We start from the raw sequence: 55,506 nt of genomic DNA, 5'->3' as shown, positions 1-55,506 counted from the left end.
TCGAACGCCGGTTCGATCTGGCATCTTCGGGCACAGTGAGCCTTGGCGATGCGTCTGCCCCCGGACCGGCCCGTCTGGCCGAGCTGAAAGCCCGGATTGAAGAAGAGGGCATTGATTGCGCTTTTTCCGAGCCGCAATACGATACCCGTCTGATCTCCGCCGCGACGGAGGGGATGGATGTGCAAATCCTCGTGCTTGACCCGATCGGGGTTGCGCTCGAGCCGGGTCCAACCCTGTATCCGGACCTGTTGCGAGCAATGGCCGCAAGTTTTCAGGCCTGCAGCGGCAACTAGTGAACAAAGAAGGGCGCAACGATCTGTTGCGCCCTTCGCCATTCTATGGGTTTTCTGACTTATTCCTCGTCGCAGAACAACTCGTACACCGTTTCCAGCATTTTGCGAGGCCTGTCGTCTGCAAGGCGATAGTAGATCGCCTTGCCTTCGCGCCGGGGCGTGACCAGCCCCTCAAGGCGCAGCCGCGACAGTTGCTGTGAAACGGCGGCCTGTCGGGCGGACAGCAGTGACTCGAGTTCGGTCACCGATTTTTCGCCGGATACCAGATGACAGAGGATCATCAACCGGCCCTCGTGGCTGATCGCTTTCAGAAAATTCGAAGCGCGGGTTGCGTTAGCGGCCATCCGGTCCATGTCGTCGCGCGAGATGTCTTCGGAAAGTTGGGGAAGTGCCATCTTCTTGTCCTTGTTGGCCCCTTGGTGAGTGTGGGGCAGGTGTTCCCTTTGTTAGTTTCGCCTGAGCGAATTGGGTCTCTATACAGAATGATCAGATATTTCCATATGCATGGATCAAAATGGCGTGATGAAAGCGCTGTGAATGGCGGCGAGGCCCAAAAACGGCCGGGTAATTGCGTTCTGCGCGGTCGTTCGCTCTGTTTTGCGGCATCCCGACGATGCGGACTGATCCGTATTTCCCAATAGGCGTCGCGTGTCCGCTGCCCCTTGCAGGCCCCCGAAGGCAACACTAAGACTCATGTAACTTCTCATCGGGTATGGTCCCGGTTCACACCAAAGCAGGCAGGTTCCGAATGTTCGATCCAGTTGACACCTACATGAATACGCTCGTCCCGATGGTCGTTGAGCAGACCAGCCGCGGCGAAAGGGCCTATGACATCTTCTCGCGCCTGCTGAAGGAGCGGATCATCTTCATCAATGGCCCGATCCATGACGGGATGAGCCACCTGATCGTAGCCCAGCTTCTGCATCTGGAAGCCGAGAATCCGAACAAGGAAATCTCGATCTACATCAACTCGCCCGGCGGTGTCGTGACCAGCGGTCTGTCGATCTACGACACAATGCAGTACATCAAGCCAAAATGTTCGACATTGGTGATCGGTCAGGCGGCCTCGATGGGGTCGGTCCTTCTGGCGGGTGGAGAGAAGGGGATGCGCTTCTCGTTGCCGAACAGCCGTATCATGGTGCACCAGCCCAGCGGCGGTTACCAAGGTCAAGCCAGCGACATCATGATTCACGCGGCCGAAACGCAGAAGCTGAAGGATCGTTTGTACGATATCTATGCCAAGCATACCGGACAGTCGAAAAAGGCCATTGAAAAGGCTTTGGACCGTGACAATTTCATGAGCCCGGAGGAAGCAAAAGAGTGGGGCCATATCGACGAGATCGTCGAAAGCCGCTCCAAATCCGAACCGACCGAAGCGTGATGCGGAAACCCCGCACCCACGGGTGCGGGGTGCGATTTTGACATTGTAGCTGCCCCGGTGCTGGCCTAAGCTGCACGGACAGGCGGCAAGCGCGGTCCGGATCCGGGCCGCAGGGATGGAGCCCGAAAGGTAGAACATGGCGACGAATTCAGGCGGCGACAGCAAGAACACGCTCTACTGCAGCTTCTGTGGAAAAAGCCAGCATGAGGTGCGCAAGCTTATTGCTGGACCGACCGTGTTCATCTGTGATGAATGCGTCGAACTGTGCATGGACATCATCCGCGAGGAAACCAAAGCCAGCGGGCTGAAGTCCTCCGACGGTGTGCCCACCCCCAAAGATATCTGCGAGGTGCTGGACGACTATGTCATCGGCCAGGCTCGGGCCAAGCGTGTCCTGTCGGTTGCCGTGCACAACCACTACAAACGCCTGAACCACGCGCAGAAGGCCGGTGGTGACATCGAGTTGGCCAAGTCGAACATTCTGTTGATTGGTCCCACCGGGTGCGGCAAGACCTTGCTGGCGCAGACGCTGGCGCGGATTCTGGACGTGCCGTTCACGATGGCTGACGCGACCACGCTGACCGAGGCCGGTTACGTGGGCGAGGATGTCGAGAACATCATCCTCAAGCTTCTGCAGGCCAGCGAATACAATGTCGAGCGCGCGCAGCGCGGCATCGTCTATATCGACGAGGTCGACAAGATCACTCGTAAGTCTGAAAACCCCTCGATCACCCGCGACGTGTCGGGCGAGGGTGTGCAGCAGGCCCTGCTGAAGCTGATGGAAGGCACCGTGGCCAGCGTTCCGCCGCAGGGCGGGCGCAAGCACCCACAGCAGGAATTCCTGCAGGTGGACACCACCAACATCCTGTTCATCTGCGGCGGCGCTTTTGCAGGTCTGGACAAGATCATCGCGCAGCGCGGCAAGGGCTCGGCTATGGGATTTGGCGCCGATGTGCGCGACAATGACGAACGCGGTGTGGGCGAAATCTTTCAGGATCTCGAGCCCGAGGATCTGCTGAAATTTGGGTTGATCCCGGAATTCGTTGGACGTCTGCCGGTGCTGGCAACGCTTGAGGACCTGGATGAGGACGCGCTTGTCACCATCCTGACCAAGCCCAAGAACGCGCTGGTCAAGCAATACCAGCGTTTGTTCGAGTTGGAGAACGTCGAACTGGACTTTACCGACGACGCGCTTGTCGCGATTGCCAAAAAGGCGATCGAACGCAAGACCGGTGCCCGCGGCCTGCGTTCCATCTTGGAAGACATTCTTTTGGACACGATGTTCGAACTGCCGGGCATGAAGAACGTGACCAAGGTGGTCGTGAACGAAGAGGCCGTGACGTCGGAGGCGCAGCCGCTGATCATCTATGCGGATGCTGCGCCGGAATCGGCATCTGCCGGCTGAACTGTTTGAAATTTAATGCAGATACGGCGCGGCATAGTCCGCGCCGTTTTCATATGAGGGTGCCATGACGATCCAACGTATTTCCTCGGGCGGTGAGTTCGAAGCCAAGGTCGGCTACTGCCGAGCCGTTGTTGCGGGTGGCTGGGTCCATGTTGCCGGAACGGTCGGGCAGGGCGAAGGCGTCGTCGACCAATGCCGCTCGGCGCTGACGATCATAGGCAACGCTTTGGCAGAGGCGGGCGCCTCTTTTGCCGACGTGGTGCGCGTGACTTACATGCTGCCCGATCGCCGCGAATTTGAAGCGTGCTGGCCGGTCCTGGCTGAGACGTTCGGTGCCAACCCGCCTGTTGCGACGATGATCGAATGCGGGTTGATTGATCCAAAATACCGAATCGAAATCGAGGTCACCGCATTCTTGCCCAAGTAATGGGTGCGCTCTTTGTGGCTCTGGACCTCTGCTCGGCTTTGGTCCATATCTGCATGGACAGAAATGCCGGAGGCAGCCGATGGGAATCCTGAACACTCTTTTGCGGGCCGTGACCTGGTGGAACGGGGCCACTCTGAACACGCAGCTCTACACTGCGCGCAAAGGTATCAAGGTGGGCGAGGACGATCAGGGCAACGTGTTTTATCGCAACGCCGATGACAGCAAACGGTGGGTGATTTTCAATGGAGAGGCCGAGGCGAGCCGGATCGACCCGGAATGGCACGGCTGGTTGCACCGCACCTGGGATGAGCCTCCGACCGACAAGCCATTGCCACACAAGGCGTGGGAAAAGCCGCATCAGGAAAATCTGACGGGCACCGCGATGGCCTATGTGCCGGCGGGGTCCCTGCGCCGTCCCGATCCGATCGAGCGCAAGGACTACGAAGCCTGGAGCCCGGAATAAGCGAGATCCACATGTCGACCCACAACATGACCGAAGTTCTTGTCGGCGGTGTCGTGCTGGCCAGTGCATTGGCGTTTGGCGTGTATGCCAGCCAGTCCACGGGCTGGTCGCGCGAAAACGGGGGCTATCACCTTGAGGCGTCCTTTCGGTCGCTTGAGGGTGTGGCGGTGGGCACGGATGTGCGCCTCGCGGGTGTAAAGATCGGCACCGTGACCGATGTCGAGTTGAACCCTGAAACCTACCGTGCCGATACGACGATTTCGGTTGCCGAAAACATCCAGATTCCGGATGACAGCGCGATCGTGATCTCGTCCGAAGGCCTTCTGGGGGGTAACTTCGTCGAGGTCATGCCCGGCGGTTCTCCGTTCTATTTTGAGCCGGGCGATCAGATTGAAGACACGCAAGGAGCCGTCAGCCTGATCTCGTTGCTGGTCAAGTTTGTGGCCGGGGATGGCAGCGAATGATGCGTGCCGCCCTGATGGCGCTGCTGTTGGCCGCGACGACGGCCGGCGCGCAGCAGAAGGTTTCCTCGGGACCGGGGGCCATGCTGCGCGGGCTGGACAAGGTCAGCGGTCAGACGGTGGACGTGCAGGTGCCGACCGGTGATACGGTCGAAGTTTTCGGCTTGGATGTCGCCTTGGGTGATTGCCGGTATCCGTCTGAAAACCCGACCGGTGACGCGTTTGCCTATCTTACGATTTGGGAAAAGGGAAAGGCCGACCAGCTGTTCGACGGCTGGATGATCGCCACGTCCCCGGCGCTCAACGCCCTGGATCACTCGCGCTACGATGTCTGGGTAATCCGTTGTATCACCCCCTGAGGGGTCTGACACACCTCGGCGGTGAAATCTGCGCTGGCAGCAGTGGCCTGATCCAGAAGTTGGCGGTATTGCTGTCTGGGGATTTCGATCGCCCCCAACGAAGCCAAATGTGCCGTCAGAAATTGTGTGTCGAACAGTTGAAAACCTGTCTGGCGCAATCGGTCGACCAGATAGGCGAGCGCAATTTTTGACGCATCGGTACGGCGCGAAAACATGCTTTCCCCGAAAAATGCCGCACCCAAGGCAACTCCATAGACGCCACCGACAAGCTCCTCGCCCTCCCAAACCTCAAGTGAATGGGCGCGGCCCGAGTGGTGCAGTTGGGCATAGAGTCTGCGCAGTTCGTCATTGATCCAGGTGTCCGCCCGGTCCGCGCATCCGTCCACGACGGCTGCAAAATCCCGGTTTATGGTCACGGAGAACCCGCAGTTCCGGATGCGTCGCGCAAGGCTGCGGGAGATGTGAAACCCGTCCAACGGGAATACACCCCGCAGCTTTGGATCGACCCAGAAAAGATCCGGGTCGTTCCTGTGTTCGGCCATCGGGAAGATTCCGATGGAATAGCCGTGCAACAGCAGATCAGGCGTCAGGCCCATGGCTCACACCGCGGCGACAAGCCCGAGAGCGCGTGCTCTCGCGGCTTGGTCGATACTAGGCCATGTTCTCCGCAAGCCAGTGCTCCAGCCAGTGGATGTTGTAATCGCCGCTGTGGATGTCGGGTTCCTGCAGAAGTGCATGAAACAGGGGAACCGTCGTGTCCACACCGTCCACGATCAATTCACCCAAGGCCCGATTCAACCGCGCCAGCGCTTCGGGGCGGTCGCGCCCGTGCACGATCAGCTTGCCGATCAACGAGTCGTAGTAGGGTGGGATCGAATACCCGTTGTACAGCGCCGAATCCATCCGGACACCCAGGCCGCCCGGTGCGTGATACGCCGTGATCTTGCCCGGGCAGGGCGCGAAATTCGGCAGCTTTTCGGCATTGATCCGAACTTCGATCGCGTGGCCGTTGATCTCCAGATCATCCTGGCCGAACGACATCGGTTCTCCGGCCGCAACAAGGATCTGCTCGCGAACAAGGTCGACGCCGAAAATGCCTTCGGTTACAGGATGTTCGACCTGCAGGCGGGTGTTCATCTCAATGAAATAGAACTCGCCATTTTCATACAGGAACTCGATCGTACCCGCGCCAATATAGTTGATCTTGGCGACCGCATCCGCGCAGACCTTGCCGATTTGGGCGCGCTCCTCAGGAGTGATGCAGGGGCCCGGGGCCTCTTCGAATACTTTCTGATGACGGCGCTGCAGCGAACAGTCGCGCTCGCCCAGATGGACCGCATTGCCCTTGCCGTCGCCGAAGACCTGAATCTCGATGTGGCGGGGCGTGGTCAGGTATTTCTCGATATAGACTTCGTCATTGCCGAACGCGGCTTTGCCCTCGGCCCGCGCGGTCATGAAGGCGCTTTCCATTTCGGCGGCGGTCTGCGCGACTTTCATGCCGCGTCCACCGCCACCGGCGGTGGCCTTGATGATAACCGGGTAGCCGATCTCTTCACCGATGCGCTTGGCCGACTCAAGATCCGGAACGCCGCCGTCCGAGCCTGGTACGCAGGGAACGCCCAGCTCTTTCATGGTGTCTTTGGCGGTGATCTTGTCGCCCATGATGCGGATGTGTTCGGCGGTGGGGCCGATGAACGTGATGCCGTGGTCTTCGACGATCTGAACGAACTCGGCATTTTCGGACAGAAAGCCATAGCCAGGGTGGATCGCCTGGGCGCCGGTGATTTCACAGGCCGAGATGATCGCGGGCATCGAGAGATAGCTCTGGGGGCCGGGTGCCGGTCCGATACACACGGACTCGTCAGCCATGCGCACGTGCATGGCGTCACTGTCAGCGGTCGAGTGCACGGCAACCGTCGCAATCCCCATCTCGCGCGCGGCGCGGATCACACGCAGGGCGATCTCGCCTCGGTTGGCAATCAGGATCTTGTCGAACATGGGCCCGCCTTACTCGATGATGACCAGAGGAGTGCCGAATTCGACAGCGTCGCCATCCCCGACCAGGATCCGCTTGACGGTCCCGGATTTGGGGGCGTGAATGTGGTTCATGGTCTTCATCGCTTCGACGATCAGCAGCGTATCGCCTTCGGAAACAGATGCGCCGACGGCAATAAACGGGGACGCGCCGGGTTCTGGCTGCATATAGACGGTACCAACCATGGGCGAGGTCACCGCGCCAGGGTGGCTCGCCGGGTCCTCGACGGCGGCGGGTGCTTCGGCGGGGGCAGCAGCGGGGGCTGCGACAGGTGCCGGCGCGGCAGCGGGTGCCGGGACGGCAACTTGCACAGGCGCGGCGGTCGGGCTTACTCGGCTGACCCGGACGTTCAGGCTGTCTTCTTCGCCATATTCCCGTTTCACCTGCAACTCAGTCAGGTCGTTTTCGCGCAAGAGTTCGGCCAGTGCCTTGATGAACGTCACATCCGCTTCGTGTCTGTTGTCTGTCATGAGTGTCCTCGAAGGTTCCCCTTTGGCCCGTCTGTCTGCGCGGGCTCTGGTCAATTACGCTGCGTTATAAGGCAACCGCGCGGCCATGAAAAGCGCCGACTGGGGCCGTCCTGCCCCGGTTTCTGCGTTATCGGCAGGGTCTAAGACGGTCAGAGCGGCGTGCCGGACAGTTTGGCGACCAGTTCCGGCAGCTTGCGCGCGCCGAATTTCTCGAGCAGCCGGGCGCGGTAGGCTTCGATGGTCCGGTAGCTGAGCCCCAGTTCGACGCCTATTTCCTTGGCCGACAGGCCGCGACAGGACAGGATCGCGACTTCACGTTCGCGTTTGGTCAATTCGACCAGTGGGCGTTCCTCGGAAATGTCGGAGAAGCTCCATATTCCATGGCGGAATGGGTCATCGGGTGTGAGCGACCGGCCGCGGGCGCGACACCAGAACAAGTCGCCGTTGCGGCGGCGCATGACCCGCTCGTCCGTATAGTAGCCGGTGTCCCGCATGACCTGAAGACTTCGTGCGCCAATTCTCTCCCAATCGGCAACGGATGGGTACAGGTGCAGCAAAGGCAGGTTGCGGTAGTCGGATTCGTTGCCTCCGAATGTCCGGGCAAACTGCAAATTGCACCGCCGGATGATGCGGTTTTCAAGCTCGACAAGCCCGATAGGTGCGTATTCGAAGGCCGGATCACTCATTTGCCTATCGTGCCGCCAATTCGGCCGGAATTGAAGAGGGCATTGCAGCACAGGATTGCTTTGGCGTCCGAAAGCGATCAGAGCCCGGTGAAAGCCACGACATTGTCAATGTTGTAAAACTGCTTTGAAAAGGGCGGCGTAAATCATATAAATACATGAAGTATTCAGAAAATACGGGGTTGTTTCGAGGGCAACTCGAACACGTTTCGGCGGGGGCATCATGCGTGATTCATTGACGGGCAGCCGTATCCGCGAAAGGCGGCAAATCTCGGGCTTGCGTCAGGCCCAGCTGGCGCGTCAGGTCGGCATTTCGGCGTCATATCTGAACTTGATCGAGCACAATCGGCGGCGCATCGGGGGCAAACTGCTGGTCGATATCGCTTCGGCTTTGTCCGTTGAGCCTTCGGTTTTGACACAGGGGGTCGAGGCGACGCTGATCGCGGCTCTTCGTGAGGCGGCGGCGGATGCGGTCGGCCAAAAGGCCGAAGTTGAGGCGCTGGATGAATTCGCCGGCCGGTTTCCCGGCTGGGCCGCTGTACTGGCACAGATGCATCGTCGGGTGGTTTCGCTGGAACGTACCGTGGAAACCCTGTCAGACCGGCTGACCCATGACCCGCACCTTGCGGCATCCATGCACGAAGTCCTGTCCGCCGCAGCAGCGATTCGGTCGACAGCCGCCATCCTGGCCGAACCAGGCGAGATCGAGGCCGAGTGGCGCGACAGATTCCACCGAAACTTGCACCAGGATGCCGAACGTCTGGCTGAAAGCTCAAAAGCTCTGGTCGCCTTTTTGGACGAAAGCGAGGACACCGGCGAACGGCGCGGGTTGCCGATGGAGGAGGTCGAGGCATTTCTGGAGAAGCGCGGGTTTCATTTGCCGGAACTTGAGACAGGACAGGACCCGGTAGCCCTCGCGCAGGCCGAGATGGCCTCTTTCGCCTCAAGATCTGTCGCGCGTCAGGTGCTCGACGCCTATGCGGCGGATGCCCGGGCCATGCCGCTGGAAGCGATTTCGGAGGCACTGGAGGTCGAAGGTGTTGATCCTCTGCGTCTTGCCGCGCGGTTTTCGGTTGACCTGCCGACAGTCCTGCGACGGCTTGCGTTTCTGCCCGAGGATGTCATGCCGCGTCCGGCCGGGTTGGTCATATGCGATTCATCAGGAAGCATTTTGCTGTTCAAGCCGGTCCCCGGTTTCGCAATGCCGCGCCACGGCGAAGCCTGTCCTTTGTGGCCGGTCTTCAGTGCGCTGAACCGGCCCCTTGTGCCGATCCGAAAACGCGTGACCCTGTTGGGCCGGACGCCGGCGGATTTCGACTGCTTTGCAATCGCCTGGCCTCAACCCGTCAGCGCCTTCGGTCAGGAACCTGTGTACAGATCGGCGATGCTGGTGCTGCCGGTCGAAGAGCCCGGCGTGGCCACCGACTTGCCGCTACAGGTCGGCACGAGCTGCAGGATCTGTCCCCGAAAGCCGTGCGACTCGCGGCGGGAGCCGTCGATTTTGAGTGAAGGTTTTTGACAGTTTCCTGACACAGCGATTAATCTGCACTTGGCAGGTGGCTGGAGGTGCGACCGGTCTTGGGGAGGAAGTGAACATATGAGCCGCAAGGTTCTGTTGATCGAGGATGAACCGAACATCACGGAGGCAATCAGGTTTCTGCTGACCCGCGAAGGTTGGCAGGTCGAAACCCATGCCGAAGGTGAAAACGCGGTTCAAACGATACTGTCTGCGCAGCCTGATCTGGTCATTCTGGATGTGATGCTGCCAGGCAAAAGCGGTATGGATGTTCTGCGCGAATTGCGCGAGCACGAGGAGATGCGCGCCTTGCCTGTTTTGATGCTGACCGCTCGCGGTCAGTCGCGGGACCGCGAGATGGCTGAAAAAGCAGGCGTCAGCCGGTTTATGACGAAACCGTTCTCGAATACCGAAGTGCTGACGGCTGTGCGTGATTTGCACGCGCAGGCGTCACAGTCATGACCACACCGGAAAACGAGCCAGCCCGCCCGACAGGCCCGCGTCCGTCGGTGTTTTTGGAACGGCAGAGTTACCGCCGCCGCAGGCTGGCCGATGCGGCCCGAATGCTGCCCTTTGTTGGCGCGGGCCTGATCTGCATCCCGCTGCTTTGGCCGGATCCGGGTCCGGAAAACTCTGGCGTCCCGTTGTCGTCGGCCATTCTTTATATCTTTACATGCTGGGCCGCCCTGATCGTGTTTAGCCTTCTGTTCGGCTTTGCCGCCCGGCGGATGTCGTCCTCGGAAGGGTCCACGGCAGAGAGTGAGCAATGGCCACGCTGAACGTCCTGATCCTTGTTTGCCTGGGCTACGTCGTGCTTTTGTTCGGCGTTGCGTTTGCAGCCGATCGAATGGCCGCCGCGGGGCGAGGCAAATGGCTGCGGTCACCGTTGATCTACACGCTGTCTTTGTCGATCTACTGCACCGCCTGGACCTTCTATGGCGCAGTTGGCAATGCGGCCCGGTCCGGTCTGGAATTCGTGACGATCTACCTCGGGCCGACCTTGGTGATGATCAGCTGGTGGTGGGGGCTGCGCAAGCTGGTGCGGGTGGGTCGCAGCCAGAGGGTAACATCGGTCGCCGACTTGATCTCATCGCGTTATGGCAAGTCGAACACCTTGGCCATCTGTGTGACCATCCTCGCCGTGCTGGGGGGCACACCCTATATCGCACTGCAACTTCAATCGATTACGCTGTCTTTCTCGATTTTCGCCGAGGCCGATCCTTCGGGCCTTTATCGCGAGGGCGCCAGCGTATTCTGGGTGGCCGCTGGTCTGGCCGTGTTTGCCATTCTGTTCGGCACCCGGAACCTGGATGCCAATGAACGGCACCATGGCGTAGTGACCGCCATCGCGTTGGAATCCGTCGTCAAACTGTTCGCTCTGTTGGCGGTGGGCATCTTTGTCGTCTGGGGGGTGGCCGGAGGCGTCACGCCCATGATGGAGCGAATCGACGCGTCGGAAATCGGGCGTTGGAACGTCGATACCGGACGTTGGATGGCCATTACCTTCCTGTCGGCGGCTGCTTTTGTCTGCTTGCCGCGAATGTTTCAGGTCATGGTCGTCGAGAATGACGACGAGAGCCACCTGAGAACGGCGGCCTGGGCTTTCCCGCTCTACCTTCTTTTGATGAGCCTTTTCGTGGTTCCCATTGCGGTCGTCGGGCTGGATCTGCTGCCGGCCGGGTCAAATCCGGACCTTTTCGTGCTGACGGTTCCTCTGTCACAGGGAAATGACTGGCTGGCGATGCTGTCCTTCATCGGCGGTTTTTCGTCGGCCACTTCGATGGTCATCGTGACGGCGATGGCCCTGTCGACCATGGTCTCGAACCACGTCGTGATGCCGATCTGGCTGAATACGCGCGAGAACGCCAGTTCCATGTCAGGCGATGTGCGAAACGTGGTGCTGATGGCGCGCCGGGTTTCGATTGCCGCCATCATGGCCTTGGGGTTCTTCTACTATCGTATGTCCGGTGGCGGCGCCGCGCTGGCCTCGATCGGCCTGGTGGCATTTGCAGGCGTGTCGCAGATCCTGCCGGCGCTGGTTGGCGGCCTGTTCTGGCGCGGGGCGACACGGACAGGTGCCCTTGTTGGGCTGAGCGTGGGGTTCTTCCTTTGGATCTACACGCTGTTGCTGCCTGGAATGGGCGGCAGTGTCATGTCCGCCTCGGTCATCGAAAACGGTCCTTTCGGACTGGGGTGGCTGCGTCCTCAGGCGTTGTTCGGCCTTGACGGTTTGGACCCGATGACCCACACGGTGCTGTGGTCGCTGTCACTGAACACATTGGCCTTTTGCCTCGCGTCACTTCTGAGCTTTCCCAGCCCGCTTGAACGGTTGCAGGGGGCGCAGTTCGTCAATGTATTTGATCATTCTGTCGCGCCCGGGGGGTGGACGGGATCCGTTGCCCAGAGCGAAGACCTGATGATCATGACCCAACGGATCCTCGGGGCCGGTCCCGCTCAGGATTTCTTTCAGGCCGAGGCGGAAAAGCAGGGCGTGCGCGGGCGCTGGCCAGAACCTACGCCAGGTTTTCTGGAACGGCTGGAACGCGAATTGAGCGGCTCGGTCGGCGCGGCCACGGCTCATGCCATGATCGGGCAGATCGTCGGAGGTTCGTCCGTTTCGGTCGAGGATCTGTTGGCGGTGGCCGACGAATCCGCGCAATTGCTGGAATACTCCAGCCAGCTTGAGGCGAAGTCGGCCGAACTGAGCCGTACGGCCCGCAAACTGCGCGAGGCCAACGAAAAACTGACCCAGATATCGCGTCAGAAAGATGCCTTCCTGGGGCAGGTCAGCCACGAGTTGCGCACTCCGATGACGTCCATTCGTGCCTTTTCGGAGATCATGCGGGACACTGACGGGCTGAGCGCTGAGGATTCTCGGCGTTATGCGACAATCATCCATGACGAAGCGCTGCGCCTGACGCGGCTGCTGGATGACCTGTTGGACCTGAGCGTTCTGGAAAACGGTCAGGTCAGCTTGAATATGGGTGATGCCAGCTTGCGGACGGTTCTGGATCGGGCCGTGTCAACGACTATGGCCGGGGCAGACAGCCCTTTGACCATTCTCCGCAATCTGTCTGCCGAGCGCATCGCGTTGCATTCCGATCTGGATCGCCTGGGGCAGGTCTTCATCAATCTGATTTCGAACGCACAGAAGTACTGTGACGCGCCCGAGCCGGTCCTGACGATTTCAGCCCATGATGTCGGCGGCCAGGCGGTGATCGACTTTGTCGACAACGGCAGCGGTATCCCGCCGGACGCCCAGTCGATGGTCTTTGAGAAATTCGCGCGGGTCGGATTTGACAAGGCGGGCGGTGCAGGTCTTGGACTGGCTATTTGCCGTGAGATCATGCACCGGCTTGGGGGAGAAATCACCTATCTGCCCGGGCAGGGCGGCGCAGCGTTCCGCGTGAGCCTGCCATTGCCTCACCGGCAGGCCGCTCAGTAGCGGGCAAGTAAAGGTATTCGTAACGAACAATGGGCTAGACCAGTAGCGAGCAGAATCGAAACTGGCGGACCGTTGCGATGTCAAAGACTGTCAGCGCGGCCTTGGCGCGCAAATTGTCGGCAGGACAAGAGGGGGCGGGTAGCAAATCCCGGGCGCTGCTGCGGGCATTGCGCCTTGCGATTGCCCGCGCCGCGGTCGAACGTTTCAAGCTATCAGCATCCGTCATTGGCGCGAAACAGGCCAGAAGATGCCAGGAAGTCGTCACGAGCGGGCTGGAAGATGGTCAGTTGTTTCTGCTGTTCGCGACCAAAGAGGGCAGGGTAGCCAGTGTTGTCTTGGACGTCGGTTTGGTCTCGGCGGTCATCCAGAAGCAGACAATGGGCGAAGTATTCCCGGACCTGCCCCAGCCTCGCGCCCTCACCGACACCGATGCGGCAATGGTGGTCCCGTTGGTCGAGGACATGCTGGAACGGGCCCGGAAACTGGTCGATGATCAAAGCGATGCAGCCCGCCTGAACGGATATGAGTTCGCTTCACGGGCGGTCGATCGGCGGACGCTTTCTTTGGCACTGGTCGAGGACGGGTATGATGCGTTCGAATTCAAGGTTGAACTCGAGGGCGGTGTACGGCAGGGAACGGTCCTCATCCTGCTGCCGGAAATTTCGGTGGCCGAGGGGCAGGACGGGCACGCAGATTTGGAACCGCTGAAGACGCTGTCGCAAGCCGCAGGCGTGGTTCGGGCCGAACTCAACGCGGTGATTTGTCGGATGCATCTCCCGCTGACAACGCTGTCGGAGCTGGGCATCGGGGATCTGCTGCCACTTGCGGGAGCGCGACTTGATCGGATCGACATTGCCGCGATTGATCGGACCCAGGCCACTACGGGACGTCTGGGCCAATGTGGCGGTCAACGGGCAGTGCGGATCAACGAGTTTCTGCAACCGCCCGCCCCGACACGACCCGAAGCGCAGAGCTTTGTCGAGCACAAGCGATGGGACGCGCCGGCTGAAACAGCAGATTTTGATTCGTCGCGTCAGGACGCCGTTGCCCAAGACCGATCGCATGCGCAATCCGCAGTGGATGAAGACTTCGCGCAAGCAAGCACCGACCGCCTCGCGTCCGAAATATCCGAATTGGCGGGTCTACCTGCTCCTGCGGAACGACCCGACGACTGACGTATGAAATCAGGTGTTCGCAGCCCGCATCTGCACCAATGCCGGCCGTAAACCGTCCAGCGCGTAGCCCGCCTTTGCCGTGGCTTCGAGTATTTTATCGGGGCTCATTGTGTCGCACTGCCCAAGGGCCCAAACGACGGAACAGCGGGTGCCCGAGGCACAGTAGGCAAGAACCGGGCCTTCGCAAGACTCGGCAAGGTCGCGCTGCCGTGCCACGTTCTCGGGCGTCATGGTTTGGTGCGTCAGTTCAAGCACCTCAAACTCGAGACCCGCATCCCGCACGGCCTGGCCGATTACCTCGGATTGCATGGCGGCAGGCACTTCGACATTCGGCCGGTTGCAGATGACCTTGACGAAGCCGGCGGCAACGATGGCGGGTACATCCTCGACCGTGATCTGCGGCGAGACGAAATAGCGGGGCGTGATCTGTCGAATCTCCATGCCGATTTCTTAGGTCGCACAGTCAGCCCTGTCCAGTTCCACGGCGTGACCGTACTTGCGCAATGCGGTTTCTTCCACGGCGGCTTTTGCGGATTGATGTCTGTCAAGGCAGTTTGGTCGAAATCAGGTTAATATTCGATCGACTCGCGGCTCAGCGCCGGCCGCCGGATAGTGCGCGGGCGATTTTTTGCTGGGTTTGGGCGGGTCCTGTGTTGGTCTCAATCCTGTTACCTATATCAGGCAGGATGGCAGCATTTGGGAGGATGGCCATGACCACGAACGAGCTTTATTTCGAAGCCGAGCGGCTGGAGCGGAAACTGCACGGGGCAAATCTCGAGACCCGGCTGGCACTGCAGCCCAGCGTCACGAAAGTAATTGAACGCATGCGCGCTCAAGGCATGAGTGTACCATCGCGCTTCCGACGGCTGGACGCTGCGTTGATCGAAGATGCGGTTGAAGCTCAGTTCGACAATATGCCGATCTGACACCGGCGGTCAGCCGAACGATATGCCAAGGATAACCAGCATCAGTCCTATGACGGACAGGAACAGCGCGCCCATGTTCCAAGGCAGCACCCGCTGAACGGCAGCCCGCAATTCGTCGTCAGTCAAACCTGATCGGCGAGCCTTCATCACGCGCAGAATGCACCAGACCAATCCTGCCAGCCCGGCCAGTGACAGGCTGGCGCCTCCCCAGATGAACACCTCGAACATTGCGCCCCGCATCGTTCTGTTTCGCTGCCGATGCGCTTAGCGGATCGTTGCCGGCGGTACAAGGCAAGCAGCCCCATTGTTCGCTTGCGGCTGACCCGCCGGCACGGTATCCGACATGTTGCCCGTGACCCCGGCTAAAGAGAATTCCACTTGGGAGAGACGCATATGGAAGACATGACCGAAGACCAGGTCGCTGCGAACTACCGCGTGACAGCAGGCGAGCTGCGCCAGTTCATCGAACGGTTCGAACGTCTGGAGGCCGAAAAGAAAGACATCGCTGACCAGCAGAAGGAAGTGATGGCTGAAGCCAAGGCACGTGGCTACGACACCAAAGTGATGCGCAAGGTTATCGCGCTGCGCAAGCGTGACAAAGACGATATCGCCGAAGAAGAAGCGGTGTTGGAAATGTACAAGGAAGCCCTGGGCATGTAAGCCTCGGGCCTTCTGAGGCTTCGGTCAGCGACCCAGAAACCGCACGCCCGGCATTTTCTTGAGCCGTTCCAGATCCTGTGTGTAAAGCTCGGAAAACGCCGCGTGGATTTGGGCGCTCCACCCGGGGAAGTCCAGTTCCTCCTCGATTCTGTCCGGCAAGGCGTGCTGCGAAAAGACGGCGGCGAGACGGTCTTGCAGGAGGGCCGGGTCCGCGTGCCCGACTTGCTGTTGGATCTCTACAATCTCCCGCTTGCCGTCTGCGTCAACCAGCGAGGATAGCAGCGAGAACTCCTCGGTCAGCGGTATGTCGGCGCTCAGACCGCACAGGCTGCGGATGATGTCCCCCCAGATCAGCGGGCACTCCTCATTGGCCCAGACCGTAATGGAAACGGCGGGGGCAAGATCGTGAATATCCTCGATAAGGGTCAGCCAACTCAGGCAACTCAGGTCAGTTGACGCCAGAATGCTCTCGCGGGTTTCGTCCGGCAATGCCATCAATACCTTGGGTATGAAGCTGCCCGGATTTTGCAGCCCGATAAACAATTCGACCTCGTGTCCTTCGAAAGCCTGATCCAGCAAGGCCAGCCGACGACCTGCATGGGGATAGAATTGGCCGTCCTTAATGGCGCTGTTCAGTTCGCCGATGAAGTCCACAGTGCTCATGACCACTCGGCCGGTTTCCGGATCATCAGGAATTTGGGCTCTCAAACGCTCGAAGGCATCTGGGGTCAGCTTGCCTTCGTCCAGCGCATTCAGCGGCGTCTTGAATGCCTTCCGGAACCGACGCGGACCAAACAGCACAATGCCGTTTTCTTGCAATACACTGGCATTCGCCTGAAGCGATTTGAGCAGGAGCCCCCCGTCTGAAAAAACCACACCGGAGTGAATGGCCACATGCATGTCGACCGCTGTCCTTGCCCTTCGATTGAATACGTTTTGGGGTTACAGGTTGAACGATCGACAGTCAAACCTGCCACTCTTTCGCAATGATGAAGATTGCCTGAGAATGTCGAAACTTGATTGTGGTCAACAGGACAGCGCCAGAAACGACTGGGTCGAATTGCTTCGCAACCGTCGTTGCCGCGTAACCATCTGTGGCGTCTGTGTTGCAGATAATCGAGGCGATTTTATGTGGCGCCGATTTTCCGCATGTTGTTGCACAATTCCGTCGCAAACCCGCTTGCCTTTATTGAGGCTTTCACCTAATCACAGCGCCATCGGCTCAATGAAATTACATGTGTTTCGATAGGCATGTAATCACAGAGGGTTGAAAAGGTGGGAGTGGTTGCCCGTTCTTGCCTTTGCCTGCAAAGGTATGTGAAAGCGTAATGCTTGCCCCTATAGCTCAGCTGGTAGAGCAACTGATTTGTAATCAGTAGGTCCGCGGTTCGAGTCCGTGTGGGGGCACCATCTTCTCCGAAAACGCAAAAAAGCTTGTCTTTGTCTGAACGGCTTTCCGCCTGCGGTATGTTGTTTTCTATCCACCGTCCTTAGGAAACTTATTCCGCAGGCCTGCTACATTGCCCCCGGTTGGGTGCGCTTGGCAGGGTTGTTCTCTAGGGTTTCAATTGCGAGGCCAATTCAGGATATGGCTGCGACATTCTTCTGCCACTTCTGGGAACTGTGTTCGCTCGCGGGTGTACAGATAGACATCACGGACGTCCGACAAATCCTCAATCGGACGGAAGGCAGTGTTTTCCGGCAGAAACCGTGCGACCGTTTCGGGCAGTATGGTCACCCACCGCCCGGTTGCGACCATGGCGATCAACGAGTGAGTGTTGTGCACCGTGATCGCAGATCCTGCGATTACGTCTTCGAAACCCGGATTTTCAATGAGTTGGCACAGCGAGTTGTGCACGAATCCCTTGGCCGCGACCTGGTTCAGCGTTGGTGGCTCGTGCGCAGTGATCAGGGCGTGATCAGCGGCGGCCACAAGCCCGAACCTGTCCTTAAACAGCGGCCCGGCCCGTATTCCGTTCAACGGGTGATGGCCCGAGGCAATCCCCACATCCGCCCGCCCCTCGGTGAGGCTGTCCAAAACCTGTCGGGTGTCGGTGTCCCTCAGCTCGATTTTCAGGCCGGGAAAGGTGCTGGAGAGGTGGTCAAGCAGCGATGGAAACAGCAGTGCTGCCACCGAAGGGACGGAAACGATCCGGATCAGCCCTTGGGACGCTTTGGCCAGGGCTTCAATGCTTTGGACCGTGTCGTCAAATTGGCGCACCTGATTTTGGGCGAGGGCAAAGACTTCCGCCCCCAGAGGCGACAGCTGGTTCTTTCGCTCACCCAGGAACAAGCGTTTGCCGAGATGTTCTTCAAACTGTTTCAGGGTCATCGAGACCGCAGACTGAGTGCGACCCAGACGGCTTGCGGCTTCGGCAAGATTTCCGGATTGGGCGACTGTGCAAAAGCAGCGGAGCATTTCCAGTTTCAAAGACAAATTTCAGTTTTCCTGAAGTTCATTAAATTTGTTTGAGTTTGCCTGATGTCCGGGCAGAGGTCTATTCTGTTCGTGAAACGTACCGGACCCGAGGCCCCCTGTGACACAATTGAACCTGATTGCCGGCGAGTGGATGGCCGGCGACACCGCGATCGAGAACCGCAACCCCTCTGATCTGACGGATGTGATTGGCCTGTTCGCCCAGGCAAGCGCCGATCAGCTGTCCGCGACCCTCGACCGGGCACGTATCGCGCAGTTGGAATGGGCGGCTTATGGGTTGGAACGCAAGCAGGCGGTTCTGATGAGTATCGGGACCGAGTTGATGTCCCGCGCCGAAGAGTTGGGGCGGTTGTTGTCGCGAGAAGAGGGGAAGCCGTTTGCCGAGGGCAAGGGCGAGGTTTACCGCGCGGGGCAGTTCTTTACGTACTACGCGGCGGAATGCCTGCGCCAGATTGGTGAAAACGCGGACAGCGTACGTGAGGGCGTCGAAATCGACGTGCGCCGCGAACCGGTCGGGGTTGTCGCGGTAATCTCTCCTTGGAATTTCCCGACAGCTACGGCCGCGTGGAAGATCGCACCGGCCTTGTGTTATGGGAACGCTGTTGTGTGGAAGCCGGCCAACCTGACCCCCGCCTCAGCCGTGGCGTTGACCGAGATCATCGAGCGTCAGGACATTCCCAATGGTCTTTTCAGTTTGGTCATGGGGTCAGGCGGCGCAATCGGACAAAGACTGGTTGAAAGCCCTCAGGTGGATGCGATTTCGTTCACCGGGTCGGTGCCCGTCGGCAAAGGCATTGCCGCAGCAGCCATCCAGAACCTGACCAAGGTGCAGATGGAGATGGGCTCAAAAAACGCGTTGGCCGTGATGGATGACGCGGATCTGGATCTGGCGGTGTCACTTGCGTTGGGCGGAGCTTTTGGCGGCACCGGGCAGAAATGCACCGCCTCTTCGCGGTTGGTGGTCCACGCCGCGATCCACGACGCCTTTGTCGAGAAGCTTGTCGCCGGCGCCAAGGCACTGAAGGTTGGGCATGCCCTGGAGGAAGGCACGCAGATGGGCCCCGTTGTCAGCGAACAGCAACTGCAAGAGAACCTGGCCTATGTCGAACTTGGCCAATCCGAAGGCGCCGAGCTGGCGTGCGGCGGGCAACGGCTGGAGCTGCAGCATGACGGGTATTACATGTCGCCCGGCGTGTTCGTGAACACGAACAACACTATGCGGATCAATAGGGAAGAGATGTTTGCCCCGCTGACCAGCGTGCTCAAGGTCGACAGCTATGATGAGGCTTTGGCGATCGTGAATGACACGAATTTCGGCCTGACATCGGGCATCGTAACCCAGAATCTTGCGCGCGCGACGCATTTCCGGCGTCATGCAAGAACCGGTGTCGTGACCGTCAATTTGCCCACCGCAGGTACTGATTATCACGTTCCTTTCGGTGGCCGGGGCGACAGCTCGTATGGACCGCGCGAACAAGGCAAAGCGGCCGCCGAGTTCTACACCACTGTCAAAACCGCCTATATCAGCGCCGGGACCCCGATCTGATGCGGATTGACGGCCTGCAATACGCCAACTGGTCGGAAAAGATCTTCCGGCAATTGCGGGAAGGGGGCGTGGATGCCATCCACGTCACCGTCGCCTACCACGAGAATTTTCGTGAAACGGTTCAGAACCTCGAGAAATGGAACCGATGGTTCGAGTTGTTCCCGGACCTGATCATGAAGGGACGATCGGCCAGCGACATCGACTCCGCGCGTGACACTGGGCGTACGGCCGTTTTCTTTGGTTTCCAGAACCCATCACCCATGGAAGATGACATTGGGCTGATTGAAATACTGTACGATCTCGGTGCCCGGTTCATGCAGTTGACCTACAACAACCAATCCCTGCTAGCGACCGGCTGCTACGAGGCTGAAGACACCGGTATCACCCGGATGGGGCGGCAGGTGATCAAGGAGATGAACCGCGTGGGATTGGTCATCGACATGAGCCATTCGGCCGACCGCTCCACGATTGAGGCAGCCGACCTTTCCGCGCGTCCGATCGCCATCACCCACGCCAATCCGCATGACTGGGCGCCCGCCCTGCGCAACAAGCGTGACCCCGTCATCCGCGCCGTGACGGAAAGAGGTGGGATGCTCGGGTTTTCGGTCTACCCTCATCACCTGAAGGACAAGTCCGACTGTACGCTGGAAAGCTTTTGCACCATGATTGCCCGAACGGCCGAAAAATACGGAACACAACATCTCGGGATCGGAACCGACCTGTGCCAGGACCAACCCGACAGCGTTGTCGAGTGGATGCGTGTGGGTCGCTGGACCAAGGAAATCGATTACGGCGAAGGATCGTCTGCGAACCCGGGTTTTCCGCCGATGCCAAAATGGTTCCGGGACAATCGTGACTTTAACAAGATCGAGGCCGGCCTTCTCGCGGTTGGGATGACCTCGACCGAAGTCGCCGGGATCATGGGGCAGAACTGGTACCGCTTCTTTGCGGATAACTTCGGACCGGTCCAGAATTGACCGGACCGGGGCCGCATATCGCGCGCCGGGATCCGGCAACCGTTATGCGGCTCAGCAGGCTCGGGTCTTTGCACCAGTGCAGGCTCAGCTTCATGCGCGTTCTGACCCGCCGCCTGGCACGCGACAACTGGCGGTTTTCCACGCCGGTGTTCGAGATTGACGAGGCAGGTGTCGGACGGGCCGTCTATGTCGCACAGGGACCCGAACGCGCGTATTCTCTGGTGGCCTTCGCCCATGATCTTCCACCAGAAAAACGGTCGGACCGGGTGATCGCGGATGCTTGGGACGCGACCTTCACCCTATTTGACGGAATCCCTTCCGAAGCCGACCTTGACCGGCTTTCCTGCAATGTTCCGCTGCAGGAGGCCGGCCGGATCAGCGAAACCGAACTGTCGCTATCCCGGGCCAATCGTTCGGTCCGATTGTGGACGCATGTAGTCGAAGCCCTGGCCGATGGTCGACAGCCGGATCTGGAGCAGATCCAAAAGGTTGGCTACCTGATGCGAACCACGGCCGTGTACGGATCGGGAAAATTCGGGGCCGCGGACCGGGAAAACATTGCAAACCGTCCGGAAACCGAGGGGCCGTTTCAGGCCGAGATGCTGTCGGTATTCCTTACCCGCGCCTTCGTGCGGGACCTGGTCGAACACATGGCGCGCGCCAATGGGGGAAGCAAGGCCGTCAGGATGGTCCCTGATATCGCGCGCCGCCTTGGCATCGGGAATTCCACGGGACTGGGCATGGCGCCCTTCCTGATCAATCATCCGGTCCTGCTGAACAACTGGATCATGGCGCGCGAAGAGGCAATCGCCCGGGTTCGATCCATGGAAACCGCGACCCAAGAAGAAATCAGTGTATTCCGGTCGGTGTTTGATCGCAGCCAAGTGTCGATTGGCCAATGGCATTCGGAACATCCGATACAAGAGCGGAAACTGTCTGCTCTGAAAGCGGACCTCGGGGTGATCGCGGACTTTCTCCGCCATGACGATCTTACGGGCCGAAGACCGTGGAACCGTCTGGTGGAGTGGTCGGAAACTGTGCTGAGCGAGGAGGGGCAGGAGTTGCTTCTTTCCCTGATCCTCGAACCCTATTCAGACTTGGTGGACGGTTTGTCAGGATGCATGGCGGATTCAAGCCCGCATATGTACGAGATTGACGGCGCCATGCCGCTGGCCGATGTGCGGCAAGCGATCCGCGACGGTTTCGGTTGGGCGCTGGATCTGGACTGGGGCGCCCGCGAAGCCTGCGCAAGGGTCTGGTATGTATCGGAAGAAAAGCTGGAACCCAGACTGGGTGAGCGCTTTGATGAGCCGGTAGCCGAGTACGAACAACCGCTTGCCCCGGCGCGGGATGCGGCAGCGGCATATTCGGCAATGGCCGATTGGGACACAGCCGCGACCACCGCGGAATTTCTTCTGCGCCATCCCGAACATCGCCACACGATCCGCCGGGCGCAGATCAGCCGCAAGGCCCCCTACAGCGAGATCCGAGACAACACGATTGGTGCATCAGTTCTGCCGATCGACATGCTCCGCGCCAAACTGTCCTTTTTCGGCGCGACGCATTTCGATCCCCGCTCGGACCGTTGGGTCCGTATCTGCATGTATTCAGGCGCGCCGTACCCCGAGGATCTTTCGCCCGAAAATGCCGATTTCTGGGTTTATCCGGAGGTGCCGGAATGAACCTGTCGCTGAACGAGGTCGAAGGACTGGCAAAACGCGCGGCACGTGGGGCGGGTCATCACTGGGGGCCGGCCGAGGACGCCGCCAAGGCGACCCGCTGGCTGTGTCTGCAAGGTTTTGACGGTGCAGCCGCCTTGTCAGCGGTCCTGCGTCAGGACTTTGCGCTTCGGTTTGATGCGCACACGCCGCGGGACCTCGGGGCGCCTTGGCGGGCGCATGGGCAGATGTGCCCGTTGGGGGCGGGGATGCTGCTGTCAGATTGTTCGGAACATCTGGGCCGCGGGCCGATCGTTCTGCATGACGTGGCGGTTCCACTGTTGCTCTTGCCGTTCGCGGGCAACGCTGCACGCCGATGGCAGACCAATGTGACCGTCGTCTGTGATGAACTCAGCGCCACGACGGATGGGGAGGTCGTGGACGCTCCGGATCTTTGGCCGGAAAGCGCCACAAAGGTCATCGTAAGGATCGGCGGTACACCTGAAAAACTGCGCGCCACGCAGACGCGCGCCCTGCCGGCGCCTGCGGCTCTGGCTTTTTTGAACACTCTGGCTCAACGCACCTATGCCCCCGCAACCGAGGAGTCTCGCCGTTTGGGTGCCGGTGCTGGTTTGTCCGATAATGACTGAGGAGGCCGAGATGCCAGAAACCCGAACGTTGTCCCTTGCCGAAATCGAGGATCTGTCGCTGCGCGCTCTGATGGCGGCCGGCACGTCCGAGGACAATGCCCGGCCATTGGCGGTGGCGACCGCCGCGACCGAGGCGGATGGGGTGGCCAGTCACGGGCTGGCCTACATCCCGATCTATTGCGAGCATGTACAATGCGGCAAGGTGGACGGGCGAGCACAGCCGGTGATGTCCGCCCCAAAACCGGGCGTGGTGGTGGTTGATGCGGCCACCGGTTTCGCTCACCCGGCGATCGACTTGGGGTTCGATGCGTTGATCCCGGCCGCACGCGAGCAGGGAATAGCTGCGCTGGCCATCCGCAACAGTTACAATTGTGGTGTGCTGGGGTATCACACCTATCGCTTGGCTCAGGCGGGCCTTGTTGGTCTGGGGTTCACCAATGCACCTGCATCCATTGCGCCGTCGGGTGGTTCACGGCCCGTCGTGGGCACAAACCCGTTTTCGCTGGCCGTTCCGGGTGCTGATGGGCACCCTGCCGTCTTGATCGACCAAAGCGCCAGCACGATCGCAAAAAGCGAGGTCATGAAGCACGCCCGCGAGGGAAAGCCGATTCCGGTCGGTTGGGCGCTGGACCCTGATGGCAACCCGACAACTGACCCCGCCGTGGGCCTCAAGGGCTCGATGGCGCCTTCGGGCGGCTACAAGGGCGTGGGCGTCGCACTTCTGACAGAAGTAATGGCGGCCGCATTGACCGGGGCCACCTTGGGTATCCATGCTTCACCCTTTTCCGGAACTGTGGGCGGCCCGCCGAAAACCGGTCAGTTCTTCATTGCCATCGACCCCGGCGCTACGGCCGGGTCGGAGTTTGCTGCCAGTATCGCGGAACTTGTCGAGGCGATCCGGTATCAGGAAGGAGCGCGTCTGCCCGGCGATGGTCGGCGCGCCAAGCGCCTGCAGGCCAACCAAGACGGGGTTGGTGTCAGCGTCGCGACGCTGGACAAAATCCACGCCATCCTGGCCTGACACCCGTTTCAGGCGGAAACAGGGGCAAGGCCGATGCCTCGCCCCCTCTGCATCACGCATTGATGATGTTGTGTTCCGGTCCGTACGGAAAGCCGGTGATATTTTCGGCCCCATCCTCGCCTACGACCAAAATGTCGTGCTCGCGATAGCCGCCCGCGCCGGGTTGACCTTCGGGAATCCACAGCATCGGCTCGATGGACACGACCATGCCCGGCTCGAGCACCGTGTCGATGTCTTCGCGCAGTTCCAGGCCCGCTTCACGACCGTAGTAGTGGCTGAGGATGCCGAAGGAGTGCCCATATCCGAACGAGCGGTATTGCAGCAGGCCCTGATCGGCGAAGAACCGGTTGATCTCGGCTGTGATGCCGGAACAGGTCGCGCCGGGTTTGATCAGGCTCAACCCCAGCTCGTGCGCGGCTACATTGGCCTGCCACAGGCGCAGGCTGTCGGCGTCGGGCTCGCCCAAGAACAGGGTGCGTTCCAGCGCGGTGTAATAGCCCGAGATCATCGGGAATGTGTTGAGTGACAGGATATCGCCATTCTGCAAGGCCCGTTTGGTGACCGGGTTGTGTGCGCCGTCGGTGTTCAGGCCCGACTGGAACCAGACCCAGGTGTCGCGGTACTCGGCGTCGGGATAGGCGCGGGCGATCTCGATCTCCATCGCATCGCGGCCGGCCATGGCGATCTCGATCTCGGTGGCGCCTTCACGAATCGCGGCATGGATGGCCGCGCCGCCCACGTCCGCCGTACGTGCGCCGCCTTTGATCAACTCGATCTCTTCGGCCGATTTCACCATCCGCGCGGCCATCGTGTCGGGGGCGATGTCCACAAGCTCAGGCTGGTTCAGCATGGACAGGGCCGTGTCGCGCGCGGCCAGCGTCATGTGGTCGCTTTCGATGCCGATCCGGCGGGCAGTCCCGATCAGGCTGGCTACGGCGCGCCAGTAGTTGTCGCGCTTCCAGTCGGTGTAGATTACGTTGTCTTCGACCGACCGACGCCAGGGCTGGCCCGCGTCGATATTCGCTGACACGGTGGTGCAGCTGTCCTGCGTCACCACGCAGCCATAGGGCCGGCCGAAGGCGCAGTACAGAAAGCCCGAGTAGTAAGCGATGTTCTGCATCGAGGTCAGCAGAACGACCGGGATGTCCCGCTGCGCCATGATGGCGCGCAGCTTGGCCAGCCGGCGGTCGTACTCGGCCCGGCTGAAGGGCAGGGGCGCCTTGTCACCGTTGTGGCAGGTGAAGAATTCGGGGCGATTTGAAAGGTCTGTCATGTGCTCTCTCGTTTCTTTGCCGGACGTGCAAAGCCCGGCCACATGTCCCGGCGTACAGGACAGGCGGTCTCGGGGTCCGAGAGCCGATCACCCCCTTGGGTGCTGCGACGCCATCGCAGCAGGGGGCGAACAAGGAAATCGTTAGATCAGGCCACGCCGCCGGTCAAGCCGGTGTCAGCCCGCGCAGACGTTCCGACCGCCGGCGCAGCAGCTCGACCGTGGTCAGCAGGGCGATCGAGATCACGACGAGGATCGTGGCCACGGCCAGGATGGTCGGGCTGATCTGCTCGCGCAGGCCGGTGAACATCTGCCACGGCAGCGTCTTCTGGCTGGCCGATCCGACGAACAGCACCACGACCACCTCATCGAACGAGGTGATGAAGGCGAACAGCCCGCCCGAGATCACGCCCGGCAGAATCAGGGGCATCTGGATCTTGAAGAAGGTCCGTACCGGGCCCGCGCCCATATTCGCAGCAGCCCGCGTCAGCGAGCGGTCAAAGCCGACCAGCGTGGCGGTCACGGTGATGATGACGAAGGGAATGCCCAGAACGGCGTGGGCCAGGATTACCTTGAGGTAGCCCACAAAGGTCTTGTTCATGCCCAAAGTGCCTTCAAGGAAGCGGCCGATGTCGCTGTAGAAAAAGAACATGCCCGTCGCCGAGATGATCAGTGGCACGATCATCGGAGAAATCAGGATCCCCATGATGGCGCGCCGCCCCGGCACATGCGATTGGCTGAGACCGATGGCCGCCAGCGTTCCCAGCGTTACCGATATGATCGTGGCGATGGGCGCGATGATCAGTGAGTTCTTGAAGCTGCGCTGCCATTCGTTGTTGGTGAAGAAATCCTGGTAATGCTTCAGCGAATACCCTTCGGGGTCCAGCCGCAGCATCTCGGGCGTAAAAGTAAAGAAGTCCTGCGCGTTGAACGACAGCGGAAGAACCACCAGAATCGGCGTGATCAAGAAGACGAAGATTGCGCCGCAGATCACCCGGAACAGGTAGTGATAGAACACCTGCTGCGCCGTCAGATAAGGCAGCAGCTTGCGGCGGTATCGGCCCTCGTACAGCCAGAATGTGAACCATGCAAAAAACCAGCCGCCCAAAAAGCCGAGCACACCGCCCATCGGCCCGGAAACCGCGAAGCCGACGGCCGCGAAGCCGATGATGTTGATCCAGTAGGCAAGCCTCTCGTTCTTGAGGACCGAGATGTAGATCCAGGCCAAAAGGGCCGTCAGCGCTGCGCCGCCGATCATTCCCAGGGGGACCGAGCCGTTTCCGGCGCCGACAAACATGCCGGCAAACGCGCCGGCCAGTGCGACGCTGGGAAGGACCATGGATAGGGGCTTGCGCGAAATTGGTGTCAGTGCGGCCATGTCGGTTACCCCAGCTTCACGTTATCGATGCCCACGATCTTGTCGTAGACCCAGTAGAGGATCAGAACCACTGCCAGCAGGATCGTCCCCAATGCTGCAGCCAGGCCCCAGTTCAACGACGACGATATGTGATAGGCAATCCGGTTCGAGATGAAGACACCCTTGGTGCCGCCCACGATTTCGGGCGTGATGTAGTAGCCGATTGCCAGAATGAACACGAGGATCGATCCCGCTCCGATGCCCGGGATGGATTGCGGGAAGTAGATCCGCCAGAACGTGGTCCAGTTCGTCGCGCCCATGGATTTGGCCGCGCGGGTGTAGGATGGCGGAATCGTCTGCATCACCGAATACATCGGCAGGATCATGAACGGCAGCAGGATATGCGTCATGGCAATGATCGTGCCGATCTGGTTGTTGATGATGATCAGCCGGGCGTCATCTGCGACCAGCCCGAGCCAGACGAGGGTGTCGTTTATAACGCCCTGCTGCTGCAGCATGACCTTCCATGCGGATGTCCGCACCAGAAGCGACGTCCAGAAGGGCAGCAGAACCAGAATCATCAGCAGGTTCGACACGCGCATTGGCAGGGTCGCCAGCAGGTAGCTGACCGGATAGGCCAGCAGGATGCAGGCCCCGGTGATTACCAGCGACATGAACAACGTACGCCCGAACAGCTTGATGAGAATCTGCTTGTCTTCCGGCTGAGCCTGAGCACCTTCCGGGGTGCGCCGCATGTCGATTGCGTTCAGGAAGTAACCGTTGGTGATCGGAACCGCATGGGTTTTGATCACGCGCCACGTCTGCGGGTCCCCCCAGCCGTCGTGGATCTCGATCAGCTTTTCCTTGAACGGACCGTCGGCTTCAGGATCCAACCGTTTGATCTTGCGGCCTGACTGGCGGAACAGCGAAGACATGCCGGTTTCTTCGTAGTTCAGACGCGTGCCAAGCCGGGTGTGTTCCTTGTTTTCGATCGCGACCACCATGTCACGAACGAAGGCATCATAGACGTCCTCGCCCGGCAATTCGCCGCTGGTTTCATCCCAGTTGTCCAGCGCTTCGACCGTCAGGGGCAGGGTTTCCGAGACAATCCCGTTTTCGACTGACCGAAACAGCATCGATGCGATCGGTACCAGGAAGGAAAACAGCACGAACAGAAGCAAAGGCGCGATCAGCATAAGCGCGCGCAGTTTCTGACGTCGCAATGAACGCGCCAGCGATTGCTTGAGCGGCGTTCCGTCCGCTGCCAGCATGGGTCCTGCTGTTTGGCTTGCGTCAGTCATCAGTGCCTCTTGGTTGTGCCCGGGTCAGATGGCGGCGCACCGCCACCTGACGTTTCTTCAGAGATTCAAGCGCTTATTGCGCCAACCACGCCTGGAATTTGGCGTCGATGTCATCGCGGTAGTCAGCCCAGAACTCGTAGTTGTAGAGGAACGTGTTCTTGGCGTTTTCCGGATCGGTCGGCATGTGAGGAGCCATGTCGATTCCCAGTTCGGCATGTTTGCCGACCAGCGGAGCCGACGAAGCGCGAGCCGGGCCGTACGAGATGTACTTGGCCTGATCCGCCAGGCGCTGGGTGTCGGTCGCGAACATGATGTAGTCCAGCGCGCGCTGCTTGCGCTCTTCGCTCAGACCGGCGGGAATGATCCAGCCGTCCAGATCGAAGACCTGCGCGTCCCACAGCATGGCGACGGGCTGCTTCTGCTCTTCGATGACGCTGAACAGGCGGCCATTGTAGGTCGAGCCCATGACGACTTCGCCGTCAGCCAGCAGCTGGGGCGTATCGGCACCAGCGGACCACCAGACGACGCTGTCCTTGATGGTGTCCAGCTTCTTCAGAGCACGATCCTGGCCTTCGTCGGTTGCCAGAACGTCATACACTTCGTCCTTCGGGACGCCGTCGCACAGCAGGGCCCATTCCATGTTGTTGATCGGGCGCTTTTCCAGCGACCGCTTGCCGGGATAGGTCTCCAGGTCAAAGACCGCGCAGATGTCGGTCGGCGGGTTGTCTCCGACCATGTCGGTCCGATACCCAAAGGTGGTCGAATACACGATCTGAGGGATGAAGCATTCGCTGACCAGCAGATCGCCGAAGTCTTCCGAAGCCGGAGTTCCGTCCGGCGCAGGCGCCAGCTGGGTATCCGGGTCGATTTCCATCGCCAGACCTTCGTCACACAGACGGATCGCGTCCGCGGCAACCACGTCGACCACATCCCATGTGATGTTGCCCGCCTCGTTCATGGCGCGCAGTTTGGCCACGGCCTCGGCCGAGCTGTCATCGTTCAGGATGGTGACGCCGGTCTTTTCCGAATAGGGCTCGTGATAGGCCTTGAGCTGCGACTTGGAATAGGCGCCGCCCCAGGACACGATCGTCATTTCTTCGGCGGAAACTCCGCCTGCTGCAGTTGCCAGAGCAACAGCTGTCAGCATTGTGGTGGTACGTTTCATATGTAGCTCCCAGTTTTTCCCGTTTTATGCTTGGTCGACCAACGCACGGGTTTTCGTCGGTCGGTTCTTTCGGCTTGGGGGCGGATTGCGAAGCCGGGCGCGCCTAGGCGTCCAGAGCGCGGCAATCCTGCGCCAGCCATCCGATCTCGATCTCCTGACCCGGTGTCAGCCTGACGGCGTCAGGGGCATTCCGGGTCTTGACGATGAATTCATCATTGCCGGCCACCGACATGCGGAACCTGAATACATCGCCCATGTAGATGAATTCCTTGACCACAGCCTTGAGCGTATGCGCTTCGGGGCTGAGGCGATCCTTGTTGAATTCCACGCGCTCGGGTCGGATCGAGACCTTGGTCCGTTCCCCCGGTTGGCTCACGTTGATCGGAACCGCGTCGATCTCGGAGCCATCGTCCAGCGTGACGACGCATTTCCCGCCATCTACGGATTTAAGAACGCCTTCCAGCGTGTTGTTCTCACCGATGAACTGCGCAACGAAACTGTTCTCCGGTTCCTCATAAAGCTGGTCCGGTGGTGCAAGCTGCTGGATCCGGCCATCGTCAAAGACCGCTACGCGATCCGACATGGTCAGCGCTTCTGTCTGGTCGTGGGTCACATAGACGGTCGTGATCCCCAATTCATGGGCCAGACGCGTGATTTCAAACTGCATGTGCTCGCGCAGCTGTTTGTCCAATGCGCCCAGCGGTTCGTCCATCAGAACCAATTCGGGTTCGAAGACCAGCGCGCGGGCCAAGGCGATACGCTGTTGTTGTCCGCCTGACAGCTGAGCGGGTCGGCGGCTACCGAAGGCACCCATCTGCACCATGTCGAGGGCGCGCTGGACTTTTTCTTCGCGCTCGGACTTGCCGATTTTTCGGACTTCCAGCGGAAAGGCGAGGTTCTCGGCCACAGTCATGTGCGGGAACAGGGCATAGTTCTGAAACACCATCCCGATGCCACGCTTGTGCGGCGGAATGTTGTTGATCGGTCGCCCATCCAACAGAATTTCGCCATGCGTCGCAGTTTCGAACCCGGCCAGCATCATCAGGCAAGTGGTCTTGCCAGATCCCGATGGGCCCAACATTGTCAGAAACTCGCCCTTTGGCATCGCGAGGTTAAGGTCTTTGACGACAAGATTTTCGCCGTCATACGATTTTTGAACGCGTTGAAATTCGACAAACGCGGCGTCGCTAGAAGTGCCGGTCACAAGACCCCCTGTTGCGTCAATTCTTGATCCGGTTGGTCCGGATTTCATTGATCCCTGAGCACATTAAAGACGCAGCAATGTCCGGCTGGCAAGACTCAATGACAAAAACCAATCCTCATTGGGTGGGATTCAAGGATTTTGCGCAGTGTTGAGGCGCCGCATGTGCGACGCAAGGGTCTGATTGCTGGACAAGACCGGTTTGGCAATCTGTTCATGGATCCGCGGGATGGCGTCCAACGTGCGAAGGTTGGTGCAGCTGAGAAAAACAGCTTCGACCGCTCTGTCCGAACCCAGCCTTACCGCGGCGTCAACGATGGATTGCGTTGATATCCGGACGACCTTTGCTTCTTCGGAAATCCCAAAGGTGCCGAACACATCCATGAGGATCCCTTGATCGGCGAAGGCCGCGCGAAGCGCCGTGTTGACCTGCTCCTCATAAGGGGACAGCAGTGCAAAGCGTGACACACCCAATTCGCGCGCCTGAGCAACCGCGGCGCGCAGAGGGTTGGTCACCGTTTGCACGTCACAAGTCTGCTTTACCAGTTCTTCGACCTTTTCCGATCCGATGACCGAGCTTGCCGAGGTGCAGGCGTAACCCACAGCCCGGAAGGGGCGCGCCTTGGGCAGTAAATCTGCCGCCGCTGGAAGCGCATGCTTCATGCGGGTCAACGTCTTGGTCGTGACCTGCGGGTCGCTGGTTATGCGCGAGACATAAATGGGTGAAGGGTCGCCGGCAAAAAGCCTGCGGAAATCGCCTTCGATCGTCTCGTCTGTCTGCAGAACGATCAGGCCAAGCGGAGATATGTCCGGGTCATCCGTGTCCAGAGAAAATGGCAGTGTTGTCATAGCTCGGGAATCTCCCGTCGTGCCTTGGGGCTCAGGAACCGCGGGGCGCCTTCGGTGACCAGCACATTTTCCTCGTGGACAAGTATTTTGCCACCGACCTCAATACCTGGCTCCAGCGTCAACACCATTCCGGGTTTCAGAACCGTGTGATCCGTTGGGATGAGCGAAGGCCACTCGGTCAATGACATGCCCAATCCGTGGCCCAGGCGCCCGGCTTCGGTCCCGCCGCCGCCACGGGACAAGACGGAGTTCATCGTTTGATACAGGTCCGAGGCCGTCGCGCCCGGTCGGGCCTGTTCGAACGCAGCCTCGGTCGCATCGATCAGCGCGTGGTGCGCCGCGCGCACGGCGGGACTGGCCGGGCCGACGGACCAGTTGCGGTCGAAATCGCAAAAATACCCATCCCAGACCAGCCCGGTATCCAACATAAGCACGTCGCCCGGCTTCAACGGTCGTTGGGTTGCCGGTGAGATCACGTCGCCATATCCGCCTTGGTCGGCCGCGCCGGCAAGATAAGGCACCCAATCGGCGCCTGCGTCGAGACACAACATCTGGAACCGTCGAAAGACCTGATCCAGAGGAACACCGGCCGATGCAATCTCAGGAACCCGCTCAAAAGCCTGTCCCGCGATCAGGCAGGCGGTTTCAATCTTTTTGATTTCGGCTTGAGATTTGACCATGCGCAGGTCGCGCAGAATGCCAAGGTCGCTGGTGATCCTGCGGCGGTCGATTTCGGATTTCAGACGCCCGAAATCTGCAAGCGGCATCCGCAAGTGCGTTTCATGACCATCGGGGCATCCGATCAAGCCGCCGTCCGGAACAAGGTCGCGCAGGGTTTCGGCCAGCAACAATACTCCGTCGTCTGCCAGATCCGGGGCGGACCAGGTGCGGATGTCTTCGATCCAGGTCTGCGCCATCAAGGCCGCACCAATCGACGGGATCACCGCGACAGGTTTGCCGGTGGCAGGAACGACAAGGAACCAGGGGCGCGTCGGGCTTTCCCAGAACCGGGTCAGAAAGCCGCTGAAATACCGGACGTCGGGCTCGGTCGTCAGCAGCAGGGCGTCCAGGCCATGCTCTCGCATGAGATCCTGTGCACGCGCAGTTCTTTCCGCGAATTCGGCTTGTTCGAACCCTCTCATGAGGCTTGCTCGGTCACGACGCACAAAACGCGGTCCTGTGGTCCGATATCGAGCAAGTTGCGGCTATCGGCATCCAGAACGGCAGCCAGTCCGGCCCCGCCTGACGCAGTCGTTTCGAACCCGGCCTCTGCCATGACCGGAAGCTGAGCGGCCACGGTGTCATCCTCCAGCGTCAGAAACAGATCGGCATCCCGCGCCAGTCCATTCAGTGCAATCAGCGATGGCTCCTTGCAATCCAGCCGTCCCATGATGCTGTCCGGACCGTCTGCAAAGAGCGGCGCGCCGGCTTGGATGCTGGCCATCAGCGCCGGGGCTGCGGCCGGTTCAACCACGATGATCCTGGGGTTGTCTCCCCAAGCCTTTCGGAAACATGCGGCAACGGCGCCCGCCATGCCTCCCACTCCGGCCTGCAGCAGGATCAATGTCGGAGGTTCGGGACATTGATCAACCGCCTCGACGGCCATTTGAACGTACCCCTCCATCAAGAGATGGGGCAGGTCGTAATACCCTTCCCAAGAGCTGTCTGACAGAAGCGTCCAGTCGTTGTCGTTCGCCGCGCGGCTCGCGGCGTTCATGCTTGCGGCGTAATCGGCGCCCTCGCGCACCACTCGCGCACCTTGCGCAGCAAGGCGCTGAGCAAAGCTCTCGGGCACGGTTTCAGAAATGAACACTACGGCATTCGCACCAAAGACGCGCGCACCCGCAGCCATGCTGAGGCCGTGGTTCCCGGCGCTGGCGGTAACATAGGTGCGGCCGGAAAGGGATGTGTTGTCGGGTGTCTCGGTGGCTTCGCTCGCTTGGCAGGCGATGACATAGGCCGCGCCCAATGCCTTGAACGAACCGAGATTCATCCGCGTCCGTTCATCTTTGATCCAAAGGCGGGAAACGGGCGCCAAACCCGGCGCTTCGGTCACTGGTGTCACGCCGGAGGCCGGGCACAGCGACAAAAGCTGCGCCAACCGGCGGGAATTGGTTGAAGGGAAGGGGGCCCGTGAAAACAGTTTGCCTTCGCCTCGATACGGGTTGGTAATGGTCTTCATCGCGGCCTCCCTCAACGATCCGGCAGACGTCATAGAATTGCAGTCGATTTGTCAAGGCAAAGGGGCAGAATGCGAGAAATGCGCGCGTCTTGTTCCCTGGGACAAGTGGCTGTTCGTGCTGAACCAAATGGCGTTGATCAGGCTGGCGAATTGACCGCTTGCGGTCTTTGCAATCGGAATCGGTGCGTGTAAGTGTTCGGCACGTGATCCGGTGCCGGTGCACCAGACCGGTCGGATGCGGGCGTGATGGAATGGTAGACATATCGGACTTAAAATCCGAAGGCCCTAGCGCCGTGTGGGTTCGAGTCCCACCGCCCGCACCAAACACAATGGTCGACTTGGCCGAAGACGAACGTCAGACCGGATAACCCAGCTTGGAGATAAGCCGCCAGATTTCTTGGTTCGCCGCCGACAGCTGCGCTACGACATCCTCGATTTCCTGCATCGCCTGTTCGTCGACCGTATCTTCGCGTCCCAGCTTGATGTCGGTTTTTCGATCGGCAATGCGCATCAGGATCGTTTTGGGGTTCCCGGTTTCCTGGTCGAAAGAATAGATGCAGTGGTTGAACTTGTTGCGGATGCCCGAAAGACGGCTGAGCCGCTGCGTGTGCTCAAGGATCGGATCACGAACCGAGGCCGGCCTTCCGTCCATCTTTGCCAGACGCTCGACCAGATCAATACGGGCGCGGGTCGTGTTCAGGGTCAGGAAGATGATGACGGCTACGTCTTTGCTGGTCCCCGAGAGGCCGGCGATCAGATGAATCAGCAGGCTTTCGGTGTTCGTCCAGACATAGTTCAGGCGGCCGACCAAAAGGATCAACCGATCGAACCTGGCTTCGAAGTCGTCAGTCAACCGAAGTTCGGTGCGCGTCCTGCGCCGCCGCCTCAAAGAAGAAATGCGCCGCTGCCGTTCTGTTGCTGACACCGATCTTGCCCGACACGTTGTGCATGTGCAGCTTGACCGTGTGTTCGGTGATACCCAACTGGGCAGCGATCGCCTTATTGCTTTTGCCTTCGGAGACAAGTTGTAGAACCTGCTTCTCGCGCCGGGTCAGTTTTGACAACAGAGGGCCAGCCGCAGGGGATTTCGGAGTTTCCCGGGCTGTCGTCGCGCTTGTCGCGCACGGCTTCGATGCAACGCAATTGGCCACAAATCCCGGTAGGTACAACTCTTCATGCATCAGCAGCCGCAGGATCGCGCGCCATGCGTCCGGGGCGACGTTCATCGGAAGAAACCCGATTGGTCCAAACCGGGATCGGTCCCATCGCTCGAAAACGAACCGGGCTGCGTCCTCCTTCCGGTATGCGAAGGCAAGGCATCCCGGCATGGACGATCGGACATAATCGGAGGGGCGGGCCAGCAGGTCCTCCATCATGATCTGATCCACGACAACAATCTTGCCGGAACCCTCGGCATTGCTTGCCTCGGACAAGAATGCCGCGAGGGATTCAAACCTGTGGGCTGCAACGCCGAATTCGTGCTGCACGCTTCGCAGGGTTTGGTTGGAGTAGAAGAGCTCTTTCCCAATAAAAACAATCATGAAATCTTCGTTTTCGTCGATCGTGCACGAACTGTTACTTAATTCGGAAATGCTCATTCTTGTGCCCCCCTAAATACCCCGGATTACGTCCTGAATTGGCCGTTATTGGCCGAGGTGAAACTGAATAAAAACAATCTAAAATCTGTGTTGAGCATACCAGAAAGTTCAGTTTTCTACAACTGCACGGCTTTGGGAATCGCCTGGTTTTAGAACTTTCGATTAAGGTCGTTTGACGGTCGGACCGCTTAAATATCGAGATTCAAATAACTAAGTTTTGCCGGCTTTTGTCGCAGGCCAATTTGGCTTCGAACACGACCCTGAAACGCGTGTTCAAGTAATACATTAAGCAAATCAGCGTTTTAGTGATGTTAATACTTTCTGCCAGCTAGGCAGACGGAACTGCATCTGTACCCTGTGTCGTGCTTCAATTTGCGAAGTGTACTTGTACCTGGCGTGTCTGCGGCCCGCGTATTTTCGCGTGATTTTGAGCAGTCACGGAATCGGCTTGGCCGAGAAAGGGGGGTGACAACACATCATTCGAAAGACAAGGCCGCAGACATGCGCAGTTTCGCGAATGGATGCTCAATAATTTTTTCAACCGCGCCGAATATCGCTTTGTAGATGAATGGCGGTCTGGCGCTTCAAAAATGGAAGATTGTTATGCGACGCAATGTGAACAATACCAATGTCACGACCGTTGACGAAGTTAATGTTGAAAATCTCGAAGCTCCGATCTCGGTGGAAATTCCCGTCGAAGAAGCAAATATCGAGGCCGAACTGACCGCGCAGCAACAGCAGCAGGGTCAGGAAGTTCAAAACGCTGCAAATAACGAAGACGAACAGAACCAGGCTCAGGCTCAGGCGACCGAGGTCGCAAACGAACAGGCCCAGGGTCAGGATCAGGGCCAGGCACAGCAGCAGGGCCAACAGCAAGGTCAGCAGCAATCGAACGTGAATGGCGGCGATGACAGCAACAGTATCGCAAACTCGATCAACATCGATTTCGGTGAAGGTGAGTGGATCCCGCGCGACGATGACCAGGTCGATCTGGATATCGGTGACTCGGCATCTATCGGTGATGTCATCACGGCTGGAAACGACGTGAATTATGATCCCGGCGATGATCTGAACCTGACCATCTCGATGGGCGGTGACGGCAATGACATGTCGTCGATCAACAACCAGTTGGCCAACCTGAGTGACGATGACACGCTGGATTCGCCCAGCCTGTCGAATGACGGCTCGTTCTATCAGAACGGCAGCGCGACGGGCGGTTCGGCCTATGCCGAAGAAGGCATCGGTTCATCCTCCGGCGGCGGTAACTCGGGTTCCGGCGGAACCAGCTACGGCGGTGCCGCAAGCGGCGAGACCAATGGCAGCCACGCATTCGCGCTGGGCGGCCACACCGGCAATGCCGGCGCGGCTTCGCAAGGCGGTAACGGTGCGGCCTCGGGCGGTGCCAACAACACGAGCCTGGGTCTTGGTCTGTCGGGTGCCGAAGCCAGCGGCGAAAGCACGGCTGGCAATGGCGGCAACGCCAACAGTACCTCGAGCGCCAACAACACCGGCAGTTCGAATGCCAACGGCCAGGGAACTGGCGGTGAAGGCGGTAATGCCGGCTCGATCGGTCTTGGCCTTGGTCTGGGACTGTCCGGCGCCAACTCGGAAGGCAATGCCAACGGTGGTGAAAACGCGACCGGTTCGATCGGCGCGGGCCTTGGCCTGGCCGGAAACGAGTCGGGTGCTAACGGCGCCAATGGCGGCAACGGCGAGTCATCGAACTCGGGTTCTGCATCGAACAACAGCACCGGTACGACCGAAGCGAATGAAGCGACAGCCGGAAGCAATACGGGTGCGGGCATGGCCGGCAGCGGCGCGCAAAGTGGCGCGAATGGCACCGGCGGGCCTGGTTCCGGTGGCACGGGTTCCGGCGGCTCGGGCTCTGGCGGTGAAGGTGCTGGCGGCGAAGGCTCTGGTGGCGAGGGATCCGGCGGATTCTCGGCCATGGTCGAAGCTGCCATTGCGGCGCTGAACCAGGAAATCGCGGATGGTGGTCCAGCCTTGAATGCGGCTGATAGCGACGCTGCGACCGGCGGCGGCGGAACCACGGGCAACAACCCGGGTACCGGCGGAGCGGGCACCGGTGGTGCTGGAACCGGCGGCGCAGGAACCGGCGGTGCCGGAACCGGCGGCGCAGGGTCCGGCGGAGCGGGCACGGGCGGCAGCTCGGCAGCCAACTCTGGCGCACAGGGCGTCGGCGATCTGGCCGCAAGCGGTCCGAATATCAGCCAGTCGCCCGGTGACGTGAACGGTGCGGCCAGCAACCCGCAGACGTCGACCGGAACCGGCGGAGCCGGCGGTTCGAACGCGGCCAATGGCGCGGCAAATGGAACCGGTTCGGGTTCGTCCAGTGCAGAAGGCGCTGGCGGAGCCGGTGGGACCACGACGCCAACGTCCACCTCGTCCGGTAACGGTGCGGGTTCTGCGGATGCGGTCAACACGGCCGGTACCGGTGGTGCGGCAGAAGTCTTTGCTGACGCTGACACAAACGGTTCCGCCGACAGCCTGGCCGAAGCCATAGCGGGATACGGCGGCGCGTCCTACACCGACAACGATGCCACCTCGACCGGATCCGGCAGCGCGACTGGCGCGGCCAGCTCGGGAGCCGGTGGTGCAGGCGGTGCGTCTGCGGCCAATGGCGGTACCAGCGGCTACGCCATGGGTAGCGCCATGTCCGGCGATACCACGGGTGGCGCAGTCACCGGTGGCAGCGCGGCCGGCGCTTATTCGGGTGACGGCGGAGCCGGCGGCAATGGCGGCACCTGGGGTTCCAACAATGGTGGCGACGGTATCGTCACCGGTGAATCCTACGCGTCGGCAGCAGCAGTGGTCGATACCTCGGCCTTCAACCAGACGATCGTCATGGGCGCCAACGTGCTTGGCAACTCGGTCGATACCACGATGGTTGGCGGTTCGATGAGCTCGACCTACGCGAGCGACGACACCGAGGCATAATGCCTGACCCCGGAGGCCGCGATTTCGGCCTCCGGTCTTTGATGAAAACACCGGGGCCGTGTTTCATGGCCTCGGTCCAACTTAACCCAGACCCGGAAATTTTCTGCCGGAAAGGGTGACAGGGATAGTCCAGATGTCACTTGACAGCATTACGGAAACGATCGCGCATTTTATTGGTACTTTTCAGCTCACGATGGAACAGGCCATCCTGCGGCAGCAATACGAGGAGTTTACGGCGCTCCGACGGCTGGCCGAAGTTGAAGGCCTGGAGGATCCGATCAGGATTGTCGTCAAGGCCGATCTGGATCTGAAGCCCAAGGACTACGACCCGCTTCCCTACCGTTTCCCCGAACCGCCCGCGGACCCGCAGTTGCCGCTGCCACCCGCCGGTCCGATGCTCGAGTCGAGCATCCAGATCGGTGACCCGTTGGCGCCGGGCGGATTCGTTCCGCAGTCCGAATTGCCTATCTCGGTCGGGCCGCAATTCTTGATGTTGCAGCCGCAGGTCGTCAGCGACCTGATAGGGTCTGCCGTCACTTACACATTCCAGACATTGGTCCTGCGCGACAATGATACCGTCGGCGCGGGCGACTTCCGCGATGCGGCGATGCTGACAGCGCAGGCCGAGGCCGCGCTGGACGTGGCGCAGTCGCTTCATGCGATGGCGGTGCCTTCACTGGCGATACCGGACTACATGACGCCAGAATACCTGGATACGCTGGTCGAACAGATAACGACACCGATGAACGGATCGGTCCAAGGTGTCACGGTTCACCAATTCCAAGGTGAAGACGCGGAAGGCATCATCGTAAACGGTCAACACGTGTCGGAGGCTCCGGTCTGGAGCGATCTTCTGCCGGCCTACCACCAGCCCGAGGAGGCTGAGGAAAATCTGGTGTCACAGTCCTATCCGGCCGAGTGGAGCCAGTCCGAGGGGCCGGAGTCACACGAGGGTCATACCGTTGTCACCGGCGGCAATCTTGCGATCAACGAAGTCGCACTGAACGTCGGTTGGGTGGATGCCCCCTTCATCGCCGTGGGTGGACAAGCGATCAGCCTGACGATGATCAGCCAGGTCGCGCTGGTATCAGATGTTGATGTCGGAAACACCGGCAGCGGCGCGGGCACCAACGTAGTCCAATCCGCCCAGATTGAAACCGAGGCGAATCCTGCGCCGTGGCTTGCCGGAACCTCGGCTGTCGCTGGTGCGGCCGGGCAGCCGTCCTTTTTGACCGTCGATTGGATCCATGGCGATCTGGTGGTTGCCAACTTCCTCAAGCAGGTCATCAACGCCACCGACATCGACCATATCCAGACCGAGATTTCCGCATCTTCGACCATGTATGCGATGGGTGGCAACCAGATGGTCAACGTGGCCGATATTGTTCAACTCGGCAGTTACTATGACTTGATCATGATCGGCGGCGACATGATCTCGGTCGACATGTTGTTCCAGACGCTTGTCCTGATGGATGACGACGTGGTGTCGGGCGGCCTAGCCGGACCTGCCGGAGGTGCGAACGAAAACCTGCTGATGAACCAGGCCTCGGTGATGACCAACGGCCTGGACCTGCAGGAGGCGCTTGAGGAGAACATGGCCGAGGCCATGGCTCTGAATGAGATGAACATGGCCGCGCTCGAGGACGCATTGCTGAACGATCCGATGTTCGCGGGTATGGAGCAGATGCGCGTTCTGAAGATCGACGGAAACCTGCTGCAGGTGAATATTCTCGAGCAGGTCACGATGCTTGCCGATCAGGATGACATTTTCCTGTCCGGTCCGCATGGGGCCAGTACCGAAGTCGTGGCCGGCAGCAACGCGATGCTGAATGCGGCCAACATCAACAAGCTGGGCGTGGACTCCGTGGTCATGGCCGGGCAGGGCGCGTATTCCGAGCTTTTGCTGCACCAGGCCAGTCTCATCGACTTGCCCGAGAATGAGATCAGCCCGGAATTTGCCAACGAAGCCATCGCAATCCTGATGGAGGAGGCAATGACCGCCGGGCAAGCAGTCAGCGGCCCGACCGCTCCTGTCCTGACCCCTGAAGACTTGGACGCCAATGTAGGAATGCAATCCATCCTGACCTGATTTTCCCTTTTTTACGAGTGACCGGAAGGTTTGTTTATGTCGATCGTTTTTTCGTCGCGCCGCACCCGATATGCCAGCCCGCTGGACCGGTCGGGAAGCGGACAGCCTCTGACTTTGCGACCCAGCGACATGGTGTCTGGCTCGTCATTTGCAACGGAACGGCTGACCGCACGGCTAAGGCTGACCAAGGAGATGCGCGTGCCCGTGACCGAGCAGAGCCAGAACAAGGCAGCGCAGGAGGGCCCGGCCACGGCGCAGAAGGAGCAAGAGGTTGCGCGAAATGTTGCGGCTCCGGCACCGGAAGCCCGGGACGAAACCGATCAGAAAATACCAGACGACAACACACTGGAAACAACATTCAGCGCCGCTTCTCCCCGACGGCGCGAAACGCCGGAGACCGTCGCCGTGGAAGGGCGTGCGGGTGACGGCGAAGGGGTGGCCAATGCCAAGGACTCGGAACCGCAAACCGTCGAAAGCCCGACCGCGCGCATGACCCCCTCGTCCCGGTCGGGTGGGACGGATCGCATGGGCACCACTATCGAGGCCGAAGCGAACAAGCCGCTGCTGCGCACTGGTTCAGGCGATGGCGGCGGCAAAGGGCCACCCCAAACTTTTCACAAGCGCACGCCGCCCGAAGACTTTCAACGCACCCTTCGGACCTCGATGCGAGCGATATGGCGGAACCTTGCCTTTGTTCTGGTTCTGACTTGCGCGACCAATCTGCTGATCCTGGCGATCCCGATCTATCTGTTCCAGATCAGTGACCGGGTGCTGACCAGCCGCTCGCTGGACACGCTGATCATGCTGACTGCGATCGTGGCCGGGGCAATCATCTTTCAATCGGCTTTCGATGCGGTGCGGCGCTTCATGTTGATGCGCACCGGAGTCGAAGTGGCGGCGCGACTGGGCGCTCCGACCCTCAGTGCCGCGGCGCATGCCTCGTTGCACGGGACGGGACGCGAGTATCAGACGCTGGGTGATCTGCAGCAGATCCGCGGCTTTCTCGTTTCAAGCACCCTTCTGTCCTTTTTGGATGTTCCGTTTGCGCCGTTGTTCATCCTTATGATTTTCCTGGTCCACCCCGAGTTGGGCATGATCGTGGTGGTGACGGCCGTGATCCTGATGGTTATCGCGCTGATCAACCAGCGGATGACGGCCAAACCGTTTGCCGAGGCCAACATGGCCCAGTCTCTGGCCAACCAGCATCTGGATTCGATGTCGCGGAACAGCCAGATCATCAACGCACTTGCAATGATCCCCGAGGCGGTTCGGATCTGGGGACGCGACACCGCCAACTCCCTGACCTGGCAGGTCCGGGCGCAGGACAGAAACGTGGTGTTCGCGGCGATCTCGCGCACCGTGCGCCTGCTGACGCAGGTCGGCATTCTGGGATGGGGGGCCTATCTGGCCCTGCAAGGCGAAATCACGGGCGGTATGGTGATCGCGGCCTCGATCATCGCCGGGCGGGCTTTTGCGCCAATCGAAGGGTCAATCGAGGGCTGGAATACGTTCCTGCTGACCCGCGGTGCCTACAGCCGCATCAAGGCATTGCTGTCCAACTCGGCGCTTCAGTATGAGAAGCTGCGCTTGCCCCGCCCCGAGGGACGAGTGGATGTTGAGCGCCTTTTGTTTGTACCCGGGGGTACCAAACGCGTGGTTCTCAACGGCATCAGTTTTTCGCTCAACCCGGGCGAGACGCTGGCGATCATCGGAAACTCGGGCGCGGGCAAGACCACGCTGGGCAAAACGCTTGTAGGATCGATTCTGCCGACCTCGGGCAGCGTGCGGCTCGATCTGATGGATATCCGAAACTGGGATCCGCGCCAGTTCGGCGAAAGCATCGGGTACCTGCCGCAGGACGTTCAGCTGTTTCCAGGCACGATCAAGGACAATATCGGCCGCATGCGTGCGGATGCCACCGATGAGCAAATTCATGATGCTGCAGTTCTGGCCGACGTGCACAACATGATCGCCACCTTGCCGCAGGGTTATGAGACCGTGGTCGCTGCCGATGGCTCGCCCCTGTCTGGCGGTCAGAAACAGCGGATCGCGCTGGCCCGCGCGTTTTTTGGCAATCCGCGGATGGTGGTCCTGGACGAGCCGAACTCGAACCTGGATGTCGCGGGCGACAAGGCGCTGGCCAGGGCAATCGAGCAGGCGAGGGAAAACAAGATTACCGTGGTCGTGATCACCCAGAAACCAACGCTTTTGAACGTGGTGGACAAGATCATGCTGCTGACGGACGGGCGGGTCGCCCTGTTCGGTCAGCGTGAGCAGGTACTACAGCAACTGAACGGGCCGCGCCAGCAGCCCGAGTTGAAAGGGTAGACGGGGGTAAAGATGAACGAGTTGGTACAAGTAGACGATCCCGCCCTTTGGTACGCCGAGGTTCCGAGATCGATAACCAAGTTCATAGTCGTGGGCACCGTACTGCTGGTCGCCTGTTTCGGCGGGTTCGGCCTGTGGTCGTTTCAGGCGCCGCTGGCGGCCGCAGTGATTGCGCAGGGCAGCTTTGTGGCTACCGGGCGCAACAAGATCGTTCAGCATCTTGAAGGAGGGATCATCGAACAGATCCTGGTCACCGAAGGCCAGACCGTGCAGGAGGGGCAGGTCTTGATGACACTCGACCAGACCTCGGCCGAGGCAAATGAGCGTGAATTGTTCATCCGCAAGATCCGCCTTCAGGCGATGGTCGAGCGCTTGCTGGCCGAATACGCCGAAAAGGACACTTTGGAGTTTTCACCCGCCCTGATCGAGGCGTCCGACGACGTCGAGGTTATGACCATTCTCGACAACCAGCGGCTCAGTTTCGAAGTCTCGCGCAAGACGTTACTGAATGACATTGCCCTTCTCGAACGCAATATCGAGGCGCTGAAGATCAGGGCCAGCGGCTTCGAAGCGCAATTGGAAAGCATGGAGCGCCGCAAGGCGATCCTTCAGGAAGAGTACGAAACCAAAAACGCGTTGTTCGAAAAAGGGCTTGTCCGAAAGGGTGAGTTGAACACCATCCGGCGGGTCCAGGCCGAAGCGGACGGGCAGTTGGCCCGACTGGCGGCCGAGGCTTCGGAAACCAGCCAGATGCTGCTGAAATACGAAGAGCAGATCACCCGGACCCGGTCTGCCTATCGCGAAGCAGCGCTGGACGAACTGGGTGTAATCGAGGCGGATCTGGAAAGCGTGCGGGAAAAATCGCGCCAGGCCAGCAGTGTTCTTGCCCGCGCGGTGGTTCGCGCCCCGGTCGATGGCACGGTTGTGCGACTGCACTATTACACGCCGGGCGGCGTCATCGAGACCGGCAAGCCGATTGCCGAAATCCTGCCAGCTGATGCCCCGCTGATCATCGAGGCCCAGATCCCGCGCACCGATATCGACAGCGTTGTGACCGGCCAGACCGCGACTGTGCGGTTGGTGGCTTTGAATCAGCGCACGACCCCGGTTCTGACGGGCGAAGTCTTTTACGTCTCGGCGGACGCGGTCCTGGAAGAAGCCAGCGGAATACCTCAAGAGGTCTATCTGGCCAGGGTGTCGTTGGAGCCTGACGAGATGGACCGGGTACGGGGGTTCATTCCGACCCCCGGCATGCCGGCCGAGATCATGATCCAGACCGAGGAACGCACCTTTGCCGCCTATATCGCCAAGCCGATCGTCGACAGCATGTCTCGGGCCTTTCGCGAGCAATAGTCGCCCACCATAGCGCTTACAAATTCAAAGGGCCCCGTGCTAGCATTCGTGAAAATCCGGGAGGGACCGCACGAATGCCATTGACCGTTAAAGAGATGCTTGAGACCGCGAATTCCGTTGTTCAACGTATCAGCGCCGCGCAAGCCAGGGAGCTATTGCAGCAGGGTGCGCTGCTGCTGGACATTCGCGATGCGCCTGAACTGGAAAAGACCGGTCGCGCCGTCGGATCTCACCATATCTCACGCGGTATGCTCGAGTTTCGTGCCGATCCTGCGCTGCAATCGCATGACCCCGAGCTGCGGAAGGATCGCCCGATCATTCTGCATTGCGCTTCGGGCGGACGGGCGGCTCTTGCGGGCAAGTTGCTCAAGGACATGGGGTATCAGCATGTCTACAACCTGGGTGGGTTCTCGGACTGGGTAAACGGCGGGGGCGACTATGTCGGCCCGGTTGATTCCGGGATGTAGGGACCCAGCCTGATCTGCATCAAAGCCGATTGTATTCCGCTTCGGCAATCTGCGCGTCAGACGCCATCAACAAGGACGACTGGCAATGATGAGACTTGCAGCGCTACTGTATTCCCTGATCGCGACCGCCCTCGCGGGGTCGGCCGTTATCGCCGTGCTGACCGCCGGGATGGTTTCGACCCTGGCCATCGTGGGTGCCGCAGCCGCCGGAGCGGTCGCGGCTTTGCCCGCATCCTGGCTGGTTGCCAAGCGCCTGTACCAATAGAGAGCTTAGGCGGCGTTCAGAAATGTCCGGACGGCAGCTTCGAACTCACGCGGTTTTTCGGCGTGCAGCCAATGGCCTGCGCCCGGAATCTTGGCGAAACGGGCGTTCGGGAACAAGGATTTGATGATTTCGCGGTGACTTGCCTGAACATAGTCCGACTCCGCACCGGCGAGAAACAGCGCCGGATCGTCCCAGTGTGAGGTAAAGTCCGGAAAACCCATAATATTCGGCATCTCTTTGGCTAATACGTCCAGATTCAGCCGCCAACGTTTGCCGGGAACGTCCAGCGACTGAGTGAAGAAGCTCTGCAACGCCTTCTCGACTCCAAGATCGGCCAGTTGCTGTTCCACGTCCGAGCGGCGCGCGACCTGTGTCATGTCCACGGCGCGCATGGCATCGATATATGGCATTTGCGTATGGCTGTACCGAACCGGAGCAATGTCCGCCACGACCAGCCTGTGGACCATTTCGCCATGCTCGAGCGCCAATGTCATTGCCGACTTGCCGCCCATCGAATGCCCGATCACGTCTGCCACGCCGCCCATGCTTTCGATGACCGCAGCCAAGTCATCCGCCAATGCTGGATAATCGTGCCGGTCGTCCCAGAAGCTGTGGGCGTGGTTGCGCATGTCGACCGCCACCACCTGACGTTCATCTGATAGCCGACGCGCGATCACCCCCCAGTTTCGGGCCGATCCGTATAGCCCATGGGCAATCAACAGCGGTGTGCGGGACGTCGGTTCGCCATGTGTGATCGTGTTCAGCATGTCTTTCTGATAGCCTCCGGCGCCCCGGACAACCAGCCCCATTGTGACCGCCTGCGTAGACCGTTAGATTGCCCCGTCAGGAGGGGCGCATGGCTCAGGAAACAGAAATTCAGACCCAGATCGCGCAGACGATATTTCTGTTGCGCAAAAAACTGGGCGCAAAGGGCAAGACCCTGGCCGAGTCGGTGCGCCGTGCCAAGCGCCGCTTGCCGCGCAAGGTCTACAAACAGGCAATGGAACTGGCCCGTGCCGAGCCGTTGGTCGAGCATCCCAAGCTCCGGCTGACCCTGGATTCGCCGACCTTGGAAAAGGCGGCGAAGGATGTTCAGTCGCATCTGCGCGCCATTAATTTGGCGGATCGCCGCTGGGGTTGGTTCCTGGGCATGCTCGGGGGGCTGGCCTTCAACATTCTGGCCTTGGCCGCGCTGTTTCTGGTCGTGCTTTGGTGGCGCGATCTGATCTGATCAGGGCATCTGACATTAAAGAAAAATGGCGCCCGCTAAAGGCGCCATTTTGTTGTTTCTGACTTTGTGGCGTCAGAGGTTCGGGTAGATCGGGAACTTGGCGCACAGATCCGCGACCTGCGCTTTGACCCGCGCCTCGACCTCACCGTTGTTGTCTTCACCATTGGCGGCCAGTCCATCGACCACCTCGATGATCCAATCCGCAATCTGGCGGAACTCGGGCTCTCCAAAGCCTCGGGTCGTGCCGGCGGGCGAACCCAGACGGATGCCGCTGGTCACGGTCGGCTTTTCTGGATCGAACGGCACGCCGTTCTTGTTGCAGGTGATGTGTGCACGGCCCAGCGCCTTTTCGGTCGCGTTGCCCTTGACGCCCTTGGGGCGCAGGTCGACCAGAACAACATGGGTGTCGGTGCCGTGGGTCACCGTGTCCAGGCCGCCCTTGATCAGCTGATCCGACAACGCCTGAGCGTTGACGACGACCTGTTTGATGTAATCTTTGAACGAAGGCTGCAGCGCCTCGCCAAATGCCACGGCCTTTGCCGCGATCACATGCATCAGTGGGCCGCCCTGGATGCCCGGGAAGATGGCCGAATTCACTTTTTTGGCGATCGTCTCGTCATTGGTCAGGATCATGCCGCCACGCGGGCCGCGCAAGGTTTTATGCGTGGTGGTCGTGGCCACATGCGCGTGCGGGAAGGGGCTGGGATGTTCGCCCGCGGCGACCAGACCGGCAAAATGCGCCATGTCCACGTGCAGATAGGCGCCTACCATGTCGGCGATCTCGCGCATACGGGCAAAGTCGATCTGGCGCGGAATGGCAGAGCCGCCGGCGATGATCAGCTTGGGCTGGTGTTCTTTGGCCAGCGCCTCGACCTGATCGTAGTCCAGCATGTTGTCCTGCTTGCGCACGCCGTACTGAACCGCATTGAACCACTTGCCCGACTGGTTGGGCTTGGCGCCATGGGTCAGGTGACCGCCGGCATCCAGGCTCATGCCCAGAATGGTGTCGCCCGGCTGGATCAGCGCCTGGAACACGCCCTGGTTGGCTTGTGATCCCGAATTCGGCTGCACGTTGGCGAATTCGCAACCGAAAAGTTGCTTGGCGCGGTCGATGGCCAAGTTCTCGGCGATGTCGACGAACTGGCAGCCGCCATAGTAACGCCGCCCGGGATAACCTTCGGCGTACTTGTTGGTCATGACCGAGCCCTGCGCCTCCATGACGGCTGCGCTGACGATGTTTTCCGAAGCGATCAGCTCGATCTCGTCGCGCTGACGTCCCAGTTCGGACGTGATTGCCCCAAAAAGTTCAGGGTCGCGATCCGCGAGGGACTGGGTGAAGAAACCGGTATCACGAAGATTGGCGTTCATGGGCGCTCCGCATGGCTGAGGTTGGTTTGGCGGATTTCCTATAGGAAACTGTACGGATGAAAAAGACTTTAAAGCGACGAAATGGCCAGCTGCGGCGTCACGTCTGGCCTAATGGGGAAAGGTATGTTTGTTTCGGAACCAAATGCGCAGCACCGGAAACCGGAAAACATGACAAAGAGAATCGCTTTTCTCGCCAGCGACGTGGATGTCGCGCAGTCGGCCCGCAACAAACTGGTTGCACGCTATGGCAATGCGGCCCCCCGAGATGCGGATGTCATCGTGGCGCTGGGCGGCGACGGGTTCATGTTGCGGACGCTGCACAACACGCAGCATCTGGATGTGCCGGTCTATGGTATGAACCGCGGGACCATCGGGTTTCTGATGAACGAGTTCCACGAAGCCGATCTGATGGAGCGTCTGAGAGCCGCCGAGGAAGAGGTCATCAACCCCTTGACGATGAAGGCCATGGACCAATCGGGACAGGTGCACGAAGCCCTTGCGATTAACGAGGTTTCGTTGCTGCGCGCCGGTCCGCAAGCCGCGCGCCTGAAGATCAGCGTGAATGGCCGGGTGCGGTTGGCCGAACTGGTCTGTGACGGGGCGCTGTTGTCCACGCCCGCCGGGTCGACCGCCTACAACTATTCGGCACATGGTCCGATTCTGCCCATTGGGTCGGATGTTCTGGCACTGACGGCCATTGCGGCCTTTCGTCCTCGGCGGTGGCGCGGTGCTTTGCTGCCCAGCACGGCGCATGTGCGCTTTGACGTGCTTGAGGCCGACAAGCGCCCGGTGATGGCAGACGCTGATTCCATATCCTTTCCGGATATCGATTGGGTCGAGATTCGGTCGGAACCCAAGATCCGTCACAGGATCCTGTTTGATCCCGGTCATGGCCTGGAAGAGCGTCTAACGATTGAACAATTTACATAAATTCCCGAGATTCTCGGACTTATGTGAAGCAGTTCACAGGAAGCTGACCACCTCTCAGCTAAGCTGATCCTGCCCGGAGAACACGCCGCGGTGGGAGTGAGTGGCCACCAAATGGTGTTTTCGGATGATTGCGCAGTTTTCGCGCTGGCGAGGGTGGGTGGTGCTACGCTCGTCATCACAATCCGGGCATATTTTAGCACGTGGACCCCGGGCTCTCAGTCCCGGGGTCAATTATTTTGGGCAGTTGAAAGCGGTTGGTGTTTCAGCCCGTGCTTGCCAGATCGGCCCACAGGTGATCAGCCATACGATCAACCCGGGCTTCAATCGCGATGGCGGCGTCCACCGCCAAGTCCTCGCGCCAGCGCTGCGCCGCGACCTGAACGTTGATTGGCTGGCGCCCGCTCGGTAATTCGGCCAAACGCGCCGGAACGCAGGCGGCGGGCAGGCCCAGAAAGTTCATGGCATAGGAATAGACTGCACAGCCCAGCACTTCGTGCACGCCTTCCGAGCCTTCCGTATCACGGTCGGGTCTGAAAAAGGGCTGCGGCAGGAAAGGCGACAGCACCAGCGGGTAGTCCTCCAAGAACAGGGACCATTCCCGCGCATAGTGGCTGCGCTGGGCCAGTGCTCGGATCAGGTCCGGGCCTGTGATCGGTGGGAATTCCTTGAAGTAGGTGGCAAAGATGCGCTGGATGGTCTCGGACCCGGCCGCCTCGACATCGGCCTTCATCAGGGTCAGCACTTCGCCCATCAAGGCGCGATAACCCAGCCGTCCACATTCAAAAACGTTCGGAGGATCGATCTCGTCAACGGTGTACCCGGCATCAACCAGTGCATCACGGGCCGTGTCCAGCGCCTTGTCGACCTCGGGGTGGAGATCGTAGCCGAAAGTGTTCTTGGTGAAAGCCACCCGCGGCTGCTGGTCAGATTCGGCCGTGCGCCATGGCAGCGGGACATGAAACGGATCGCGCGGATCCGGCGCGATCAGGCTGGGCATGGCCAGGTGCAGGTCAGCCGCGCTGCGGGTGATCAGGCCTTGCACCGACATGGATTGCGCAAGCAGTCCACGTTCGGCGGTTTGGCTGGGGTTCCATGCGGGAACGCGCCCCAAGCCCGGCTTCACGGTCACCGCGCCAAGGGCCGCGGCCGGAAACCGCAGGCTGCCGCCGATGTCGTTGCCATGCGCCAGCGCCCCCATGCCCGTCATCACCGCCACACCGGCCCCGCCCGAGGAGCCCCCGGGAGAAATATGTCGGCCCCAAGGGTTGTGGGTGCGTCCATAAAGCGGGTTGTCGGTGTCGGCACGGAATGAGAACTCGGGCGTGTTGGTCCGGCCAATCACCACCGCCCCAGCCTTCAGCAGGTTCGACACGACGGGCGCATCGTCGGGGGCAATTACGTCTTTCAGAGCGGTCACACCGTTGGTCGTGGCATGGCCCTTCTGGTCGACATTGACTTTGATCGTGACGGGAACGCCGTGCAGCGGGCCGGTCGGTTCGCCGCGCGCCCGCGCGGCGTCCAGCGTCCGGGCGCGCTCCTGCGCCTCGGTGCTGAGGTCTTCGACGACGGCATTCAGCGCCGGGTTCAGCGCGTGCATCCGGTCGATTGCGCTTTGGATGGCTTCGGTCACGCTCAGGTCCCCGGAACGGGTCAGTTTTGCGAGTTCTGCGGCGCTCAGGCGCCAGATGTCGTCATTTGCCATGTGCCCTCCGTCAAGGGCACAGTAGGCGGTCTGCCAATGGTTGCAACCCCGCAGGGCAAGGCGGGCGGCCCAGGGCCGCCCGGTGCCCGGTTACTGGGCGTAACCGATTGATTTCAGGGCTTCGGTGATTTCGTCCAGAATGGCCGGGTCGTCGATCGTGGCAGGCATTTTGTAGTCTTTGCCATCGGCGATCGACACCATCGTTCCACGCAGGATCTTGCCAGACCGTGTCTTTGGCAGACGATCTACTACGACAGCAAGTTTGAATGCCGCAACGGGCCCGATTTTGTCGCGCACCATCTGCACGACCTCCTTCGCGATCTCGGCATGGTCACGATTGCAACCCGCGTTCAGGCACAGGAAGCCAACCGGGGCCTGACCCTTCAACTGGTCCGATACACCGATGACTGCGCATTCGGCCACATCGGGATGGGCTGCCAGAACCTCCTCCATCGCGCCGGTGGACAGGCGGTGGCCGGCCACGTTAATCACGTCATCGGTGCGGGCCATGATATACAGATACCCGTCCTCGTCGATCATGCCTGCATCGCCGGTTTCATAATAGCCCGGGAAATGCTCGAGATAGGATTTCTTGAACCGCTCCTCGGCATTCCACAGGGTCGGCAGCGTGCCCGGAGGCAGTGGCAGCTTGACCGCGATCGCGCCCAGCTCGCCCGGTTTCATCGGGTGGCCGCCTTCGTCTAGGATCTGCACGTCATAGCCGGGCATCGGCTTGGCGGGCGAGCCCAGCTTGATCGGCAGTTCCTCGATCCCCAGCGGGTTGCCGGCGATGGTCCAGCCGGTTTCGGTCTGCCACCAGTGGTCGACGACCGGAACCTTCAGCGCGTCCTGCGCCCAGGTGATCGTGTCCGGGTCGGCGCGTTCGCCGGCCAGGAACAGGGCCTTGAGGCAGGACAGATCGTATTTCGCCAGCATCTCGCCCTTGGGGTCCTCGCGCTTGACCGCGCGGATCGCCGTTGGGGCGGTGAAAAAGCTTTTGACCTTGTGTTCGGAAATCACCCGCCAGAAGGTGCCAGCATCGGGTGTGCCGACGGGTTTGCCCTCGAACACGATGGTGGTGTTGCCGTGGATCAGCGGGCCATAGCAGATGTAGGAATGCCCCACGACCCAGCCCACGTCCGAGGCCGCCCAGAACACGTCGCCGGGATCGACGTTGTAGATGTTCTTCATCGTCCAGTTCAGAGCCACAAGGTGCCCCGCCGTGGGCCGTACGACGCCCTTGGGCGCGCCCGTGGTGCCCGAGGTGTAGAGGATATAGGCCGGATCGTTGCCTTCGACCGGGACACATTCGGCCGGCTCAACGCCGTACTGGAAGCCGTGCCAGTTGTAGTCGCGCCCCTCGACCAGCTTGGCCACTTCCTGTTCGCGCTGGAAGATCACGCAGAAATCGGGCTTGTGTTCGGCCATGTCGATGGCGCCGTCCAGCAGCGGCTTGTAATGCACCACGCGACCGGGCTCCAACCCGCAGGACGCCGCGATGATCGCTTTGGGTTTGGCGTCGTCGATCCGCACCGCCAGTTCGTTGCTGGCAAACCCGCCAAAGACCACCGAATGCACCGCACCCAGCCGCGCGCAGGCCAGCATAGCCTCGAGCGCCTCGGGGATCATCGGCATGTAGATGATGACGCGGTCGCCCTTTTCGATCCCCTTGGCGCGCAGCGCGCCGGCCAGAGTCGCCACGCGATTGCGCAGCTCCATGTAGGAGATTTCGCGCTTGGTGTGGGTGATCGGGCTGTCATAGATGATGGCGGTTTGCTCGCCCCGGCCGTTTTCAACGTGGCGGTCCACGGCATTCCAGCAGGTGTTCACCTTGGCATCACAGAACCATTCATAGAGAGGGGCGATGTCGTCAAACAGGGCCTTGCTTGGCGGTTGGAACCAGTCGATCCCCTTGGCCGCGTCCATCCAGAAAGCCTCTGGGTCTTTTTGCCAGCTCTCGTAAACGTCCTGGTATGCCATGGGTCCTCCTCCCAAAAATTGCTCGCATTGTGTTAGGCGCGGACGGCTGACCGAGCAAGCGGCGCGCGTGACGGCGCGTCAGTTTATCGCGAAATATTTGCAGAACTGCCCCATTTGCCTTGCAAAGTTTTGCAAATGATCCTTGTTTTCGCGCTTGAGCGGGAAATTTTCTCAGAACTTGCAAATTTGCGAAGCGTCTGGTGCAAAAGTGGCTTTGCCAGATTCGGATCAGGTCGCCGTTCCGGCATATCGGGGCAGACTGTCTTGGATGTTCAGCCAATGCAGATGCTCGGCGTGAAAAACGTGAAACCGAGGCGCGGCATCCTCGGGGTTGTCCAAAGTGGCGGTGTAGAGATGAATGTTCACCCGGTCGCGGGCATTGCGGTATGCCATCGGCGTGCCGCAGGTCCCGCAGAACAGGCGTTCGACATTCTCAGACGAGTTGTACACGCCCGGCGCATCCCCCGACCACGTCACCGAACCGTGGGGCAGCCCGATGAACGCGGTGACCGGGGCGGCGCAGTTGCGCCTGCAATCCGCGCAGTGGCAGTAACAGCTCCAGGCGATCTCGGCATCGCTGGCCCATCGCACGGCGCCGCAGTGGCAGTGACCTTTCATGATGACCTCCCTAGGCAGGGCGGCCAGACGGTTCGGGCCGCCGTGGTCAACCGTAATGCGCGACGGGCGTTCCGGCAATTGCCGCCATGTTCAGCAGCCCGCGCGCCGTAATCGAGGGTGTCACGATATGCGCCTTGTTGCCCATGCCCATCAGGATGGGGCCGACCTCGATGCCGTCGGCCTTCATCTTCAGAATGTTGCGCACGCCGCTGGCCGCATCCGCATGGGCAAAGATCAGAACGTTGGCGGCCCCCTCCAGCCGCGAATTGGGGAAAATCCGCTCGCGCAGTTCGGGGTCCAGGGCCACGTCCAGGTTCATTTCGCCTTCATAGATGAAGTCGCGGGGCTTGCTGTCCAATATCGCGATGGCTTCGCGCAGGCGTTTGCCGGACCCCTCGGCCTGATTGCCGAACTGCGATTGCGAGCAGAACGCGATCTTGGGTTCGATCCCGAACCGCCGCACATGCCGCGCGGCGCCCACGGTGATCTCAGCCAGTTCTTCCGGGCTGGGCAATTGCCGGACATGAGTGTCGGCGATGAACAGCGGGCCGTCTTCAAGGATCATGAGGGACAATGCGCCATGCGGGCGAAGGTCGCCGTCATTCAGCACCTGCTCAACATAGTTCAGGTGCCACCGATACTCGCCGAAGGTGCCACAGATCATGCTGTCGGCTTCGCCCCTGTGCACCATGATTGCGCCGATCGCGGTGGAATTGGTCCGCATGATCGCCTTGGCCAGATCAGGCGTCACCCCCCGGCGCTGCATGATTTGGTGGTACGAGTTCCAATAGTCATAATAGCGCGGGTCGTTTTCCGGGTTTACGATCTGGAAGTCCTGCCCGGGGCGGACCGACAGGCCCAGTCGTTCACAGCGTGCCTCGATCACCTCGGGACGGCCGATCAGGATCGGGGTTTCGGTGGTTTCCTCAAGAATCGCCTGAGCGGCGCGCAGCACGCGTTCGTCTTCGCCTTCGGCAAAGACGATGCGGCGCGAGGCAGCGGCGGCGGCCTCGAAGACAGGGCGCATCAGTAGGGCGGACTTGAAGACCGTCTGGTTCAGCTTTTCCTTGTAGGCTTCAATGTCCTCGATCGGGCGTCTGGCCACGCCGCTTTCCATCGCGGCCCGGGCCACGGCCGAGGATACCACACCCACCAGTCGCGGATCGAACGGCTTGGGGATCAGGTAGTCGGGGCCGAAGGTCAGCTGCTCGCCCTTGTAGGCGGCTGCGGCCTCGGCGCTGGTGGTGGCGCGGGCCATTTCGGCGATGCCTTCAACGCAGGCGATCTGCATGGCATCGTTGATCTCGGTCGCACCCACGTCCAGCGCACCGCGGAAGATGAACGGGAAACACAGGACGTTGTTCACCTGGTTGGGAAAGTCGCTGCGCCCGGTGGCGATGATGGCGTCGGGGGCCACTTCACGCGCGGCGTCGGGCAGGATCTCCGGGGTCGGGTTCGCAAGCGCAAAGATGATCGGCTGTTTGGCCATGCGCGCGACCATCTCGGGCTTGAGCACGTTCGGCCCGCTGAGGCCCAGAAACAGGTCGGCCCCGTCGATCACCTGATCCAGCGTGCGCAGGTCGGTTTTCTGGGCGAATTGGTCCTTGTGCGGGTTCATGTCTTCGACGCGACCCTCATAGACCAGCCCGTGAATGTCGCAAAGCCAGATGTTCTCGCGCTTGACGCCCAGCTTGACCAGCATGTTCAGGCAGGCGATCCCAGCCGCACCGCCGCCGGTGGACACGACCTTGATGTCCTCGAACCGCTTGCCGGCCACGTGCAGCGCGTTGCGCGCCGCGGCCCCCACCACGATGGCGGTGCCGTGTTGGTCATCGTGGAAGACCGGAATGTTCATCCGCTCGCGGCACAGTTTCTCGACGACAAAGCAGTCGGGCGCCTTGATGTCCTCGAGGTTGATCGCGCCGAAGGTCGGCTCCAGCGCGCAAACGATATCGGCCAGCTTCTCGGGGTCGGGTTCGTTCAACTCGATGTCGAAACAGTCGATGCCGGCGAATTTCTTGAACAGGACGGCCTTGCCCTCCATCACCGGCTTAGAGGCCAGCGCGCCGATATTGCCCAGCCCCAGCACCGCGGTGCCATTCGAAACCACGGCCACCAGATTGCCGCGCGCGGTATACATCTCGGCGGTCGCCGGGTCGGCCTTGATCTCAAGGCTGGCCTCGGCCACGCCGGGCGAATAGGCGCGGGCAAGGTCGCGCCCGTTGGCCATGGGTTTGGTCGCCTTGATCTCCAGTTTCCCAGGCTTCGGATGCGCGTGGTAATCAAGTGCGGCCTGACGCAGGCTGGGTGTGTCGGACATGTCAAAACTTCCCGTTTGGAATTTAGTTTAGTGCTAAACTATTTCTTACGCAGGGGAAACCTCGAAATCGCATGACGGCGGATCCGACCCCGACTTGCAAATCCCCCAACGGCCCCTCACAGTCCCGCGCAGAGGAGACCAGCATGACCGATACCATAGCCGAATTCCGCATTCCGACCCAAGAACTGCGAAACGACATTCCGTTCTACACCAAGGTTCTGGGCATGCGGATGGACATGATCTATCCGGCGGATGACCCACGGGTTGCGGTGTTTTCGGGGCATGGCCTGCGACTGCGTGTGGAAAAGGACGCGCCCGAGGCGCCGGGCACCTTGCGTATCCTCACCGATGATCCGGACGGGTTTGCCGGCGGTCAGCGCAGCCTGGTCGCCCCCAACGGCACCCGCATCGAGATCGAAGAGCGCAACCCGCCCCTGGTGATGCCCGAGACGGTTCATTCCTTCGTCGTCCGCAGGCTCAAGGATCAGGCGCCCTGGATCATCGGGCGCGCGGGCATGCACTATCGTGACCTGGTGCCGGACCGACTGGGCGGGTCGATCATCGCCAGCCATATCCGCATTCCCGACGGCGGTCCGGTCCCGGACATGGTGCATTTTCACAAGGTCGGGTTCCAGCTGATCTTCTGCATCCACGGCTGGGTGGATGTGGTCTATGAGGATCAGGGCGACAAGATGCGCCTGACCGCTGGCGACTGTTTCATCCAGCCACCCGAGATCCGGCACCGCGTGCTCGAAGCGTCGGACAACGTTCAGGTGATCGAAATCGGCGTTCCGGCCGAGCATGTCACCGAGATCGACCACGAAATGCAGCTGCCCACGCCGCATTTCCGCCCCGAGCGGGAATGGCAGGGCCAGCGGTTCGTCTACAACCGGGCCGAAGGGGCAGCGTGGCAGCCGTTCCGCCTGCCGGGCTATCAATGCCGCGACACGACGATTGCTGAAAACACCAAGGGCGTGGCGGGCGTT

At 60.4% G+C, this 55,506-nt stretch carries 54 protein-coding genes, 2 tRNA genes and 1 pseudogene (2 of these 57 cut by a window edge); 31 read left to right on the top strand and 26 right to left on the bottom strand.

The window, feature by feature from the left end; genetic code table 11:
• Positions 1–293: the 3' end of a zinc ABC transporter substrate-binding protein gene (locus ACR0EF_RS09325; RefSeq protein WP_170372099.1), read on the top strand. The gene continues 766 nt to the left of window position 1, outside the view; the window shows 293 of its 1,059 coding nt (coding positions 767–1,059); its start codon lies beyond the left edge, outside the window; the stop codon is at positions 291–293.
• Between the two features lie 59 nt (positions 294–352).
• Here ACR0EF_RS09325 and ACR0EF_RS09320 read toward each other — a convergent pair whose 3' ends face one another.
• Positions 353–688, bottom strand: a complete 336-nt coding sequence (locus ACR0EF_RS09320; RefSeq protein ID WP_093962687.1) for an ArsR/SmtB family transcription factor — start codon at positions 686–688, stop codon at positions 353–355.
• Between the two features lie 353 nt (positions 689–1,041).
• Between ACR0EF_RS09320 and ACR0EF_RS09315 the strand changes: the two genes are divergently transcribed.
• From ACR0EF_RS09315 to ACR0EF_RS09290, 6 genes are all read left to right on the top strand, one after another.
• Positions 1,042–1,674, top strand: coding sequence for an ATP-dependent Clp protease proteolytic subunit (locus ACR0EF_RS09315; protein WP_093962686.1), 633 nt, complete (start codon positions 1,042–1,044; stop codon positions 1,672–1,674).
• Positions 1,675–1,810: 136 nt separating this feature from the next.
• Positions 1,811–3,079 (top strand): ATP-dependent Clp protease ATP-binding subunit ClpX, encoded by a 1,269-nt coding sequence (clpX, locus tag ACR0EF_RS09310; RefSeq protein WP_170370841.1) that lies wholly within the window; start codon positions 1,811–1,813, stop codon positions 3,077–3,079.
• 64 nt (positions 3,080–3,143) lie between these two features.
• A complete protein-coding gene (locus ACR0EF_RS09305) occupies positions 3,144–3,506 on the top strand; it encodes a RidA family protein (protein WP_170338037.1) in 363 nt (120 codons plus the stop codon).
• A gap of 79 nt (positions 3,507–3,585) precedes the next feature.
• Positions 3,586–3,969: an NADH:ubiquinone oxidoreductase subunit NDUFA12 gene (locus ACR0EF_RS09300; RefSeq protein WP_170372101.1), complete on the top strand. Its 384-nt coding sequence runs from the start codon at positions 3,586–3,588 to the stop codon at positions 3,967–3,969.
• 11 nt (positions 3,970–3,980) lie between these two features.
• Entirely contained in the window at positions 3,981–4,433 is a 453-nt protein-coding gene (gene mlaD / locus ACR0EF_RS09295) for an outer membrane lipid asymmetry maintenance protein MlaD (RefSeq protein WP_093962682.1), read from the top strand.
• Positions 4,430–4,789 (top strand): DUF2155 domain-containing protein, encoded by a 360-nt coding sequence (locus ACR0EF_RS09290; RefSeq protein WP_170358308.1) that lies wholly within the window; start codon positions 4,430–4,432, stop codon positions 4,787–4,789. Before mlaD ends, ACR0EF_RS09290 begins: the two co-directional genes overlap by 4 nt.
• Here ACR0EF_RS09290 and aat read toward each other — a convergent pair.
• The 4 genes from aat to ACR0EF_RS09270 all read right to left on the bottom strand — a co-directional run bounded on the left by aat (position 4,753) and on the right by ACR0EF_RS09270 (position 7,980).
• On the bottom strand, positions 4,753–5,385 hold the full coding sequence (aat, locus tag ACR0EF_RS09285; RefSeq protein WP_170358310.1) for a leucyl/phenylalanyl-tRNA--protein transferase: 633 nt from the start codon (positions 5,383–5,385) through the stop codon (positions 4,753–4,755). The two genes, ACR0EF_RS09290 and aat, sit on opposite strands and share 37 nt — an antisense overlap.
• Before the next feature lie 55 nt (positions 5,386–5,440).
• Positions 5,441–6,787 (bottom strand): acetyl-CoA carboxylase biotin carboxylase subunit, encoded by a 1,347-nt coding sequence (accC, locus tag ACR0EF_RS09280; RefSeq protein WP_170338045.1) that lies wholly within the window; start codon positions 6,785–6,787, stop codon positions 5,441–5,443.
• Between the two features lie 9 nt (positions 6,788–6,796).
• The gene (accB, locus tag ACR0EF_RS09275) at positions 6,797–7,294 is read right to left on the bottom strand and encodes an acetyl-CoA carboxylase biotin carboxyl carrier protein (RefSeq protein WP_170337596.1); all 498 of its coding nucleotides are present in this window, start codon (positions 7,292–7,294) and stop codon (positions 6,797–6,799) included.
• Positions 7,295–7,443: 149 nt separating this feature from the next.
• Positions 7,444–7,980 carry a LuxR C-terminal-related transcriptional regulator gene (locus tag ACR0EF_RS09270; protein ID WP_093962677.1) on the bottom strand — a complete coding sequence of 179 codons (537 nt, stop codon included), beginning with the start codon at positions 7,978–7,980 and terminating at the stop codon, positions 7,444–7,446.
• Positions 7,981–8,200: 220 nt separating this feature from the next.
• Here ACR0EF_RS09270 and ACR0EF_RS09265 point away from each other — a divergent pair, with 220 nt between their 5' ends.
• The 5 genes from ACR0EF_RS09265 to ACR0EF_RS09245 all read left to right on the top strand — a co-directional run bounded on the left by ACR0EF_RS09265 (position 8,201) and on the right by ACR0EF_RS09245 (position 14,113).
• Positions 8,201–9,496, top strand: a complete 1,296-nt coding sequence (locus tag ACR0EF_RS09265) for a helix-turn-helix domain-containing protein (protein ID WP_170372103.1) — start codon at positions 8,201–8,203, stop codon at positions 9,494–9,496.
• A gap of 78 nt (positions 9,497–9,574) precedes the next feature.
• Positions 9,575–9,955, top strand: a complete 381-nt coding sequence (locus ACR0EF_RS09260) for a response regulator transcription factor (protein ID WP_093962675.1) — start codon at positions 9,575–9,577, stop codon at positions 9,953–9,955.
• Positions 9,952–10,272, top strand: a complete 321-nt coding sequence (locus ACR0EF_RS09255) for a hypothetical protein (RefSeq protein ID WP_170363007.1) — start codon at positions 9,952–9,954, stop codon at positions 10,270–10,272. The genes ACR0EF_RS09260 and ACR0EF_RS09255 overlap by 4 nt, the downstream gene beginning before the upstream one ends.
• Positions 10,260–12,938: a sensor histidine kinase gene (locus ACR0EF_RS09250; RefSeq protein WP_170363008.1), complete on the top strand. Its 2,679-nt coding sequence runs from the start codon at positions 10,260–10,262 to the stop codon at positions 12,936–12,938. The genes ACR0EF_RS09255 and ACR0EF_RS09250 overlap by 13 nt, the downstream gene beginning before the upstream one ends.
• Before the next feature lie 77 nt (positions 12,939–13,015).
• A complete protein-coding gene (locus ACR0EF_RS09245; RefSeq protein WP_170372105.1) occupies positions 13,016–14,113 on the top strand; it encodes a FliM/FliN family flagellar motor C-terminal domain-containing protein in 1,098 nt (365 codons plus the stop codon).
• 9 nt (positions 14,114–14,122) lie between these two features.
• Here the strand turns inward: ACR0EF_RS09245 and ACR0EF_RS09240 are convergent, their stop codons facing one another.
• Positions 14,123–14,554, bottom strand: coding sequence for a protein tyrosine phosphatase family protein (locus ACR0EF_RS09240; RefSeq protein ID WP_170372107.1), 432 nt, complete (start codon positions 14,552–14,554; stop codon positions 14,123–14,125).
• A gap of 269 nt (positions 14,555–14,823) precedes the next feature.
• On the opposite strand from ACR0EF_RS09240, the gene ACR0EF_RS09235 reads away from it, so the two are divergent.
• On the top strand, positions 14,824–15,039 hold the full coding sequence (locus ACR0EF_RS09235) for a hypothetical protein (protein ID WP_170337604.1): 216 nt from the start codon (positions 14,824–14,826) through the stop codon (positions 15,037–15,039).
• A gap of 9 nt (positions 15,040–15,048) precedes the next feature.
• On the opposite strand, the gene ACR0EF_RS09230 is transcribed toward ACR0EF_RS09235, so the two are convergent.
• A complete protein-coding gene (locus ACR0EF_RS09230) occupies positions 15,049–15,267 on the bottom strand; it encodes a hypothetical protein (protein WP_093962670.1) in 219 nt (72 codons plus the stop codon).
• Positions 15,268–15,432: 165 nt separating this feature from the next.
• On the opposite strand from ACR0EF_RS09230, the gene ACR0EF_RS09225 reads away from it, so the two are divergent.
• Entirely contained in the window at positions 15,433–15,699 is a 267-nt protein-coding gene (locus tag ACR0EF_RS09225) for a DUF2312 domain-containing protein (protein WP_170370837.1), read from the top strand.
• Between the two features lie 24 nt (positions 15,700–15,723).
• Here the strand turns inward: ACR0EF_RS09225 and ACR0EF_RS09220 are convergent, their stop codons facing one another.
• Complete coding sequence (locus tag ACR0EF_RS09220) at positions 15,724–16,599, bottom strand: hypothetical protein (RefSeq protein WP_170370836.1); 876 nt, start codon at positions 16,597–16,599, stop codon at positions 15,724–15,726.
• Positions 16,600–17,033: 434 nt separating this feature from the next.
• Here ACR0EF_RS09220 and ACR0EF_RS09215 point away from each other — a divergent pair.
• Positions 17,034–17,109 (top strand) — tRNA-Thr (locus tag ACR0EF_RS09215).
• Between the two features lie 154 nt (positions 17,110–17,263).
• Here the strand turns inward: ACR0EF_RS09215 and ACR0EF_RS09210 are convergent.
• Both ACR0EF_RS09210 and ACR0EF_RS09205 read right to left on the bottom strand, forming a co-directional pair.
• Entirely contained in the window at positions 17,264–17,920 is a 657-nt protein-coding gene (locus ACR0EF_RS09210) for a LysR substrate-binding domain-containing protein (protein WP_480771323.1), read from the bottom strand.
• A gap of 96 nt (positions 17,921–18,016) precedes the next feature.
• Positions 18,017–18,118 (bottom strand): annotated as a pseudogene (locus ACR0EF_RS09205) (LysR family transcriptional regulator); the annotation flags it as partial.
• A 151-nt stretch (positions 18,119–18,269) separates the two neighbouring features.
• Between ACR0EF_RS09205 and ACR0EF_RS09200 the strand changes: the two are divergent.
• Genes ACR0EF_RS09200 through ACR0EF_RS09180 form a run of 5 tightly spaced genes read left to right on the top strand, consistent with a single transcriptional unit; the run spans position 18,270 to position 23,988 of the window.
• Complete coding sequence (locus ACR0EF_RS09200) at positions 18,270–19,682, top strand: aldehyde dehydrogenase family protein (protein WP_170372502.1); 1,413 nt, start codon at positions 18,270–18,272, stop codon at positions 19,680–19,682.
• Positions 19,682–20,659 carry a membrane dipeptidase gene (locus tag ACR0EF_RS09195; protein WP_170372109.1) on the top strand — a complete coding sequence of 326 codons (978 nt, stop codon included), beginning with the start codon at positions 19,682–19,684 and terminating at the stop codon, positions 20,657–20,659. The genes ACR0EF_RS09200 and ACR0EF_RS09195 overlap by 1 nt, the downstream gene beginning before the upstream one ends.
• A gap of 44 nt (positions 20,660–20,703) precedes the next feature.
• The gene (locus ACR0EF_RS09190; protein WP_170370997.1) at positions 20,704–22,341 is read left to right on the top strand and encodes a hypothetical protein; all 1,638 of its coding nucleotides are present in this window, start codon (positions 20,704–20,706) and stop codon (positions 22,339–22,341) included.
• Positions 22,338–22,967: a DUF3726 domain-containing protein gene (locus ACR0EF_RS09185; protein WP_170372111.1), complete on the top strand. Its 630-nt coding sequence runs from the start codon at positions 22,338–22,340 to the stop codon at positions 22,965–22,967. The genes ACR0EF_RS09190 and ACR0EF_RS09185 overlap by 4 nt, the downstream gene beginning before the upstream one ends.
• A gap of 10 nt (positions 22,968–22,977) precedes the next feature.
• Positions 22,978–23,988 carry an Ldh family oxidoreductase gene (locus ACR0EF_RS09180; RefSeq protein WP_170370829.1) on the top strand — a complete coding sequence of 337 codons (1,011 nt, stop codon included), beginning with the start codon at positions 22,978–22,980 and terminating at the stop codon, positions 23,986–23,988.
• Between the two features lie 52 nt (positions 23,989–24,040).
• Here ACR0EF_RS09180 and ACR0EF_RS09175 read toward each other — a convergent pair whose 3' ends face one another.
• From ACR0EF_RS09175 to ACR0EF_RS09140, 8 genes are all read right to left on the bottom strand, one after another.
• A complete protein-coding gene (locus tag ACR0EF_RS09175) occupies positions 24,041–25,261 on the bottom strand; it encodes an aminopeptidase P family protein (protein ID WP_170338068.1) in 1,221 nt (406 codons plus the stop codon).
• A gap of 163 nt (positions 25,262–25,424) precedes the next feature.
• Positions 25,425–26,636, bottom strand: a complete 1,212-nt coding sequence (locus ACR0EF_RS09170) for an ABC transporter permease (RefSeq protein ID WP_093962661.1) — start codon at positions 26,634–26,636, stop codon at positions 25,425–25,427.
• A 5-nt stretch (positions 26,637–26,641) separates the two neighbouring features.
• On the bottom strand, positions 26,642–27,916 hold the full coding sequence (locus tag ACR0EF_RS09165) for an ABC transporter permease (RefSeq protein WP_170358337.1): 1,275 nt from the start codon (positions 27,914–27,916) through the stop codon (positions 26,642–26,644).
• Positions 27,917–27,989: 73 nt separating this feature from the next.
• The gene (locus ACR0EF_RS09160; RefSeq protein WP_093962659.1) at positions 27,990–29,081 is read right to left on the bottom strand and encodes an extracellular solute-binding protein; all 1,092 of its coding nucleotides are present in this window, start codon (positions 29,079–29,081) and stop codon (positions 27,990–27,992) included.
• Between the two features lie 103 nt (positions 29,082–29,184).
• Positions 29,185–30,333, bottom strand: coding sequence for an ABC transporter ATP-binding protein (locus tag ACR0EF_RS09155; protein ID WP_174819681.1), 1,149 nt, complete (start codon positions 30,331–30,333; stop codon positions 29,185–29,187).
• 81 nt (positions 30,334–30,414) lie between these two features.
• Positions 30,415–31,131 (bottom strand): maleate cis-trans isomerase family protein, encoded by a 717-nt coding sequence (locus tag ACR0EF_RS09150; protein WP_170372112.1) that lies wholly within the window; start codon positions 31,129–31,131, stop codon positions 30,415–30,417.
• A complete protein-coding gene (locus tag ACR0EF_RS09145; protein ID WP_170370825.1) occupies positions 31,128–32,273 on the bottom strand; it encodes a M24 family metallopeptidase in 1,146 nt (381 codons plus the stop codon). Before ACR0EF_RS09145 ends, ACR0EF_RS09150 begins: the two co-directional genes overlap by 4 nt.
• A complete protein-coding gene (locus tag ACR0EF_RS09140) occupies positions 32,270–33,313 on the bottom strand; it encodes a pyridoxal-phosphate dependent enzyme (RefSeq protein WP_170370824.1) in 1,044 nt (347 codons plus the stop codon). Before ACR0EF_RS09140 ends, ACR0EF_RS09145 begins: the two co-directional genes overlap by 4 nt.
• Between ACR0EF_RS09140 and ACR0EF_RS09135 the strand changes: the two genes are divergently transcribed.
• The gene (locus ACR0EF_RS09135; protein WP_170370484.1) at positions 33,303–33,467 is read left to right on the top strand and encodes a hypothetical protein; all 165 of its coding nucleotides are present in this window, start codon (positions 33,303–33,305) and stop codon (positions 33,465–33,467) included. The two genes, ACR0EF_RS09140 and ACR0EF_RS09135, sit on opposite strands and share 11 nt — an antisense overlap.
• Positions 33,468–33,550: 83 nt before the next feature.
• Positions 33,551–33,636: transfer RNA gene (locus ACR0EF_RS09130), tRNA-Leu, on the top strand.
• A gap of 32 nt (positions 33,637–33,668) precedes the next feature.
• On the opposite strand, the gene ACR0EF_RS09125 is transcribed toward ACR0EF_RS09130, so the two are convergent.
• Positions 33,669–34,166 carry a hypothetical protein gene (locus ACR0EF_RS09125; RefSeq protein WP_170370823.1) on the bottom strand — a complete coding sequence of 166 codons (498 nt, stop codon included), beginning with the start codon at positions 34,164–34,166 and terminating at the stop codon, positions 33,669–33,671.
• Complete coding sequence (locus tag ACR0EF_RS09120) at positions 34,159–34,854, bottom strand: helix-turn-helix transcriptional regulator (protein WP_254433963.1); 696 nt, start codon at positions 34,852–34,854, stop codon at positions 34,159–34,161. Before ACR0EF_RS09120 ends, ACR0EF_RS09125 begins: the two co-directional genes overlap by 8 nt.
• Before the next feature lie 660 nt (positions 34,855–35,514).
• Between ACR0EF_RS09120 and ACR0EF_RS09115 the strand changes: the two genes are divergently transcribed.
• The 6 genes from ACR0EF_RS09115 to ACR0EF_RS09090 all read left to right on the top strand — a co-directional run bounded on the left by ACR0EF_RS09115 (position 35,515) and on the right by ACR0EF_RS09090 (position 44,371).
• Positions 35,515–37,869, top strand: coding sequence for a hypothetical protein (locus ACR0EF_RS09115; protein WP_170370822.1), 2,355 nt, complete (start codon positions 35,515–35,517; stop codon positions 37,867–37,869).
• 133 nt (positions 37,870–38,002) lie between these two features.
• The gene (locus ACR0EF_RS09110; RefSeq protein ID WP_170338084.1) at positions 38,003–39,958 is read left to right on the top strand and encodes a type I secretion protein; all 1,956 of its coding nucleotides are present in this window, start codon (positions 38,003–38,005) and stop codon (positions 39,956–39,958) included.
• Positions 39,959–39,994: 36 nt separating this feature from the next.
• Positions 39,995–42,286 carry a type I secretion system permease/ATPase gene (locus tag ACR0EF_RS09105; protein WP_170372114.1) on the top strand — a complete coding sequence of 764 codons (2,292 nt, stop codon included), beginning with the start codon at positions 39,995–39,997 and terminating at the stop codon, positions 42,284–42,286.
• A gap of 12 nt (positions 42,287–42,298) precedes the next feature.
• Entirely contained in the window at positions 42,299–43,639 is a 1,341-nt protein-coding gene (locus tag ACR0EF_RS09100; protein ID WP_170358354.1) for an HlyD family type I secretion periplasmic adaptor subunit, read from the top strand.
• A 74-nt stretch (positions 43,640–43,713) separates the two neighbouring features.
• Entirely contained in the window at positions 43,714–44,106 is a 393-nt protein-coding gene (locus tag ACR0EF_RS09095) for a rhodanese-like domain-containing protein (RefSeq protein ID WP_170372116.1), read from the top strand.
• A gap of 85 nt (positions 44,107–44,191) precedes the next feature.
• The gene (locus ACR0EF_RS09090; RefSeq protein WP_170358358.1) at positions 44,192–44,371 is read left to right on the top strand and encodes a hypothetical protein; all 180 of its coding nucleotides are present in this window, start codon (positions 44,192–44,194) and stop codon (positions 44,369–44,371) included.
• A 5-nt stretch (positions 44,372–44,376) separates the two neighbouring features.
• Here the strand turns inward: ACR0EF_RS09090 and ACR0EF_RS09085 are convergent, their stop codons facing one another.
• The gene (locus tag ACR0EF_RS09085; protein ID WP_254438856.1) at positions 44,377–45,180 is read right to left on the bottom strand and encodes an alpha/beta fold hydrolase; all 804 of its coding nucleotides are present in this window, start codon (positions 45,178–45,180) and stop codon (positions 44,377–44,379) included.
• A gap of 47 nt (positions 45,181–45,227) precedes the next feature.
• Here ACR0EF_RS09085 and ACR0EF_RS09080 point away from each other — a divergent pair, with 47 nt between their 5' ends.
• Positions 45,228–45,602: a hypothetical protein gene (locus tag ACR0EF_RS09080; protein WP_170372118.1), complete on the top strand. Its 375-nt coding sequence runs from the start codon at positions 45,228–45,230 to the stop codon at positions 45,600–45,602.
• A 72-nt stretch (positions 45,603–45,674) separates the two neighbouring features.
• Here ACR0EF_RS09080 and glyA read toward each other — a convergent pair whose 3' ends face one another.
• Positions 45,675–46,970: a serine hydroxymethyltransferase gene (glyA, locus tag ACR0EF_RS09075; protein ID WP_170337640.1), complete on the bottom strand. Its 1,296-nt coding sequence runs from the start codon at positions 46,968–46,970 to the stop codon at positions 45,675–45,677.
• Positions 46,971–47,138: 168 nt separating this feature from the next.
• Here glyA and ACR0EF_RS09070 point away from each other — a divergent pair, with 168 nt between their 5' ends.
• Entirely contained in the window at positions 47,139–47,900 is a 762-nt protein-coding gene (locus ACR0EF_RS09070; RefSeq protein ID WP_170337641.1) for an NAD kinase, read from the top strand.
• A 262-nt stretch (positions 47,901–48,162) separates the two neighbouring features.
• Here the strand turns inward: ACR0EF_RS09070 and ACR0EF_RS09065 are convergent, their stop codons facing one another.
• From ACR0EF_RS09065 to ACR0EF_RS09050, 4 genes are all read right to left on the bottom strand, one after another.
• The gene (locus ACR0EF_RS09065) at positions 48,163–49,602 is read right to left on the bottom strand and encodes an amidase family protein (RefSeq protein ID WP_170372120.1); all 1,440 of its coding nucleotides are present in this window, start codon (positions 49,600–49,602) and stop codon (positions 48,163–48,165) included.
• 90 nt (positions 49,603–49,692) lie between these two features.
• On the bottom strand, positions 49,693–51,582 hold the full coding sequence (gene prpE, locus ACR0EF_RS09060; RefSeq protein ID WP_170370818.1) for a propionate-CoA ligase PrpE: 1,890 nt from the start codon (positions 51,580–51,582) through the stop codon (positions 49,693–49,695).
• A gap of 228 nt (positions 51,583–51,810) precedes the next feature.
• Positions 51,811–52,200, bottom strand: a complete 390-nt coding sequence (locus ACR0EF_RS09055) for a GFA family protein (RefSeq protein WP_170370817.1) — start codon at positions 52,198–52,200, stop codon at positions 51,811–51,813.
• A gap of 46 nt (positions 52,201–52,246) precedes the next feature.
• Positions 52,247–54,520, bottom strand: a complete 2,274-nt coding sequence (locus ACR0EF_RS09050) for an NADP-dependent malic enzyme (protein WP_170372122.1) — start codon at positions 54,518–54,520, stop codon at positions 52,247–52,249.
• 143 nt (positions 54,521–54,663) lie between these two features.
• Between ACR0EF_RS09050 and ACR0EF_RS09045 the strand changes: the two genes are divergently transcribed.
• Positions 54,664–55,506: the 5' portion of a cupin domain-containing protein gene (locus tag ACR0EF_RS09045; RefSeq protein ID WP_170372124.1), read on the top strand. The gene runs 243 nt beyond the window's last position; only the first 843 of its 1,086 coding nucleotides appear in the window; its start codon is at positions 54,664–54,666; its stop codon lies beyond the right edge, outside the window.

Source organism: Ruegeria sp. CG8, from assembly GCF_056537165.1.
This window is presented reverse-complemented; position numbering and strand designations above follow the sequence as displayed.

Bases quoted from the DNA above. Each gene is read 5' to 3' on its own strand.
- ACR0EF_RS09320 (WP_093962687.1), bottom strand. From the start codon at position 688: ATGGCACTTCCCCAACTTTCCGAAGACATCTCGCGCGACGACATGGAC.
- ACR0EF_RS09315 (WP_093962686.1), top strand. From the start codon at position 1,042: ATGTTCGATCCAGTTGACACCTACATGAATACGCTCGTCCCGATGGTC.
- clpX (WP_170370841.1), top strand. From the start codon at position 1,811: ATGGCGACGAATTCAGGCGGCGACAGCAAGAACACGCTCTACTGCAGC.
- ACR0EF_RS09305 (WP_170338037.1), top strand. From the start codon at position 3,144: ATGACGATCCAACGTATTTCCTCGGGCGGTGAGTTCGAAGCCAAGGTC.
- ACR0EF_RS09300 (WP_170372101.1), top strand. From the start codon at position 3,586: ATGGGAATCCTGAACACTCTTTTGCGGGCCGTGACCTGGTGGAACGGG.
- mlaD (WP_093962682.1), top strand. From the start codon at position 3,981: ATGTCGACCCACAACATGACCGAAGTTCTTGTCGGCGGTGTCGTGCTG.
- ACR0EF_RS09290 (WP_170358308.1), top strand. From the start codon at position 4,430: ATGATGCGTGCCGCCCTGATGGCGCTGCTGTTGGCCGCGACGACGGCC.
- aat (WP_170358310.1), bottom strand. From the start codon at position 5,385: ATGGGCCTGACGCCTGATCTGCTGTTGCACGGCTATTCCATCGGAATC.
- accC (WP_170338045.1), bottom strand. From the start codon at position 6,787: ATGTTCGACAAGATCCTGATTGCCAACCGAGGCGAGATCGCCCTGCGT.
- accB (WP_170337596.1), bottom strand. From the start codon at position 7,294: ATGACAGACAACAGACACGAAGCGGATGTGACGTTCATCAAGGCACTG.
- ACR0EF_RS09270 (WP_093962677.1), bottom strand. From the start codon at position 7,980: ATGAGTGATCCGGCCTTCGAATACGCACCTATCGGGCTTGTCGAGCTT.
- ACR0EF_RS09265 (WP_170372103.1), top strand. From the start codon at position 8,201: ATGCGTGATTCATTGACGGGCAGCCGTATCCGCGAAAGGCGGCAAATC.
- ACR0EF_RS09260 (WP_093962675.1), top strand. From the start codon at position 9,575: ATGAGCCGCAAGGTTCTGTTGATCGAGGATGAACCGAACATCACGGAG.
- ACR0EF_RS09255 (WP_170363007.1), top strand. From the start codon at position 9,952: ATGACCACACCGGAAAACGAGCCAGCCCGCCCGACAGGCCCGCGTCCG.
- ACR0EF_RS09250 (WP_170363008.1), top strand. From the start codon at position 10,260: ATGGCCACGCTGAACGTCCTGATCCTTGTTTGCCTGGGCTACGTCGTG.
- ACR0EF_RS09245 (WP_170372105.1), top strand. From the start codon at position 13,016: ATGTCAAAGACTGTCAGCGCGGCCTTGGCGCGCAAATTGTCGGCAGGA.
- ACR0EF_RS09240 (WP_170372107.1), bottom strand. From the start codon at position 14,554: ATGGAGATTCGACAGATCACGCCCCGCTATTTCGTCTCGCCGCAGATC.
- ACR0EF_RS09235 (WP_170337604.1), top strand. From the start codon at position 14,824: ATGACCACGAACGAGCTTTATTTCGAAGCCGAGCGGCTGGAGCGGAAA.
- ACR0EF_RS09230 (WP_093962670.1), bottom strand. From the start codon at position 15,267: ATGTTCGAGGTGTTCATCTGGGGAGGCGCCAGCCTGTCACTGGCCGGG.
- ACR0EF_RS09225 (WP_170370837.1), top strand. From the start codon at position 15,433: ATGGAAGACATGACCGAAGACCAGGTCGCTGCGAACTACCGCGTGACA.
- ACR0EF_RS09220 (WP_170370836.1), bottom strand. From the start codon at position 16,599: ATGCATGTGGCCATTCACTCCGGTGTGGTTTTTTCAGACGGGGGGCTC.
- ACR0EF_RS09200 (WP_170372502.1), top strand. From the start codon at position 18,270: ATGGCCGGCGACACCGCGATCGAGAACCGCAACCCCTCTGATCTGACG.
- ACR0EF_RS09195 (WP_170372109.1), top strand. From the start codon at position 19,682: ATGCGGATTGACGGCCTGCAATACGCCAACTGGTCGGAAAAGATCTTC.
- ACR0EF_RS09190 (WP_170370997.1), top strand. From the start codon at position 20,704: ATGCGGCTCAGCAGGCTCGGGTCTTTGCACCAGTGCAGGCTCAGCTTC.
- ACR0EF_RS09185 (WP_170372111.1), top strand. From the start codon at position 22,338: ATGAACCTGTCGCTGAACGAGGTCGAAGGACTGGCAAAACGCGCGGCA.
- ACR0EF_RS09180 (WP_170370829.1), top strand. From the start codon at position 22,978: ATGCCAGAAACCCGAACGTTGTCCCTTGCCGAAATCGAGGATCTGTCG.
- ACR0EF_RS09175 (WP_170338068.1), bottom strand. From the start codon at position 25,261: ATGACAGACCTTTCAAATCGCCCCGAATTCTTCACCTGCCACAACGGT.
- ACR0EF_RS09170 (WP_093962661.1), bottom strand. From the start codon at position 26,636: ATGGCCGCACTGACACCAATTTCGCGCAAGCCCCTATCCATGGTCCTT.
- ACR0EF_RS09165 (WP_170358337.1), bottom strand. From the start codon at position 27,916: ATGACTGACGCAAGCCAAACAGCAGGACCCATGCTGGCAGCGGACGGA.
- ACR0EF_RS09160 (WP_093962659.1), bottom strand. From the start codon at position 29,081: ATGAAACGTACCACCACAATGCTGACAGCTGTTGCTCTGGCAACTGCA.
- ACR0EF_RS09155 (WP_174819681.1), bottom strand. From the start codon at position 30,333: ATGAAATCCGGACCAACCGGATCAAGAATTGACGCAACAGGGGGTCTT.
- ACR0EF_RS09150 (WP_170372112.1), bottom strand. From the start codon at position 31,131: ATGACAACACTGCCATTTTCTCTGGACACGGATGACCCGGACATATCT.
- ACR0EF_RS09145 (WP_170370825.1), bottom strand. From the start codon at position 32,273: ATGAGAGGGTTCGAACAAGCCGAATTCGCGGAAAGAACTGCGCGTGCA.
- ACR0EF_RS09135 (WP_170370484.1), top strand. From the start codon at position 33,303: ATGGTCTTCATCGCGGCCTCCCTCAACGATCCGGCAGACGTCATAGAA.
- ACR0EF_RS09140 (WP_170370824.1), bottom strand. From the start codon at position 33,313: ATGAAGACCATTACCAACCCGTATCGAGGCGAAGGCAAACTGTTTTCA.
- ACR0EF_RS09120 (WP_254433963.1), bottom strand. From the start codon at position 34,854: ATGATTGTTTTTATTGGGAAAGAGCTCTTCTACTCCAACCAAACCCTG.
- ACR0EF_RS09115 (WP_170370822.1), top strand. From the start codon at position 35,515: ATGCGACGCAATGTGAACAATACCAATGTCACGACCGTTGACGAAGTT.
- ACR0EF_RS09110 (WP_170338084.1), top strand. From the start codon at position 38,003: ATGTCACTTGACAGCATTACGGAAACGATCGCGCATTTTATTGGTACT.
- ACR0EF_RS09105 (WP_170372114.1), top strand. From the start codon at position 39,995: ATGTCGATCGTTTTTTCGTCGCGCCGCACCCGATATGCCAGCCCGCTG.
- ACR0EF_RS09100 (WP_170358354.1), top strand. From the start codon at position 42,299: ATGAACGAGTTGGTACAAGTAGACGATCCCGCCCTTTGGTACGCCGAG.
- ACR0EF_RS09095 (WP_170372116.1), top strand. From the start codon at position 43,714: ATGCCATTGACCGTTAAAGAGATGCTTGAGACCGCGAATTCCGTTGTT.
- ACR0EF_RS09090 (WP_170358358.1), top strand. From the start codon at position 44,192: ATGATGAGACTTGCAGCGCTACTGTATTCCCTGATCGCGACCGCCCTC.
- ACR0EF_RS09085 (WP_254438856.1), bottom strand. From the start codon at position 45,180: ATGGGGCTGGTTGTCCGGGGCGCCGGAGGCTATCAGAAAGACATGCTG.
- ACR0EF_RS09080 (WP_170372118.1), top strand. From the start codon at position 45,228: ATGGCTCAGGAAACAGAAATTCAGACCCAGATCGCGCAGACGATATTT.
- glyA (WP_170337640.1), bottom strand. From the start codon at position 46,970: ATGAACGCCAATCTTCGTGATACCGGTTTCTTCACCCAGTCCCTCGCG.
- ACR0EF_RS09070 (WP_170337641.1), top strand. From the start codon at position 47,139: ATGACAAAGAGAATCGCTTTTCTCGCCAGCGACGTGGATGTCGCGCAG.
- ACR0EF_RS09065 (WP_170372120.1), bottom strand. From the start codon at position 49,602: ATGGCAAATGACGACATCTGGCGCCTGAGCGCCGCAGAACTCGCAAAA.
- prpE (WP_170370818.1), bottom strand. From the start codon at position 51,582: ATGGCATACCAGGACGTTTACGAGAGCTGGCAAAAAGACCCAGAGGCT.
- ACR0EF_RS09055 (WP_170370817.1), bottom strand. From the start codon at position 52,200: ATGAAAGGTCACTGCCACTGCGGCGCCGTGCGATGGGCCAGCGATGCC.
- ACR0EF_RS09050 (WP_170372122.1), bottom strand. From the start codon at position 54,520: ATGTCCGACACACCCAGCCTGCGTCAGGCCGCACTTGATTACCACGCG.